Here is a 57,671-nt window from a genome sequence, read left to right as displayed (position 1 = left end):
TTCTTTCAATCGTTACGCCGGGAACACGTTGGAGAGATTCTGCAACGTTTTGATCTGGTAATTTTCCCAAATCTTCCATTGCAACAGCTTCAACCGAGTTTACTGAGTTTCTTTTTATTTCAGTTGCGCGCTCAAGTGATCCTCTGATCCCGGTGACAATGATAGTGTCCAAAACAGCTCTATCGTCAGTGGTTTGATCAATTGTTGCTTCTTCGGTTGCGACAACCTCTTGAGCTAATGCGCCGTTAGCGCCCCCGATTAATAGAGCTAAAACAAGGTTGCTTGCCCCAAATGTTAATTTGCTTTTTATGAGTTTCATTTTTTCCTCCCGTTGAGACTCTACGGTCTTCTGATATTTCAGATGTGTTTTTTGACATATCTTAAAACAAATAACAAGTGCAATATCTAATTATTGATATATTTAGAGGGCTGTTGGCAAAAGTTGTCAATATTTTCAACGAGGACTTTAATATGGTCGACTACCAAGAATAGAATATTGGATGAATCAATGGTTTCTGGAACAGATTGCATGGCAGCGAGAGCATTACTGTATTGAGTGCAGCGTTTGCTTCGAGCGCGGGCAAAATATTGCAAATGTATGTAGGCGTTACGTTTGAATATCGGGCGAAATATAGTTGTTTTGGTGAAAGAGTATTTCTAGTGGACTGATATGGAATCCAGTATGAAGTTTTATTGTCGCTATTCTAAAGCTCTATGCCAAGGTCATAGATTTTGTTTGCGTTTTCTGCGAATAATTTAGATCGATCAGTTTCTGAGAAGTTTTTTGTAAGAAGATCGTATGCTTTGTAGTGGCGGTCAAAACTGTCAAATAGTTTGTCTGTTGGAAAATTACTTGAGAACATTGTGCGAGATGTTCCAAAAATGTCTATTGCCTCCAGTACATAGTCTCGTATTTGATCTATTGTCCAAGGGTTCCATAAAAAACCCAATCCGGCGATTTTTAGAGAAACATGCGGAAGATCAGCCAGTGCTCTCATACCTTCGCGCCATACGTCTTTCCAGTTCACGTCGGAGGGAATACCAAGCCCCGTATGATTAATAATTACCGGTATATCGGGGTAGTGTTTGAATAGTTGAGACAAATGCATAAATTGTGAAGGGTATGCATGTAAGTCAAAGCGTAAATTGTATTTGGATAGGTGTGAAAAGCCAACCTTCCAAGCTTCGGATGTTGTAATATCATTTGGGACGGCGCTAATTTTAGGATTAGAATGCCAGTGTATAACTTGTCTGATACCCTTCACATTTTTGCGTTCTGCATGCGCTGCGAGAAGGGGTTCTATATTAGGAGCGTTTAGGGAGGCGGCGGCGACAATGCCTCTGACGATCTCTCCGTTATTTGCTAATTCTTGCAGCCAATCGGTTTCCGCCAAGGCATCACTGGCACCGGCTTCAATATGGACTGTTCCGCGTACATCCCATCCAGCGGCGTCACGCTGATAGTCGTCAATTAGATATGTCTTAGCAATCAATGAGAGGCTGCCAATTGCAGCCTCTTCATCAAAAGGAGGAAGGAGCCAAGGATATGTAAGTTTGTCCAAATCCCATAAATGCATATGTGGATCTATAATGGGAAATTGGGACATATCAGTTCTTCCTATGTGTCGTTTGTTTTTACTTCCAAGCTACGAACTCTTGCCGCTGCTCACCTAATCTTTCGATTCCAAGTGTCACAACATCTCCGGCTTTTAGATACCAAGGCTCGGGTTTTTGCCCTAGCCCAACACCAGGAGGTGTTCCTGTTGTAATGATGTCGCCGGGTAGCAAAGTCATTAACCCGCTTAGGTATGATACGATTTCAGCTACATTGAAAATCATTGTGTTTGTGCTGCCGTTTTGGAGGCGTTTGCCATTTACATCCAGCCACATAGTCAGGTTTTGCGGGTCTCCAACTTCATCTGCTGTTACAAGCCAGGGGCCAATTGGACCAAAAGTGGGGAAGCCTTTTCCTTTATCCCAGGTATCGCCGCGTTCCGTTTGCCAGTGACGTTCTGATACGTCGTTAATGACACAATAACCGGCAACATGATCTAACGCATTTTCCTTAGAAACGTAGGAAGCTTGTTCTCCAATAACGACTCCCAATTCAACTTCCCAGTCGGTCTTTGTTGAATTGCGCGGAATTGTAACTGGGTCATTCGGGCCTTGAATGCAGCTCACCCATTTATTGAAGACTACCGGTTCAGCGGGAATAGGGAGATTAGATTCCGCAGCATGATCAGCATAATTCAGCCCGATAGCTACAAACTGGCGAGTGCCACTGACTGGGACCCCATATCGAGGACTACCTTCAATCAATGGAAGAGACTCTAAGTCTAATGCGGATATCTTTTCCAAAGACTTTTTATTAAGCGCACTTGGCTCAATATCTGATAAATGGGATGATAAATCACGCAATTTTCCAGCATTGTCCACGATGGCTGGAATTTCTTGACCTGATGGACCTACGCGGCACAATTTCATATCGAATCCTTTTATTTGGGTCGCTAAACTGACTGCAAAACCAGATTAGCTTATTGTATGAGCAAAAACATTGTCGCCTTGAAAGATTATTAAGACAAATTGATATCTCAAAACGTCTAACTAATATTTGTAATTACGTCAATTGTCTGTAAGATGCTTACTCTATTTGAGAGCTCTAAATAATGAAATAGCGATCGAAAATGTTGAAAGATATGAAAATATCCATTGTGACCGCGCGCAAAACAATGATGAATCGTTAAAGATGACGTAATGTCAGAGGAGAAAAAATATGCAGAATAAGCCACGTCTTTTAGTGACGCGCCGCTTACCAGAGACTGTTGAAGCGCTATTTCAAATTCAATATGACGTTGACCTTAATGAAATGGATCGTCCGTTGACTGCTGATGAGTTGCGGCAGGCTATGACTGAATATGATGCTATTTGTCCGACAATTACGGATAAATTAGGGGCGGACGTTATAGAAGTTCCTGGTTGTCGGGTTTCAATTTTAGCGAATTTTGGGGCGGGCGTGGATCATATTGATCTGGAAGCTGCTAAGCGTGCCGGTATTGCTGTAACGAATACTCCTGACGTGCTTTCTGAGGCAACAGCTGACCTTGCTTTGCTTTTGATGCTGATGGCCTCGCGGCGTGCTGGAGAAGGGGAACGGGAGCTACGCGCTGGAAAATGGACAGGTTGGCGTCCATCACACATGGTAGGGCAAAGTTTAGCAGGAAAAAAACTTGGTATCGTCGGGTTTGGCCGTATTGGGCGAGCGACTGCTCAACGTGCACGTGATGGTGTGGGTATGAAAATAGCGTACTATAGCCGACGTGAAGCCGAGGATGCCGGTGACGCGCAATACTTTCCTACATTAAAGGCGCTTGCGGCAGATGTGGATGTTCTATCTCTCCATATCCCTGGTGGTGCAGATACACGGCATATAATCAATGCTGAAATTTTGAGTGTTATGAAATCGACATCGATCATTGTGAATACGGCTAGAGGCAGTTCCATTGATGAGAAGGCTCTGGCTAAAGCCTTAAGTTCAGGGAAAATAGCGGCGGCTGGTTTGGATGTGTATGAGCAAGAACCTGCTGTGCATTCAGAGCTTTTAGCATGTGAAAATGCTGTTTTGTTACCACATTTAGGGAGTGCAACCATTGAAACGCGGACGGCGATGGGGATGTGTTCTGCGGCAAATTTGGAAGCTTTCTTTGCTGGGAAAGTACCTAAAGACAAGGTGGTATAGGATTATCGATAAATGTTATTGATATATCTGTTGTTAAAATAGATATATCAATTTAGTGTAGGAGGAAATTATAATTTAGGGAGGAAGAGATATGAAACGAATTTTCATTTACACACTTATGTCGTGTTTTATCTCTGGAGGAGCTGCATTTGCGCAACAGCCGTGGGATCTGCAAGAAGCAAAACCACCTGTTGTCATTCGTGTCTCACCAGATGGAAATGATGCCAATTCTGGTGCATTGGACGCGCCTTTTGCGTCTCTTGTGCGTGCCCAACAAGAGGTGCGTCGTCATAATCGCACTCATAATGTCGTGGTTGAGCTTGCAGATGGCGTATATCAGCTAGATGAGCCGCTTCAGTTTCGGCCGCAGGACGGTGGACAGGACGGGTATACTGTAACCTGGCGCGGCCAAGAGGGGATAAATCCTGTCATCTCCGGCGCGATGAGCGTATCTGAATGGTCCTTATATGATGAAGCCCTCAACATTTATGTGGCCGATACTCCCAAAGGGCTGAATTCGCGTCAGTTGTGGATCAACAATCAAATGGGACAGAGAGGAAGTGTTCAAATAGAGCGCGAAAATGTTTCTTTTGATGAAAGCGGGCTTATATTATCTGGTGAAGCCACGGATATTTTAAAGCGCGTTGAAGACGCTAAATATCTGGAAATAAACGGTATTCAACTTTTCACAAACCGAGTCTCACCAGTGGCTGATGTTGAGGGCAACCGATTGGTCATGCAGCAACCGGCGTGGAAGAATAATATTTGGGGGTATGACACGATTCCATATCCGCCTTATTTTGATGAAAACAACATCAATGCCAGTATTTTCCTGACCAATGCGCTCGCTTTTGTTGATGATCCGGGGGAGTGGTTCATAGACCCTGAAGCTGGCAAGCTTTACGTTATACCGCCGAATGGTGGATCTATGGACAATGTTCAAGTTGATCTCCCTGAGCTTTCTTATTTGGTTTCTATCAGTGGAAGCGAAACAACATTGATCCGAGATCTTTCTTTTGAGGGGCTTCGCTTTTCATACACAAGCTGGTTGCAGCCAAGTAGCCCAGATGGGTATGCGAACCAGCAAAGTGGAGCATTTATTACTGGTGAAACAGATGGATACCCTGATGAGCCGCTAAAAGAATGTAGTTGGGGGTGTCCTGCTTTTGAGACAAGACGAAATGAATGGTCTCAAATACCAAGTGCTGTTCAGGTTTCTGCGGCAGAGAGAGTGAGTTTTGATCGCAATATATTTGCACATTTGGGACAAGTTGCTCTTGGTGTAGGCAATGATGCCAATGCGCATGCAAGCGGTGTTGGATTGAGCACGCGCGGCGTGTCTGTGACTAGAAATGTCTTTTATGATTTATCTGGCGGAGCCATTTTTGCGGGGGGAATTCAGCGTGATGCACATCATCCAAGTGACCCGTATATGGCTAATCGAGATGTTTTGATTCAGAACAATCGTATTCAAAAAGTTAGCCAAGATTATCAAGATAATTCTGCAATTCTTTCAACTTATTTTGATAGTGCAATTATCATTCACAACGATATTTCTGATGCAATGTATGATGCAATTGATATTGGTTGGGGCTGGGGTATTAATGATGTCGGCGGTAATCCAATTTACCGCATGAAAGCGCGAAGTCATTATGATCATTTGGAAAATTTGATATATGACACGCCGACACTGCACAGAAATGTCACCGTTGCTTACAATCGCATCCATGGTGTGAAGAAGTTTTTTCACGATGGTGGTGCAATTTATAACCTATCTGGCAGTGAAGGAACGCGGATTTTTGAGAACTATATTTCAAACATTGGCGACCGAATTGCTATTTATCTAGATGAAGGTAGCAAAGGGATTACGGTTCGAAACAATGTCGTAGAGGATGCATCTGTCTGGCTGAATGTGAATGCTGTGCGTTCAGCTGCGCCACTGCGTGTGACTTATGATAATGTTGCAATCAATAATTGGTTTAATAAAGGCGAAGACAATGGTGGTTGGGTTGTTGGTGCTGGTGATAATCAAATGATTGATAACCACTCTGTGCGCGGTGATAGATGGCCTAAAGATGCCGTTAGGGTTATGGAGGCTGCTGGAATAGAAGCTTCTGCTGGTCCTGTCGAATATGGAGAGGTGCGCTAACTTTTAATAGGCTCATAAAAGTTGTGTCCCTATATTAAAGTGAAGCCTTATATTATCCACGGACAAAACAAATAAAACCGACCAAGAGGCGCGCATATTTCATTGGGATATGCGCGTTTTTTTGGTGCCTTAGTTTCTTGTGTACATGAAAATTACTGGTGAGATCTTATCGTGTTTCTGTGCTTTTTGTGTCGAGATAGTGCGCAATCATTGTTGATATAGTTGCGGCCGACTGCGTAATTTCTGTTAATATGCTGCGTTGAACCTGATTGGGTATGCTGAGTGTAATTGCAGCTCTGATTGCAACCATTATTGAGGGCTGCATTATGCGTTTGTTGCCTATTGGAAGGTCGCAAGAGATATTCGATAATAGCTGGCTAAAACCCAAGACGAGGATTGCTGTATAATTGCATACATACAAACAGCAAAAAGAGCACAAAGCATAATGGGCTTAGTGCTCTTTAGAGTTTTATTTCGTTTATCCGACCTGTTAAGTGTGAGGTCTATTTGACGCTTCGGATTGGTAAAACAAAGAATGATCCGGCAAATACGAATGCGATGGCAGAGATAAATAATACTTTGTAATTATCGCCTGTCATATTCAGCAGCCACGCCGCCCAGATTGGACTTAGGATTTGAGGGATGTTGACCGCTGTGGTGAGAATTCCAAGATCTTTACCTGTTGCTTCTCCATCGGCCTTTGGAAGGACTTGCGTCATCAAAGCCATATCGACCGACATAAACGCGCCATAACCCAAGCCGATAACAGCAGCATAGATAAGCATGCCTTGAACAGTTGGCAGAATGAGAGGGGCGGTCAGTGCTAACCCCATAATGATACTTGCTGCAAAAACCAGAGGCTTACGTTTCCCTAGCCAGTCGGAGAGGAAGCCTGAGCTGAAGGCAGAGAATACAAGCGCAAAAAATGTGATCGTTGAAAGTGTTGCAATGGTGGTGTTTGCATCGGTTTTTGATAGTCCGATATAATCTTGCAATATATAAAGCATATAGGTGATGACTGCTTGATATCCCATATAGATGGTGAAACGGCCAGCAAATGCCCAAGCAAAGTCTGGATGTTTGCGTGGGCTGATCCAGAAGCTTTTCAAGAAATCTGTTAAGTTGAAAGCATCGGGCTTTGGTAAAGTTGTTTTGGGTTCAGGGTTAATGAATACAAATGCCAAACATGCAATTGCGACACTTATGGCAAATCCAGAATAAGCAAGCACGAGCTGGCTTGCTAGAAGGCCGGCGACAATTGTGCCAACTGTAAGGCCCGATGTCATGCCTGCGCCGATAAAGCCAGAAGCTGTTCCGCGTTCTGCTGGTGCAAATCTGTCCGCGATCAATGTATTTGCGGCTGATTGCATGCTGTTGAAAGCGATTGTGGCACCTACCCAAAATAGGGTGATCATCGGAATAGTCGACATCTGTGAGGTTAAAATCAAACAGACAGCTCCAACGAGTGAGCCTATGACTATCCATGGTGCCCGGCGCCCCCATGGTGTGCGCGTTCTGTCAGAAAATGCACCAGCCATCGGGGTGACCAATGTGGAAAAGACAGATGTTACAGCGAAGACGAATGCTAGCCCTGCTGATTTGTTATCAGGATTAATGGATTGAATCTGATTGGGCAGCAGGACCGCTAAGACGCCAGCGTAAAGCGCAAATAATAGAAAGAAAACACTGGTTAAGCTTATTAGAAGTACCCATTTTCTTGATCCATTTACATACATGCTGTCTTGAAAATCAGCAGCTGTAATTGTGGCACCGGGTTCGCCGGTTGCATCTGTTTTTGACATTTTGTTTCCTCCCAATATTTGCCCGCATTTTTTATTTTATTTAAGTGCCAAGCGTTGCTGGGCAGGGGCTGGGCCTAATTGAGTATTATCGATTATAATTGGCTGACGATATGCCTGGCGCGCGTCTTCACATAGGACGAGACCGTGGCCCGGAGTTTCAGATCCGTATATGAAACCATCTTCAATTTTGTACGGTGTCTCTACGAGATGTTCAAAATTCTGGAAGCTGTATTCAAGCCATTCTACTTCTGGCAGGGCCAAAGCCACATTGACACCAAGTTCAAGGAATGTGTTGCCCACTGTGATGGGGACACCCATATCGGCAGCTAGCCAGCCTATGCGCATAACATCAGTAAAGTGTCCGTGGACATTCAGCATATCTGTTGCGTGAGCTTGAATAAGAGCGCGCTTGCCTGAAACGTCTAGATATTCACCGGAATTTATAAGTGTATTTCCTGCAGTTTCGCGCAAGAGTTTTAGACCCTCTATATCAAAACGCAGAATAGGATCTTCTAGCCAGTAAATTTCATGACCAGCTCGGCGAATTGTATCAAGGTTTTGAATGGCTTCTTTAGGTGACCATGCCTCATTTGCATCAATCATTATTTTGGCATTTGGGCCGATAGCTTGTTTAAGAAGGTCGAGGCGATGAATGTCGCGCTCTATTTCTGGTGCACCCACTTTAATTTTAAAGCCCGTATAGCCTTGATCTGCAGCTTGGGTGAAAAGAGAACAAAACACATCATCTGATAAATGGTAGTCGAGACCGCTGGCATAAGCGCGTACTTTGCTACGTTTTGCTCCAAGCATTTTCCAGAGCGGAAGATTGGCCGCTTTGGCAGCGACATCCCAAAGCGCATGCTGGATAGCTTCACCAAAAGGGTGCGTTGAGCGGTTTAAGTGTCCACCACGCGGGCGTTTTACCTGATGAGCCAGTGCAATTGCCGGTTGCCCCTTTAGATTTGGCCAAACTTCTTCATCAAATGTGCGAATCAGTTCTTCTTCACTTGGTAAAGGATGAAATAATGACTGAGCAAACCCAAGACCAACATGTCCTTCTGAATCGATCAATTCGAGAGTGGCGACATGAACATGAGATGCGCGAACTTGACTGTCACCAACAATTCGATCACGAGCGAATTGGAAACGGGTTATGCGGTAGTCGACTAGTGGCATGATTTTGACTATAATGTCCCAAGATGTTGAATTGAAATATCAGACGGGTAAATAGATATGACAGATACAGGCCGAATGCAAGGGGTGATGAATATGGGTGGTCGTAAAAATAACCGTTTGGATAAAAATGCTGGTGTAATTAAAGGCAAAGAAAAAGAGAGCCTGAGCGATGTAGCGTATCAAGCCGTATTACAAGGACTCTTTGATAGGATAGTTCCGGTGGGGGCTTTTGTATCTCAAAGCAAGCTTGTTGAGTTACTGGGTGTGCCTATTCAACCGCTAAGAGATGCGTTGCGTGTGCTTGAGGCCGAAGGTGTGCTGGAAATTCATCCGCGCTCAGGTATCCAATTCTTGAAACCGGATTTGGAGCTAATACGCAGTACATATCAATTTAGGACACTTATAGAGAAGGCTGCTGTGCGCCATTTCGCTGAAATGGGCGATGCTGAAACCGCTGTAAACCTGTTGGAAGAGCACCGCGACGTTGTAGGTCTGATTGAAAAGAATGATATTGATCAAGATATTTTAGAGCGTATCGAGGGGCTTGAGCAAAGTCTGCATGGCAATATCATAGCAAGCATGAATAATCCGCTGATCGAGAATACTGGACGTCGGCTTAAGAATTATGTCGTCCTTATTCGATTAGAGCGCCTTATTACTAAGCCATTGGCGCTTCGTTCTTTAAAAGAGCACATTGCAATACTGGAGGCATGTGTCGCACGAGATGCTGATCGGGCCGAGGCAGCTGTAGCGGATCATTTCCATGCTGCAATGCAGAGAATACTCGGGTTTATTTAAAGCAAAGCTTGTTGAAATATCAGTTGCATTAATAGAGATATCATTGTAATTGATGCTCTATGAGCAAAACAAATAAAGACATTATATTTAATCGGGACGTTTTGGGGCAGCTTGGATTAGGGTGTGCTTCTTTAGGGAATTTATTTCATCAAGTGTCCGATGAAGAAGCAGGGGCGACCGTTAAAGCAGCCATAGATGCGGGCATCAAATATATGGATGTCGCGCCGCATTATGGATTTGGTCTTGCTGAGAAAAGACTAGGTGAAGCGCTTGAAAGATATGATGCCGACGAAAATATTATCATATCTACCAAAGTTGGTCGCAGGTTGGATCCTGTGCCTGACGGAACAGACCTCACTGAGATGCGTCAGGCGTTTTATTCTCCAGAACCATATTACAGCGTGTTTGATTATAGCTATGATTCAATCATGCATTCTTTCGAAGCGAGTAAAACAAGATTACGTCGTGACCGGATAGATATTCTCTATGTGCATGACATAGGACGTTTTACGCATGGCGAAGATCATGCGCAAACCTACCGTAATTTCATGGAAGGCGGTTATCGCGCTCTGCGGGAACTGCGCGACGCTGGTGTTGTGGGTGCGATTGGGCTGGGCGTGAATGAATGGGAAGTGTGTGAAGAAGCACTGAGTGACGCGCCGTTCGATATAATATTACTTGCCGGCAGATATACATTGCTAGAGCAGAGCGCACTGGACAGCTTTTTGCCATTGTGCGCCCAGAAAAACACGCAGCTTGTGATCGGTGGTCCTTATAATAGTGGGATTCTAGCCAAAGGTGTTCGCGGCAATGGACCTCATATTTACGAATACCAGGACGCACCAGAAAATATCATCAAACGTGTCGCTGCCATAGAAGATATTTGTGAGAGATATGGTGTCCCACTAGCTGCTGCAGCTCTTCAGTTTCCGCTGGCCCATCAACAAGTTTCGACAGTCATACCGGGCATGGGCAGTGCTAAACGCGTTCAATCAACTCAATCATTGATGAGCCATTCCATAGATAAAGCATTTTGGGAAGAATTAAGAGCCTCCGAGCTTATTCGGCCAGATGCACCTATTCCAACATAATCACAGGATTTAAATTATGCGTCGTTTAGAAGGCAAAACCGCTATCGTTACAGCTGCAGGTCAGGGGATTGGGCGTGCCACGGCAGAATTGTTTGCTGCGGAAGGCGCGCGGACAATAGCAGTAGATTTGAACCCCGACACTCTGGCAACTCTGGAAGGGTGTGAAACGCATGTTATGAATTTGCTGGATGGAGATGCGATTTTAGCATTGGCCAAAGAGATCAAACACACAGATATTTTGTTTAACTGTGCGGGATTTGTTCATGCAGGTACGATTTTAACGACAGACGAAAAAGATTACGATTTTTCCTTCGATCTGAATGTGAAGTCTGCTTACCGTATGATCCGCGCATTTCTACCAAGTATGGTCGAAAATGGTGGTGGTTCAATTATCAACATGTCTTCAGTGGCGAGTTCCGTTATCGGTGTGAAAAATCGCTTTGTATATGGCGCGAGCAAAGCAGCAGTGATCGGGCTGACTAAATCAGTGGCAGAAGATTACATTGGCAATGGTGTGCGTTGTAACGCAATTTGTCCGGGGACGGTGCAATCTCCATCCTTGGATGAACGTCTTGCTGCGACAGGTGATGCGGAAAAGGCAAGAACGGAATTTATAGCGCGTCAGCCAATTGGTCGACTGGGTCATCCTGATGATATTGCTAATCTAGCTTTGTATCTGGGAAGTGATGAGTCATCATACACGACTGGCGGGACGCACATTATTGATGGTGGTTGGTCTAATTCATAAACGTTGGGAGTTGTCGCTATGTCACAAAGAGTTTGTTTAGCGCTTGATCTTGTCGATGACCAAGAGCTGATTTCTGCATACGAAAAATGGCATAGAGTAGGTAATGTTCCTGTTGAGATTGTAAAATCTATTGCAGATTTCGGTGTCGAGAATATGGAGATTTTTCGTGCCGGAAATCGTATGTTTATGATAATGGATGTTGCAGACAATTTTTCAGAGAATGTGAAAGCTGAAGCTGATTCCAAAAATCCCCATGTGCAAAAATGGGGAGAGTTGATGAAAAAATTTCAGCAACCTATTCCGGCCGCTGGACCGGATGGAACTTGGTTTCCAATGGAAAACATATATCGCCTAACCGATCATATCGCTTATTATAAAGATAAATCATGAGAATTGCATCAACAGCTGATTTTAGAGAAGCTGCGCGTCGACGAGTCCCACGTTTTCTGTTCGATTATGCCGATGGTGGTTCGGGAACCGAAGATACAATGCTCAGCAATTCAGCTGATTTGCGGAAAGTGGCTCTGCGTCAGCGTGTTCTAAAAGATGTTGCGTCTATTGATCTTTCAACTGAGATTTTAGGACAGAAGCAAGATCTGCCTGTCGCGTTGGGACCGGTAGGGATTAGCGGTATGTTTGCGCGGCGTGGTGAAGTGCAGGCAGCTTCATCGGCTTCCAAAGCAGGAGTGCCGGCATGTTTATCGACAGTTTCCATATGTTCGATAGAGGAGGTTGTTGCTGCCACAGAACGTTTTTGGTTTCAGCTATATGTAATCCGTGACCGTTCAGTCATGCTCGATATAATTGAGAGAGCAAAAGTGGCGGGTGCGAAAGCGCTTGTTTTTACAGTTGATATGCCTGTGCCTGGTTCGCGTGCTCGGGATGTGCATTCTGGTATGTCTGGCCCGAATGCAGGTATCCGGCGAATTATGCAGGCTGTTGGCAAGCCTGCATGGTCAGTAGATGTGGGATTGCTTGGTCGACCGCATACTCTGGGTAATTTGGTTGCAGCGCTAGGCCAGGGCGCTGGCATCAATGATTATATGGGCTGGTTGGGCAAAAATTTTGATCCCTCCATTCAGTGGAAAGATCTGGAATGGATTCGTAGTGCTTGGGATGGCCCACTCATCATCAAAGGTATTCTTGATCCTGAAGATGCACGTGAAGCTGTTGCGCTCGGTGCGGACGGCATTGTTGTGTCTAATCATGGGGGCCGCCAACTCAATGGAGCGCTTTCAACGGCACACGCGCTTCCAGCAATTGCTGAAGCTGTCGGAGATCAAATTACTGTGCTGGCTGATGGCGGGGTTCGTTCTGGACTAGATGTCGTGCGTATGCTGGCTTTAGGAGCTGATGGTGTTTTGCTCGGGCGTTTATGGTTGTACGCTTTGGCTGCAGGGGGCAGTGCTGGTGTCACGCAAATGTTTGATTTCCTGAAGCAGGACATGAAAGTGACAATGACGTTGGCCGGCGTAAATAGTATTTCTAAAATTGATCGATCTATATTGGTCGATTAAACGTCGTTTTAATCCAAATTATCAGTGTTTCTGAATTTAGTGCGATATTGTGATCGCACTAAATTTAGAAACTTTGTTCGCCGAGATCACAGCTCGCAATTTTCATCTGAATGGTTTGGGTTTTTGATCCATTGATAAGCATCCACTGTCTCGCCACGTGGTAAGTAGCTCAGTGTGAATTCATCGCCATTGCGCCTGATTGTAACTGTTAATTCCTGTGTTTGTTCGCCTTGAATATGGTCTTGTGGAATAGGGTGTACAATTTCATCACCATTTTGGAGCCCAGCTTGGTCAGCAGCAGATCCTATCACGAGGTTTCTGATAATGCGTGTGGGTTCACTCAATACGGCTGGATCAAACCCTAATTCATATCTGCGAAGTGGAACTTGTGTTCGGGTGAAGCAGGGACCAAAGGCGGAAGCGTCGGGAACGATAAGAGTTCCGTTTAGAAAGTCTTGAAATTCTGCGACTGCTGATGGTCCTAAATGGGTATTTAATTCTTTTTCCCAATCTGAATTAGTTAGCGCATGCCCATTATTTGACTGCTCAAGTAATTTAAGCATCAGGGTATCTAATGTGACTTCGCCTTCTGTTTGGGTGCGCAGTTCATGGTCGACCGTGGCGAAATATAACATGCCTCTATCATACGGGAGTGTCCGAATGCGCGTATCGAGCCAGAATTTTTTCGGAATTTCACTATTTGGAGCTTCCGCCATCAGGCTTGTGTAATATCTGGAGGCGGCGAAGTTTAGGTCTGCCAAGAAGTCTTCAGAAGACATCATTGCAAAGCGGGTAGGGAGGCGCGCTTGGTAGAAAACGGCGAGTCCTTCGCCAAACCATGAGGATTCAAGTCCGCCTGGTTCTTCGATGAAAGGTTGAAATGTATGGAACATTTCATGGGCCAATGTGCTTTTTAGTCCTGATATAGTGGTGTCACCTTGCTCGCCAAAAGTTGTGACGAAGGAATGGTGCAGACCAACACCACCGCCTGCGTTTACGGGATTGTACCTTAAGAATACTCCGTAAGGAGGGACTTCTTTCATACCGAAAAATGCGCTGTAGTGTGTGTATAGATCAGCAGTCCAATGCATGAGATTTTCTGCATCGAATGGTGGTGTGCCATACCATGCAGAGAAGAAACCATTCTCAGGCACGATTTCAGGATAGGTCTGAACATTCCCCATCATGTAGAAAGACATACGCATTGTCACAGCAGTCATTTCAGCGCTGACATGTCCTTCTCCGATTGAACTAATGCCGCGACTTTCGGGCGGAGCGGCGGTTAAATCCCAATCTATTTCGGTTTGATAGGAATCATCACCGGGTGGTAAAATGAGGAAGACATGTCCTGCCGCTGATGTCCCACCATCTTTACTTAGAAATGAGAAAGGCGGTGCTGGTCCACGCGGCGGCAGGCTTGCATTTGCAGGAACAGTGTAAGTTACATGAATTGGACCATCAGGTTGCCTATCAGCATACCAGAGCCTTGAATTACCGCCTATGACAGCATCACCGGCATTTTGCTCGTCTAAAGTCTTATCCATAGCTGACAAAGTCAGCGGGCCATTCGCATCATTTGCTTTTAAATCAGTCACGATTGTTGCGACTGTATCCACATTGCTAGACACTAAAGGGATTTGTAAAACAGGTGCATCTTTCTGGAATGTTTTTCCAGAAATCTGAAGTTGGATTTGGACAGAACCTATTGTGTCTGGGGCATCGACACGTGCTTGAGGTGCGAGCGTCAAATTTATGTGAGGCGAGGCAATATTGCCCGAGTCCGTGTCTTTAGGAGCAGTTGGATTACACCCTGTCACGAGTAATAAGAAGGCGAACAAAGCTGTGATCGGCATAGGTTTCATTGGGACATTCTCATTCTAGGTGTGACTATAAAAGTCATATAGCGTGTAAACTTGCTCAATCTTAGGTCGGTTTTGACTCAATTCAGATAATTTGAAACTTATAGGATTTTGATGGATAAAGTATGCGTATATTCTGGTTTTTTAATATAGGGTATGTCGTATGAGTGAAGAGTTGAATGTATTTGATGTTAAAATATTGGAGCAATTGCAAAAAGATTGCAGTCTCTCCACTGTGGAGCTGGCGGATGCAGTTGGGCTGTCTCAATCCCCGTGTTGGAGGCGTCTTCAACGTTTGAAGGATGAGGGATATATCAAGCGCCAAGTGGCGATACTTGATCGCGAAAAATTTGGATATGATCTGCGTATTTTTGCGCTTGTAAAAATGCGACGCTTGTCTGATACCGAACGCGAAGCATTCACGCGCAAAATTGCAACCACGCCTGAAATAATGGAGTGCTACTCGATTTTTGGAGAAATGGATCTTATGATGAAGATCCAAGCCAAATCCATGTCGTGGTATCAGCATTTTTTAATGGAGTTCCTTTTAAAACTTCCAGGTGTTGAAAACATAAATTCAACGGCGACATTAGGAGAAATCAAGTCTACCACGGCTATTCCAGTGCGTGGCTCTATGGCTTTGTAGGCGATAGGGGAGTTTCCACTCTCCTAGTTTGCTTTAGCCATACACTCGACTTCGACGGTTGCATTTAGCGCCAATCCATCAGCTGCAAAGGCGCTGCGTGCTGGCATTTTTCCCGGTGTAAAATACGTCACATAAACTTCGTTGAAGTCTGGCCAATTGCTGATGTCATCTAGCATGACAGTGCATTTGAACACGTCCTGCATTGTAACGCCTGCGTGTTTAGCGATTTCGGAAATGGAATCCATAACCTGACGAGCGTCGTCTTTAAAGTCTTCAGCGCCGCCATTGGGACCGCCGATTTGACCTGAAAAATAGACAACGTCTCCAACTGTTACTGCACCAGAAAAAGGAATTTTTCCTGACTCTATCAATGCCTGTGTCGCGCCCGGTAGGGGCGTGTATTGGATTTCTGTTTTCAATGCTTGTGATTGATCAGCTTTATCCAAGCGGGCTGGCGGCGTCGAAAAAGGAATGATGTTGAGCGCTTTGTAAATCTCGTCTGGGAAATAAACATTTCCATCAACAACAACCATTCTAGGTGTTTTAATCGCTTTGATATCTTTTATAGGATTGCCGGGCAGTAATACGAAGTCGGCTAGTTTGCCAATCTCTATTGAACCGAGGTCTTTTTCCTTACCGACATGTTTTGCAATGTCTAATGTCGCGATACGTAAAACGTCTTTGGCTGGAATGCCAGCTAAAGTGTATAATTCTAATTCACGATGCATGGTGAAGCCTGTCCCATTGTCTGTGCCGGGTAGCAAGCGAATGTCATTATCATATAGCCGTTTGATCGTATCAAGAATGCGTTGGAAGCCGTCTTTGTAGGCTTGATCTGCACCTTCATCTTCTAGCTTCACAAACGAGCGTTTGCGATTGCGCTGGTAGGAAATAGGCATATGCGAGAAATAGTCGGTGGCAATGGCTGGGACTTTTCCGGCACGACTAAGCATTAGAAGCTCAAGAATTACGCCTGTCGTATCAATTCCAACATCATTGTCTTTTAGCTTTTCTAGTGTGCTGCGGACTTCTGGTTGCTCTAAGTCTAGATTGGAGGCGCGCGCCATAGCAGTTAGTCTAAGAGGGGTGCGTGTGTCTTCGCCATCATCAAGCAACCAGCCGAGCATTAATTGGTTCATATGGGTGATTTCATCATATCCAGCTTCGATTTGGCGGTCTGGATGTGTGAAAGCTGGAACATGACCAACAATTGGTAAATTATGTTTGTGTGCTTCAGCAACGACAGCTTCATACCAATCAGGATTGAACGAGTTATAGGTTTTGATGAAATCATAGCCATTGTCAGCATACCATTTAACAGCATCAACTGCTTCTTTTTCAGTATCGGCTATTATCCCGTAACGAGCAGAATATGTGCTTCGTCCTTCGAGAAATCCACCACGGGCAATAAGGCGAGGGCCTGCAACGTCATGACTTTTCTTTTTTTCTATAATGTCTTGAAGGTATTCGTTTTGGTTTCCCATATCGCGCGTGGAAGTGACACCAGCAGCCAGATAATAAAGGCCATTTTGAAGGCTTGTATGCGAGTGCATATCAGTCAATCCGGACATAAGTGTGCCGCCTGCGCCATCAAATACAGGGTAGGCTTTTGTGTAGATATCATTGGGTGAAAAGGCTTTAATGTCTGCAATGCGGTTGTCTTTTACAAACACAGTCGATGCTTTGCTTAAATCACCCGACTCTGGTGAATAAATATGTATGTTTGCAACTGCAAAGCCTGTTTCATATGTGTTGGTAAGGGATTTTGCGAGTTGGGATGCATGTGCGATTGATTGCTCACGTGCGATATCCATTAAATCTTGTGAAAAAGCTTCATAACCCTCTTTGATAATGGACCCGGATTCTGAGAGTTTTGCAAAAAAATCGCCGCTTTCATCTATCGCAATGAGTGAGCCTGTCGAATTGGCACCTGAAAGGCGGTATAGATCGAATACCACTTCTAAATCATCGTGAGATAGAGTGCGTTTGGCGAGGTGGTTGAGTGTAAGCTCTCCTGCTGGAAGCAGTGGCATTTTATGATCTTCGTCTTTTAAAAGAGCTTTTGCGTAGACATAATCATCCCATGGTGTGCCATCATTCATTAGATATAGAGCGGGCTCGCTAAGCGTCGTTTCGCCGTCGTCAGCCTGACTTTTCCATTGCGCTGTATCGTCTGTAATATGGAACCATTCATCAACAGTGCCGCCCATGAGGCTCGTGCCTTCTAGTGTCCAGTGAACGGGCACTAAATTTTGATTTAGTGTCAATTTTGATTTCGACTTAGGGCCACGACCATTATCATCGACATGGAATTGAATTGTGGTGGTATCGCCCTTGGTGTTGGCTTTGACATATCCGACATTCTCACCATTAGACATGATGCTGAGACTTTGTTTATCGTCCGCATATGACAGGGAAGGGGCCATAGCAATGACGCCGATGGTCACAAACAAACGGGACATTTTGAGCATTAGCCGTCTTTCTATTGGGAAGTTTTATCAGATGTGGTTTCGCGAACGAGCTCGCGAATTAGGTTCGTAAATATAGGAAATTGCGTTGTTTCTTCATACGGGGAATGACCACCTTCAAGGATTTGAAAATCGACTTGATTTGCAGGTAACCCAGAATGATCGAGAATATATTCTACTGTACCTGCTGGCACAGCTAAATCACGCATTCCTGTAAACACTAAGAGCTGAGTTTTGTTGTGCTTTGTTAGATAGTCACGCAAAGGTTTGATCGCTGAAAGCGTGGGAGAATAGGCGCGACCGGAGGACCAATTCCAACCAAAATTAGCATCTAAATTCAAAGATCTATAATCGTCTTCAAATTCAATCCCAGTTTTTTCTTTTAGGTAATCTGCGATATCAGGCGCTGCGATTACATTTGAGCGGCCAAGGGCCAATGAAGGATCGTTTGCAGCGTCTGGTCGGTCTTCGCGTTGCGGAGGTTTTTTGACGACGGCTTTTGCTGTGTTTAACCGGCTTATCAGTTTATTGTCTTTTGCGAGCAGGTTTTCTAGGAAATATTGGGTATCTATCCGCAGATTTTGAGACAAGATCGCGGCCTTATCCAAACCTGTAAGCTTGCTGAGGGTTTGTGCGATGTGCTCGGCTTCATCTTGAGGAAGCTTGTCGCCTTTTTGGAGGGCTAGAAGATATTCGGTTTCAGCAAATTCTTGCGCGCGATCGAAGACGTCTCTTTCAAGCGGGAGATCTAATGCGGACTTGCCATAGCGCCATGCTGTGGCTGTCATAGCGGGGAGGGTTGAAACAAAAGCCTGATCATAGTTTGAGAGGCTGCCATCGAGCATTGGGGAAACCATAATCAAACCGGCTGGGGTCACTTCTTCCAGATAGGGTAGTAATTTACCGAGACGAAAGCCGCCATAGCTTTGTCCTGTAATGAAGATGGGTGCGTCTTCTCTTTTGTATTCTTTTATCCAAGTGCGAATGAATAAAGCGACTGCTTCGGCATCATTGTTGATGTCTAGATATTTATCTGCAGCTTCGTCACTATTTGAGCGACTAAATCCCGTGTCGATCGGGTCAATAAAAACAAGATCTGCAGTGTCTATCAATGAGTCAGGATTAAGCGGGAAAGCAGGCTTTGTTTTATCTGTTTTATTGCGGGTAAATGGTCCCATTGAAAAATGGAGAGGGGAGGAAGATGCGCCCGGACCGCCATTGAAGAAAAATATAATGGGGCGTTTGTTGTCATTGCTTTTTGAATTTAAAAGGTAACTCGTTGCAGAGAGAAAGGGTGGGGGGTCTCTTTCTGCAACGAGCCCTATTTCAAGTGAATCCCACTGGATTGACACATGAAATTCTGTGTTCAAAGGGTAGGATATGTCTTTCTTCACGACGTTGAAGAAGATCGGGGGGGGGTGACTTCTTCAGGTGTCTCACACTGAGCTGTCGTTCCAGATAGTGGCAAAACGCTGAACAGGCAGCTCAATACTATTTTTCGAAAGATCATATCCATTTGAATATTCTCGTCTTTAAAACGCAGAACTACTATTCCAAAATCCTGCCACTTACTCTGTTGTGGCAATGATTATGCGGTGTATTCACGTATTTGGAAATGTTTATGTCCAGAAAAGAACCAGCTCTCTAAAGTTGACAATTCATCACCATTTTCGAGATTTATGATGAGGTAACACACTGGAGGTAGGTCAATGAAAATGACTCGTAGAAACTATTTAACACTGAGTACAGCAGGTCTTGCTGGTGCGGTTTCTGCATGTGCTTACGGGGCCAATAGTGAAGCTTACGCTGCTAACGAAACGGTGACGAATTTTCCCGATCGACATAGTTTTGATTTAGGTAAAACCGTCTATCTAAATGCCGCTTCACAACATCCAATGCTGCGTCAATCCCAAGCAGAAATAGATGCGTATTTGGCGCATAAAAAGACGTTTGCTCCTGGCGATGACTATCATCTGAATACAAAAGCGCCCATCGAGAAATTTGCCAAACTTGTGAATGTTGATCCATCTGACTTGACCTATGTTCAAAGCACGACAGCTGGTGAACAAGCCATTTTGCGCTCTTTAGGTCTGCCAAAGAAAGGAGCAAAAATAGTGACGGATACACTGCACTTTTTCGCTTCTCTACCAGTCTATGCAGATTTTGAGAAAAAGGGCTGTGAGGTGACGTGGGTTAAGGCGCGTGACAATAAAATTCATATGGAAGATATGGAAAAAGCTATTCAACCGGGTACGAAGCTTGTGGCCTTGTCTTTAGTTTCAACTTTTAATGGCTTTCAGCATGATTTGAAGGCTGTGTGTGATCTTGCTCATTCCAGAGGTGCATTGGTTTACGCAGACATAATCCATGCGGCAGGCTGTATTCCATTAGATCTTAGTGAAAGCGGCGTGGATTTTGCGGCATGTGCCAGTTATAAATGGCTTATGGGAGATTTCGGTCTAGGTTTTCTATATGCCAGCAAGGCTGGGCGTGCACATCTTGAGCGTTCAAATTGGGGCTATTATGGTATGAGTGAGTTCAAGTCTCACATATATCCTTTTGATCCACCAAGTGACACGATTGTTGATTACGCTTTTTCTGATGATACGTCTGGCTGGTTTGCTCTGGGAACTTATAACCATGTAACTGCTGCTCAGTTGAATGGATCGCTAGAGTATATTCTGGCGCATGGTGTTGATAAGATCCAATCACATGCAAATTTGCTTACGGCGCAATTGGTAGAGGGCATGCAAACGCGTGGATTTGATGTCATTACACCCGAAGGTACATCCACCCCGATTGTTGCAGCTGCCTACCAAGATGCAAGAGAGAAGCTTGGCGCTCGGTTTAAGGATGCAGGTATATCAACATCTATATCGACACACCGTATTCGTCCTAGTGTGTCAGTGTTTAACACCTCAACAGACATTGAGCATTTCCTAGATGTTCTTGGAAATGCTCAATAAAAAATCATTTCTGAAGAATGAAATTTTTCAAATCCTTGCTAAAAGCTTCAGATGTTCCACCTAGATAAAGCATGTGACCTGATGGGTATTCTTTAAAGGTCACTCGATCGAGAGGAACACCGCCAGACTGGATTTGATCATAGGCGGCGGCCGGTGTTGTTACCAGATCATAATATCCTGAGGCTACAAAAACGCGCAGATCTTTATTGCGTCGTAAAGACCAAGCAAGTTCCTGCGCGCTATTCTTTGCAGGGACTGGTGTAAATCCGCGTTCAAAATTCCAATAAGGTAGCAGGTCTTTCCAGCGAATTGCAGTGTAAGGACGCGCGATTTCTACACCGAGATGTTCGCTCAGCAACATATGAAAACCAGCGACAAATCCAGGAACATACTGCGTCATTGCCGCGTCATCTGCAACAGGGTCGTGTCCTGAATTGACGAGAGGAAGTGTGTAGCGACTATCATAGAGGCCAACTTGTAAGCCTTTGTTTTGCAATGCCGTGTTGGAAAATTCACCTTCTGTAACGACCAGATCATCGCCAATTTGTTCTTCGGTCAGCCCCGTTAGTTCTTTCAATTTTTGTAGGATTAGCTCTTTTTCGTTTATCGAAAGAGTGCCGTTATCTGCTTTTAGTAAAGCTTCAAAATAGGTCGTTTTTGAGAATTCAAGGGTTTGATTATAGAAGCTTTCGATTTCTTCTTCAGGCTGTGTCAGACCATGAAAAGCGGCGGTGACAGCAATGCCTGGCAAACGCAAAGCGTGTGCTTTTAAAATCTCATTTTGAGCTTTAGGAGGCGCTGTTGCGCTGTGTTTGTCCAAAGTTGTGCCTAGAAGAATAATACCGTCTAGCGTGATCCCACGCATTACACCGGGAGGAAAAGGACTCCCCAAAAGTGCGCGAGGCAAAATCGCGGCCCGTGTTGAGCCATAACTTTCTCCTAAAACGTATTTGGGAGAATTCCAGCGTTTGTTTTGCGTTAGCCAAAGCTCTATAAATTGAGCGATTGAATCCGCATCTTCATCAACACCCCAGAATATTTTGGGATCTGTTCCATTGAGGGGACGGCTAAAGCCTGTCCCAATAGGATCAATAAAAACCAGATCAGCATAGTCTAAAGGTGAGTTTTTATTATCAATGATTTCAAAGGGTGGGACATTTGTGGGGTTTACATCTTTGTCCAATTTTAGCTGCTTGGGGCCAAGTGCCCCCATATGCATCCATAACGATGCTGAACCTGGACCGCCATTGAAAACAAAGAGCACAGGACGGTTTGCAGTGACTTTATCTGTTCGAATATAGCTGAAGCTAAAAATGCTGCCTGTCGTGTTGCCTGCTGTGTCTTTTAAATAAGTTTCTCCCGCAATTGCATCATAGGAGACCTTGTCGCGTCCAATTTTAATTTGGTGCTGAGTTATCTTGCTATAAGGGGAGGGCTCACCTTTAAAAGTTGGAACAATTTCAGACGATGGAATGGGATTTTGAGCAAGGGAAGTAGGCAGCATTGTTAGGTGGAATACACAGATACCGATACTAAATATTTGAAGCAGTTTCATTGCGTAACTTCCTTTGTTTTTTCAGCAATATAAGCAACTGCTGCAATGTCTTGGACGATGTGTCCTAGAGATTTGAAAATGGTGATGTCTTCACTGCTTGTTCGTGCATCTAATGTTTTAGAGGCCACTTCGCCAATTTCTCCGAGAATATGGTTTTCTGAAATTGCTTTATTTGCCAATGCATGCCTGTATTCGGAGCCTTGGCTTTCTACAGAAGTTTTTGAATCAACAATAAATTTTGAGATAGATACAAGTGCGTCATCTATTTCACGTGGTCCATCAAAGCTTGAACCTACTACGTTCAGGTGTGTACCTTTGGAGACATGGTGTTGGTGTAGAATAGGCGTCGAAGCGCTCGTAACTGTACATATTATGTCAGCTTTTGCGCATGCGGTTTCAACGTGTTGATACGGGGTGCATTTTATGCCTGTAAGCTGCTCTATTTTCTGAGTAAGTTGCGCGGCTTTGTGAAGGCTGCGGCCCCAAATACGGATTTCATTGATTTGTCTGACTTCCAATATAGCTAGCGCATGATGAAATGCCTGTTCACCAGTGCCTAGAATAGTCAAAATACTTGCTTCTTTGCGCGCAAGCAGATTGGTTGCCATGGCGCTAGTGCTTGCTGTTCTAATGGCGGTGATAGCACTCGCATCGGCGATGCAAGTGGGGGCGAGTGTGTCTTTATCGAAAGTAACGACAACGCCCTGATGAGAGCCTGATGTTTTGTCAGTTCGGCTCGGGGAAACGGCAACAAGCTTAGAGCCAAAAATATCGAAATCGCCTAACGTACCGCCCATAATACCAAACATTTTATCTGCACCTAAAGGCAGAATTTGTCGGAGCATTTGGCGTGTTTCATTCGATGACAGTTTGATCATTGCATCCTGCATTATGCGGATGCAATCGATATAGGTTAGGTGAGTTTCTACGTCTTTAGCAGAAAAAACGCGCATTTATAATGTCTCGTCGAGATTGCTTTGTTCACCTGTAATAAGGGTTTTCAAATCCTCACAGAATAGTTTGGCTGAGTTTTCTATTGAATAAGCCATGTGGCCACCTCGGTAAAAAGATAGTTTTACGCGGTCTTTGGGCCAATCGGATTGCATTGCTGCATAGCGTGCACCACCAACAGTGGTTTGCGCATCATGATAGCCGTTGGAAATGACCAAACGAAACTCAGGGTTGGCTTCAAATGCTGGGTTTAAATGATCCCCATATGCATACGCGCCAAATGGTGACACATCTATCCAATCCCAACTTGGCAGGCCGCCAAAATATTCACCATTCACATATGAGTCGGGCAATGGAAAACCAAACACGTCTTGGAAATAGGATGTAAAAGCTTTGATATAACGCTCATAAATCACTCTAGAAGGATCAGCAGGACCTTCTTCATCAATTGAGCGTGAATACCGGATATCGGAGTTTCCAAGGAGTAGTTTTTTGTCTTTGAAAAGTTCGCTACGGTATTGTTGCTTGGTTATGCGGATATTGTTGTCGACATAAAATTGCGCAGGGATGCCAGTGTATTTTTCTAGCTTGGCTGAAATCGATTGTACTTCGTTTGCTGAGAGCAGATTGCCTTTATAGAGAGCTGCTAAATATTCACTGTCCGCAAAGGATGTGGCTTCGTTTATGAAGCTTTCAAATGTATAATTAGCTTTATCTGCAACATCTAAATCCCATGCGGCAGCAGCTAATGTGGGGAGTGAAGCGACATAGCTAATGATGTTTTGTTTGCGTTGCGCGTATTCTATAATGTTGACGGCTTGTCCCATCAGCATCACACCTTCAAGTTGGATGTCTGGGTGTTGCGTTGTGAGCATGCCGGCGGCCAATGCGGCGCGCATCGTTCCAAAGCTTTCTCCAACAATAAATATCGGTGCTTGTTCTCGATTATGCAGCTGTAACCAAGTCGTTGCGAAGTCTACAAATTGTTGAGCGTCTGCTTCAAGTGAGGTGTAGACGAGTGGATCAATACCTTCAGATACTTTGCTAAGTCCGGTTGAGGCTGGATCAAAGTAGACAAGGTCGGCGACAGCTAGAGGGGAATATGTATTTTCAATGAGTTTTGCATTTTCTACATTGATAGAAATATCATCGTCAAAAGCAACGCGATAAGGGCCTGTTGCCCCGATGTGAAGTGGTATGGACGATGAGATTGGACCGCCATTGAAAACAAAAAGAACGGGGCGTTCCGTCTTTGCGGTTTCATTTTCAGCAACGTAAGAAATCGTAACTAGTTTTGCCCCGAGTTCTTTGGAATTTTTTTGAATCTCGATTGTTTCTAATGCGGCTGTATAGGAGATTTTCTTATCTCCGAATATGCCGGTTTTTGAAACAGAAGTTTCGTATACGGATTGACGATGCAGTGTTGCATCATTGCCTTTGGTGGCATCCGCGACTGGAGCTGCATTGCAGCTCCAGAACATTGAAGTAGCGGCTATAATTGCCGTGAAGAAAAAGAAAGGTTTTTTCATTTTAATCCATTCATTTTCAAGTTGTTAGCTAACGAAATGCTAGAACATATAGTTCAGTCCAACAAAGTAACGGCGACCTAGAATGTCACCATAGCTCAATGATGGGTAAGAAGGTGCTTCATCAAACATGTTTTTAACACCAGCGCGAACGGTCAAACCATTTTGCAATTCATAAGCTGCTGATAAGTCATGAGTGTAGTTTGAGCTGATGAGGTGGTTTGGATTGTTTTCAATCGTTGCACCTTCTTCAGCTAGGACACTGTCCAGATAGCTCATTTTATATGTCGCACGGAATGGGCCGTTAACATATCCAGCATCAATTCTTGCGGACCAGTCTGGCTGGTCAACAGTTCCATCTGTTGAAACAAATGTTGTTCCTGTGACGGACGTTGAATAATCAGACACGTGTGTCGCTTCTACCCCAAACGAAAACTCTCCAGATAAGCTTTTAGCGATATCAGTTAAGTCAAAACTATAGTTTGCGTAGTAAACTTCACCTCTGAAAACGACTTGCCCAGCGTTAAATGTCGTTGTCCGTCCAGATATTACCGAACCTGCCTGAATGGTTGAATCTGTGCTCGCTTGAAGACGTGTAAAGGCAGAACAAACATCAGCGGTTTGACCAACACTGTCATAACAGGCAGCCATAAAGTCTTCTGTCGTGAAGGCGGACAATCCGTCTTCAAGGTCAATTTCTATTCGGTCTACAGATAGCGATAGGCCTGATACTAGGAAGTTATCAAACACTATTCCATATGTTGTTGTGTCAGAAACTTCGTTTTGTAGTTCTGCATTTCCACCCGAAGTGATGGATGCATAGGTGAAGTTTTCAGAATAGTCTTGGAATGTGTCTAGATTAGCATATTGCGGGTTCGCAGCCCATTCAGCTTCACAATTTGCACGGCGAAGAGCGGGATTTGGACCGGCGTTGATATTGTCTGAATCACAAGGGTCGTTACCAATGCTGGAAAGTGCAACTGATGTTGGAGCAAAGAGCTGTTCTAAGCTTGGTGCACGGAAGTTTCGGCTTTTTGTTGCACGAGCTGTGATGCCGTCAAGAATTTCCCAACGTAGTCCCGCACTCCAGACAGATTCTTTACCTGCTATCGAGTTTTCTACATATCTATATGTACCATCCAGCTCTAGAGCATGAATACCCGGAATAGACATTTCTGGACTTACAATAGGGACGAGTGTTTCAATTGAGAATTCATTCGTGCCGTATGATCCTGAGGTTGCCTCTTGTGGTGTGCCAGTGTCGACAAGTCCAAGTAGGTTTGCTTCGAGCGGTGTGTATCTGGCGTGTTCGTGACGGTGCTCATATGCGAGAACTGCATCAATAGGACCGGCGGGCAAGTCGATGATTTGTGTGCCTATTGTTGCCAACAGACCCATTTGTTCGTTTTCGTAAGTGTTACCGGTCATAACCGATACATATTGACTAGCTGCGCTGCTAATATTGCCTGCACCAAATGGGTTGAGTGCGACACAGCTTGCATCATCATTTGTTGAATCACTATCTGCATTTACGCTACAGACCGCTGTGCCAGTTCCATCATCGACTGCGTTGATAGCTTTATTGAACTTTGCGAAATCGACTCCCCAAGCTTTTTCACTACCACTCACTTCAGCGTAGCTACCTGAAATCTCCCAGTAGAAATTTCGATCTCCGGCATCAAAATCACCTTCAAGCCCAAGCATGAGACGCGCAGTGTTGGTTTCATTTTTTGTCAGGTTTGAGGGGGCTAGGTCATCATAGAAATGACGTGACAACCACATTGGTGCACCAAAACCAAAGGCTGGGTTGGCAGCACTTAAGTCGGCGACATTTTCATCTGTCAAAAATGCGTTGGTGGCAAAGAAAGGTATTGCCCCATAAAATGGGTCAGCTTGGTTTAGTACAGATCTAACATAGCCTTGACCAATGCTTTCCGCGTCTGTTTTAGAATATAAAAACTCACCATTTAAGCGAATGTTTGATGCAATATCATAATGGCCAATAAGGTTGGCTGTAATTCTGTCGACACCTGTGCGCAGACCTACAAGGTCGGAATAACGTGTACCTTGCCCACCTTCGGCAAATGGAATGCCGACAACATTTCCTGGGTCGTATGAAGTGAGGCCGCCATCTGATCCAAACTGGATCGGAGAACCATCAATGTTTGTTTGAAAAAAGGTAAGCGGTGCAGGCGTGTTATAGACGACGCCATTGCCATTAAAATTCCAGAAATAGGCTGGAAGAATTTCAGCAACTGACGGAATACCATCATTTGGACCTGTATCCAGAGGATTGGCGAGGGTGATACGAGAGCGGTTTGAGGCGTCAAAATCAGAGAAGCGCGCGATTGGGGAGGTGGAGCCTTCAATGTTGATAGCTATGTTACCGCGATTGTCATCGAAGTTTTTACCTGCAGTTAGTCTGTAGGATGTTTGCTCGTAATTACCTTGCTCAGTGTCACCATATTGAAGGTCTAATTCCAAACCGTCATAGTCATCTTTCAAAATATAGTTCACAACACCAGCAATAGCGTCTGAACCATAAACGGCGGCACCACCAGCCTGAACAACGTCGACCCGTTTAATCAAACCTGTTGGGATGATATTGGCGTCAACTTGAGATTCGCCAAGCCCACTAGATGTGGTTACGAAACGTCTGTTGTTCACAAGTGTAAGTGTGCGGCCAGCGCCCAAGCCAAAGATATCAGGATATTGTTGTCCACTACCGGAGGCATCACCGCTTCCATCGGCTTGATTTAGTTGTGGAGCAAGCGCTGTCAGGTCATTTAGCAAGTCTGATGCAGTGCTGTAGCCTCGGTCTGAAAAGACTTCTGGAGTTATAGACGTAATAGGTGATGGTGTTGATGCCACTGATCGCTTGATACGACTGGAAGTGATCGTCACAGTCTCCATTTTTGTCGTTTCAACGACTTCATCCGTTGTGGCCGTCTGTGCGACAGCTAGTGGAGAAAGTACGGTCGGTAGCATAGCGATTGTAGCACATGTAGAGAACATGCTTTTTAGAAAAATAGACTGGCTCATCATTATCCCCTGAGGTAGCTGTGTGGCTTGTTTCTTAGCTTTTTGGTTGCCCTTAATTATCCACGCTAAGAGGTTGTCGATGGTTTTTTTATACTTATTTGCGGCCCTGAAGCGGTGGCTTTGCAACAAATATGCGACAATTCCTGCTTGGAGCATAAAAATTCCTCTTCATCGAAGAGACTTATTCTTGCTCTGTACGAGGCGTGCTGAGGTAGTTTTTACGTCCGTAAATTACATAATAAAGTATTCCAATTAGAGACCAGATTAGCAGGGCGAGAAAAGGTCTATAATCTGTTTGGAATCCTAAAATGATAATGATGACACTTAAAATAACGCCCAGATAACCAAGTGATTTAATAACTTTGCGAGATGGTTTGAAAAAAGCTTGGTCGTGCAATTGAGGCTCAAGCTTTAACAATCGAATGCTGCTTAAACATATGGCGGCATATTTTAGAAGTGTTGGGATGTTTACTGCAAGGAATAGAAAAATAAGACTGTCAGGTGTAAAGAGACCCAAGCAACATAGTCCAAAAGTTAAAATGACTGCATTTCTTGGTATGCCATTTTTAGGGTCTATCTTTGCAAGTGCTGACGGAAGCATTCCTGATTTGGCCATGGCGTATAAGAAGCGTGTCAGGATAATGAATGTGGCGTTAATCGAGCTTCCGATTGAGACGATCGCAGTTAGAAGAATTAGCCATTTCCCGTAGGTGCCTATACTTATTTGTGCGCTATCCAATAAAGGCGTTTGCGTCGCGAGTAGGTTTGTGTGTCCGAGCACACCAATAGTGACGACAGCGACAATCAAATATACAGTGCATGTTAATAACACTGACAAAACAATGCCCAATGGAATCGTTTTCTTTGGTTTTTTGATTTCTCCACCGACTTCGACTGCGCTTTCTATTCCGAGAAAGAGAGAAATCATTAGAGGTATCGCAGCCAAGGTGCCGGATAAGCCCTGCGGTGTGAAGGGGGTGAAGTTTTCGATCTGAATATCTGGAATGCCCGTGATTGAATAAAGTGTACACGCAGACAATAGAATGCAGAGCATCAGCATTTGTCCAAAATTGGCGACGGATATTCCGATCATATTCATGAGAAATACGAGGAGGAAAAAAACAAATATTGTCGGTTTTGATGGAAGATCTATAACGTTGCCGATATAGCTGACCAGTACCATTGTTAAGACTACTAAGGCCGCCGTACTGCCAGCAATGCGTAACCAGCTAATGAAAAAACCTGCAAAGGGTGAGATAAATCGACGGGGCCATTCAAATGAAGCCCCTGTCACAGGGACGGCAGACCCCATAAAGGCATAAATTAAAGCAAATATGATCATCGGGAACATGGCAAGCGCCATGGAAATGAGCATGCCCGGCCCAGCTAAGGAATAAGCAGGTGGTATGATCGAAAAAATCGAGACACCAATTGCTGTGCCCATACCCAAGGAGACAACACCCCACAGGCCTATGTCCCGACTTAATGTTGTTTTGCTTGATTTCATTGAGAGTTAAACTCGCGAACGGATTGTGCAGAAGAGACTGAGTGGTTTTCTTTAAAGGCAATGAGACCTTCAGAAAGGCGCTTTAGTCCTTCTTTGAGAATTTCTGGTGTGCATCCATAGCCAATTCTTATGTGTCCAGCAGCGCCAAAACACTCTCCGGGTATGACTGCAACATTGTGATTGTTTGCTAGCCAGTAGCTAAAATCAACTGTATTTTCAATGCCGATCAATTTGGGAAAACAAATGCAACTATGCAGATCTGTGCTCATTTCTATGTGGTTGGATTCACTCATTTTGGTGAGCCAGCGTTTCATGACGGGTGTGGCTGTATCTACGATATCACGTCTTAGAGCGTCCAGTTCATTTGACCGCAGGAGAGTTTGGGCTGCAACTGCATGAGACAATTTCGATGTCGTCATATCATGTTCGCGAACATAATTCTTTATGGGTATCAGGGTTTGACTGCCTGCGAAGATCCAACCAAATCTGAGTGTATTTAAACCATAGTTTTTGGTTAGGCTGCCAATGCGTATGATATTGGGGTGTTCTTGAACTTTTAAACCATTAGAGAATTGTTCTTTATAGTCCAAATAGACTTCGTCTATCAGCAGATAAATTTGACGCTTTTCAAGTTCCCGCGCTAACCCTTGCAAGTCTTGCAATGGGGTGTAGGCCCCACTGGGGTTATGTGGATTTGAAATGATGACTATTTTTGTGTTGGCTTCCAATTTGTCTAAAATATCAGGAAGTGTGATTTCAAACTCTGGAGCTTTGCGCTCGAAAGAAGAATATGTGATGCCGGCATTTTTTGCGCTTGATCGAAAAATATCAAAGCAAGGGTTTTCGATGACAACATGATCACCTTGCTTGCAAATAGCGCCCATTATAAAATTAATTGCAACGCTTGCGCCTGAAGTGCATAAAATATGCTGGTTGGGAATATCGTATCTTGATGCCAACCAGTTTTCCAAACTTGGGTGATTTCTAGAAAATACACTTTTGTAGTTTTGGGGCGTGGCGGTGGCAAATGTATCGCGTACTATCTCTGATAGAAATGAAGTCGGCTCAGGAATAGAACTTTCAAATAGAGGAAGTATTGGGTGTTTTGACTGTCTGGAAATGTCCAGAATGTCTCTTATCCAGTGAGCGAGAGGTGTATTGTAGTTGCTATTGGAATTAGACACGTATTTTTGATCCTGGACCCAAATTCGAACGATAAAAGAAACAAATTCAATTTGTTTTTGCGTTGTTTAGCCAAATAAATTATTCGGTGGTAAGAGGTTTTTCTATGCGTTTTTTAGAGGCTCTCTCGGTCATCGAACATAATATTTCGCTATTCGGGCCGCGTTTGGGGCGGGATCAAAGAAAAACACTCTGGTCCGGTTATGTGTTGGGATATTTCCCAAGTAATGGGTGGGAGACCTTCTGCATCGGAATGTTCCACTGCGTTTACACAATGCCCAAATGAATCAAGTGCAGGAAGAAATAGCTGACCATTAATGTGGACGTCTCTAACGATTTTAAGTTCATCTTCGTGTGTAAATTTGTTGGCCTCTATTGCCCAGTTTTCAATGTTCAAACTCCAGTCATTCGAGCGTAATTCAAAGACTTTTGTCATGAGGTCGTCGAGTGAAGCTGTGTTGTTTGAGGCATGGCGAATTCTGGCGTCTAGGTCAGCAAAATACAAAGCGCCGCGCCAGTATGGGGCATGTCTGATATCGCCTTCACTATCATCAAAACCAATATGAACAATTTCATCAGCGCTCATTGCTCTACCGGGGTTGGCGTAATATCTCTTTGTCAGCGTATTTAGGCGATTTGCGTAGTGTTCCAGGCTTTCATTTCCAGACCTGAAAGGCGTGGTGTATTCGTAATACGTGGTGAGCCCTTCGATAAACCAAGTGCTATCACCATGGGATTCATCCATATGGCCAACCCACATATGAAGCATTTCATGCGTAAAGGTGAAACGAGGGCCTTCTTTGCCGATTTCGTGTTCTTCAGCTGGACCTCTTGAAAGCATGAAAGAATTACCTAGAGCCGTTGCCCCTCCATAAGGAGGAGTATCCAACTGACGAAGAAAGACACGATAATCGTCTCCGGTTGCATCATGTGAAAAGAAGTCACTTAGATAAGCGTGCATTTTTGTAACAAAACGCATTTCTTTTGTAACATCATAAGGGAAGTCACCTAACCAAAAGCCTTTCATGTGGCTTTTGGTGATATCGTCAGGAAAGTGGCTGACAGGTCCTGCCATATACCATCCATTGCGAGTGTCGGAGGGAACGCCATTAAATTGTGTTGAAAAATCACCAAACGTGGTGGAAGCAATCGCATTTGTGTCAAATGAAGATAAGTCCCAATCTATATAATTGGTTTTGCTGTCGACATTTAGAGGCACCAATAGAAAGCCAGAACCTGCGCCGCTGACACCTCCTGATGCGGGGCGTATGCCAAATGCGGGGCCATCTATTGAATTAGGTGGTTGAACCAAGGAGCGGTAGGATATGCTGATTGGAAATTGAATTTCGCGGGTCGCAGTCCAAGTTCTAAAGTAGGGAAAACCACCGGGTGCTTTGGCATCATCTTCGAAAGTAAAGGTAACAATGCCATTTGCATCATTCACTTTCATATCTTTTGTGCGTTCGGCGATACCTTCAACTCTGACGTAAGTGATAGGTATTTGAAGCTTGAGCCTCTCTTCGCCAGCATTGAGGTTTCCTTCTACAATCGAGTTTACCAAGATTGCTTCTACTTCTCCAGACTCATTGAGTTCTGGTTTTAAATTAATTGAAAAAGAAGGGGGTTTTTGTTCAGGGATTGAAACTGTGTTGGTTCTTGGAGAGCAAGATATGGTGAAAACTGCCAGAACAAATGATATGGCTATACCTGTGCGCATTTTTGTCATTTTGAAAGCCATAGGTTTTGTCCTGTTAGTTTGTGAAACGAAGGCTGCTAAGCACTAGAAATAATGTTTCACTCCCAATCAGAAAGGAATAGTCCTAAGACTGTCTTGCACAACTCTTCTGAGGATAGTGTATTCGAGCACGGGGCTTTTCTGAGATAAATTATCCCTTCGTTTGTCAATTAGAAAAATATACCTGCGTCCTATAGGGGGAGTTCTGTCGAGTATTTTTGGCATTTAAGAGCGATTTGCGATGTTGCAGAGGCGACTGAAGGATGAGTCAAAATTTCATGCATTAATAGTCTTTCAAAGGAACTGACTGATTCCTCCCGCACGATTAGTGTATAGTCGTATGACCCTGTAACTGAAAAACATTCCATAATTTTTGGAGTACGCTCGACAAATTGCTCAAAGCTTGTGCGCGCTTCCGGTGTGTAATTGGCTAGGTTGATTGAAACGAATATGCACACACTCAGGCCTGCGATGTCTGGATCTAAAAGAGTGACGCGTTTCCGAATGAGGCCATTGGATTCAAATTCTTGAATTTTGCGCCATAGTGTTGTGCCAGACATGCCGGCTTGTTCAATGAGTTCATTCTTTGGGATGATTGCGTTTTTTTGCAGTAAGTTCAGAAAAGTCCTATCTGACGCAGAGAAAGACATATGTGCGCTCCATGTTTCAAAAAAATCTAATTATTGAAATAATTATTTCAAATATTGTCGGAATGCAATAAAGAAAGAACGGACAAATCCAAGAAGGCTTGCTCCAATGAATGAACGTCATGGAGGCTTAAAATGGCTACCGATGTTCAACAAAAAAACCGCTATTCAAATGCGGATAAGAACAGTGATTACACAATAGATCAGGCTTGGGACACATATTCTATTGCTGAACACAATCGATGGGATCGGTTGTTTGAATGCCAAAAGAAGGTGCTCCCCGGAAGAGCGTGCGATGCTTTTTTAAAAGCAATGGAATCTCTTGAATTATCTGAGCAGGGCATTCCTCATATGGGGAAGCTATCGGATAGACTTGAAAAAATGACCGGCTGGAGTGTTGTACCCGTCGCTGATCTTGTTCCTGACGATGTCTTTTTTGATCATTTGGCAAATAAGCGCTTTCCTGCCGGTGCTTTTATACGTCCTGAGAAGGAATTTGAATACCTGCAGGAGCCGGATGTATTTCACGATGTGTTTGGACATGTCCCTTTGCTGGCTGAACCTGTTTTCGCTGAGTTTATGGAAGCTTATGGCAAGGGTGGGCAGCGCGCTCTCAAGCTGGGGCAATTGCCGAATCTTGCGCGCCTCTATTGGTATACAGTCGAGTTTGGTCTGCTTCAGACTGACGATGGTCTTCGCATTTATGGCGCTGGAATAGCATCATCACCGAATGAAAGTGTGTTCTCGCTAGAGGATTTCTCGCCAAATCGAGTGATGTTGGATCTCGAGCGTGTGATGAGAACAAAATACATTATTGATGATTATCAACAGACTTATTTTGTCATTGATAGTTTCGAAACGCTTTTAGAAGCTTGCTACCAAGATTTTGGTGATCTGTATGCAGCAACTAAATCTCTCGAGGCCATAGAAGCGCATGATCTAATTGAGACAGATCAAGTGCTGCATCGGGGAACATTGAATTACTTTAAATCCAAAAAAGATGCCGTTTAGGCGAATATGATATTCTGGAGAAACTAAAATGACAGATTTGTTTGAAAACCCAGTTGGTCTGAATGGCTTTGAGTTTATAGAATTCTCGGCACCAGAAAGAGGTCTCCTTGAACCCGTTTTTGAAACAATGGGTTTTGAGCGGGTTGCAAGCCACCGATCCAAGGATGTTGATCTTTGGAGACAGGGAGGCATTAACATAATCACAAATTATGAGCCGCGTTCGGCGGCTTGGTATTTTGCTCGTGAGCATGGACCTAGCGCATGCGGAATGGGGTTTCGCGTTCGTGATGCAAAAAAAGCCTATGACTATCTTTTGCAGCAGGGGGCAGAGCCTATTCAGGTTGAAACAGGCGCGATGGAGCTGCACATCCCTGGAATTCGCGGCATCGGTAATTCCATCATTTATTTGGTGGACAGATATGATGAAGGTGGCAATGAACTCAGCATATATGATATTGATTTTGAATATCTACCAGGCGTTGAGCGCCACCCTGAAGGGTGTGGGTTTAAACTCATTGACCACTTAACGCACAATGTTTACGGCGGGCGTATGGCCTATTGGGCTGGCTATTACGAAAAGCTGTTTAATTTCCGTGAGATAAAATACTTTGATATCAAGGGTGAATACACTGGATTGACATCGCAGGCATTGACCGCACCTGATGGGAAAATCCGTATTCCGTTGAATGAAGAAGGTAAATCTGGCGGAGGTCAGATTGAAGAGTTTTTGCGCCAATATAATGGCGAGGGGATTCAACACATTGCTTTGATATGTGATGATCTGGTTGCTTGTTGGGATAGGTTGAAAGCTAAAGGCGTTCCGTTCATGACCGCCCCTCCAGGAAGCTATTATGACATGCTGGATGGGCGCTTGCCTGGACATGGTGAGCCTATCGAAGAGTTGCGCACGCGAGGTATCTTGCTTGATGGAACGACTGAAGGGAATGAGCCGCGATTATTGTTGCAAATCTTTGCTGAGCCGCAAATAGGTCCCGTTTTCTTTGAGTTTATTCAGCGCAAAGGAGACTACAAAGATGGCTTTGGAGAAGGTAATTTCAAAGCATTATTTGAGAGTATTGAAAGAGATCAGGTTAACCGAGGGGTTCTGGAAGCAGAAGGTGCAAAATAATGTCTTCGCCAGTTTTAAAAGGACTGCATCATGCTGCTTATCGTTGCAAAGACGCCAAAGAAACCGTTGAGTTTTATCAAAATGCTCTAGGCATGAAATTTACGACAGCGTTTGCGGAAGATCACGTGCCATCTACGGGGGCATATGATCCATACATGCATATCTTCTTGGATGCGGGAAATGACAATGTCCTCGCATTTTTCGAACTTCCTGAGCAGCCTGAAATGGACCGCGACAACAACACGCCAGAATGGGTGCAACACATTGCATTTAGGGTGGGGAGCGTGGAAGAATTGGTGTCTGCTAAAGCGCATTTGGAAAGCTTGGGAATTGAGGTTTTAGGACCTACGCATCATGGCGTATTCCAATCGATTTACTTTTTTGATCCCAATCAGCACCGCATTGAATTAGCTGCGGATATAGGGACGAAAGAGCAATATGAGGAATTGGCGCGGGTTGCGGGTCCAATGCTTGAAGAATGGTCTTTGACAAAGAAGGCACCACGTCACGCGGCATGGTTGCATGAACTTGCACGAAGCAAAAGTGGAGATAGCTGATGCGATTGTACAGCTATTACCGTTCGTCCACCAGCTATCGGGTAAGAATTGCACTTAACCTTAAAGGGGTGAATTATGACTATGCTGCAGTGGATTTAAAGTGCGGTGAGAATAAATCTGATGATTTTGCTGCTGTAAATCCACATAAAACATTGCCTGTTTTAGAAGCTGGTGATGTACTTTTGGTGCAATCTCCAGCAATTCTTGACTGGTTAGAAATCAATTATCCAGAACCGTCATTTATACCTGCGGATAAAGCAAAAGCTCAGATTGCGCGCGAATTATATTATGCGATTGTCTCTGAAACCCATGCGCCTAACAATTTGCCAGTGCTTCAATATTTGAAATCTGAGTTTGGAGCCGATCAGAGGCAAATTGAAAAATGGATACAGACTTGGAATCATCGAACTTTGGAAGCGATTGAAAGACGATTAAGTGTGATTGGTTGGGAAAATGACATACTCCCATTTGGTGTGCCGACATTGTTTGAGATAGCTCTCATCCCGCTCATTTATAATGCAAATCGATGGAATACGGATTTGTCTAATTTTCCGATTATTCAACGCGTTGACGCGCATTGTTGCGCTTTGCCATCATTTAAAAAAGCGCGCCCTGAAATTCAACCAGATGCACCTAAGGAATAAATTATGAAACTTGCAACACTTACTAGCGATCAGCGAGACGGGACATTTGTTGTTGTTTCTAAAGACCTGACAAAATGCATAGAAGCGACAGACATTGCGCCATCACTACAGGCCGCCATAGAAAACTGGTCGATTATTGAGCCTCAACTAAAAGCATTAGCGAATGCTTTGGAAGATGGGTCTGTGTCTGGGAAAGTTTTTGATCAAGAACAGTGTGAAAGTCCATTGCCTAGACCTTATCAATGGCTAGATGGGTCTGCTTATATCAATCATGTTGAACTGGTGAGACAGGCGCGAGGGGCTGTGGTCCCTGAGAGCTTTTATTCTGATCCTTTGATGTATCAAGGTGTGTCTGGGTCTACATTGCGACCGTATGATGCCATTCCATTAGGTGATGTCGCGTGGGGCTGCGATATGGAAGCAGAGGTTTGCGTTATTACTGATGACGTTCCCATGGGGGTTGCCGAAGAAGAAGCAGGTCATCATATAAAGCTGATTTTATTGTGTAATGATGTGTCTCTTAGAGGGCTTATTCCAGCAGAATTGGCAAAGGGGTTTGGCTTTGTGCAATCAAAGCCGCTTTGTGCATTTTCTCCGGTAGCAATTTCTCCCGATGAATTGGGTGAATTGTGGCAAGATAGTCTTGTACATCTGCCATTGCGTGTCGATTATAATGGGCAAGCTTTCGGGCGCGCCAATGCAGGCGTTGATGCAACGTTCAACCTCGCGCAGCTCGTAGCACATGCCGCCAAAACGCGACCATTGATAGCAGGAACAATAATTGGCTCCGGTACGGTTTCTAATAAAGACGAAGATGGAGGTCCTGGGCGTCCCGTAAGCGAAGGCGGGCTTGGGTATTCTTGTATCGCTGAGATACGAATGATCGAACAAATCAAAACAGGCAATCCCGAGACTCCTTTTATGAAGACAGGAGATACAGTGCGTATTGAAATGTTGGATGCGGCTGGACATTCAGTCTTTGGTGCTATTGATCAAACAGTAACCGCTGTTGAATTGTCTGATAATAGATAGAAGCTGGGAGCAACACACACAGATGAGCACAAAATTTTCTTCGCTTTCAATTCTCCCACCGGATGCATTGTTGGGTTTAATGGCCGCTTATAAAAGCGATCCGCGTGAAACTAAATACGATTTGAGTGTTGGCGTGTATCGAGACTCAAATGGTGTCACGCCTGTTATGTCGGCGGTTAAGAATGCTGAATTACGGTATTTGAACGATCAGACGACGAAAGTGTATGAGGGGCCAAGAGGAAATGCTGATTTTTGTGACTCTATCGAAAATGTGATTTTAGGCGATAATTCTCTTGTTCGTGAAGAAGGGCGCACTTTGTCTTTCACTACACCGGGGGGATGTGGTGCTTTGTATGTTGGAATGAATTTGATGTCGCGTTTGGGTATCAGTAAGATTTGGGTTTCTTCGCCGACATGGCCCAACCATATTAATATTGCTAAATCATCGGGGTTTGATGTTGGAGAATATCGATATGCCAGTTCTGAGACTGGGGGTGTGGATCGAGAGGCAATGTTCGAAGATTTCTCGCAAATCAAGAAAGGCGACGGCGTTATTATTCAGGGTCCATGTCACAATCCGACAGGTATGGATTTATCTGTAGATGATTGGCGTGCGTTGGGCCAATTGTCTAAAGATGTAGGTTTCGCCGTTATGCTTGATATTGCCTATCATGGTTTAGGTGAGGGGCTAGACGAAGACATGGAAGGTGTTCGGGCATTTATTGAGGCTGCGGACGATGTGATGATCGCTTACTCTTGTTCGAAGAATTTTGGTTTATATCGAGAGCGTGTGGGGTGTTTCCTTGCTATTTGTGAAGAGGCATCCTCAGTGGCGTCGGTATCATCTCAAGTAGCTGATGTTTCTCGTGCAGCGTGGTCTATGCCACCGGCGCACGGAGCTGCTATTGTTGCAACAATCCTTTCCAACAATGGCTTGCGAGAAATTTGGGAAGCGGAACTGAGCCAGATGCGGGGACGTATTCAAGGTTTGAGACAAGAATTATCTGAAAAATTAGTTTTAAAAACGGGAAATGAGACATTCCAGCATTTAACGACCCAGAAGGGGATGTTTAGTCAACTCCCGTTTGATGCGGAGGCTACACACCATCTTCGGGAGGCATATGGTGTTTATATGCCGGCGAGTGGTCGAGTGAATATAGCCGGTTTAGATTCAAAAGAAATTGAGCATATTTCTGATTATCTTGCTCGAGTTTTTATAGAGAGTGAGGCAAGCCGTAATGAGTGATGTAGATATAATCGCACAACTTGAGCAGTTTGAGGCTGGTTGGTCTGCCGCGCCTGATAGGAAATCGGTTTCTACTCATTTGAAATTTGAGACTTTTGCTGCGGCTTGGGCATTTATGACAGAAGTTGCAATCGGTGCTGAGCGGCTTGATCATCATCCCGAATGGCAAAATGTCTATAATCGTGTTGAAATTAAATTGACGACACACGATGCCGATGGGGTAACAGAACGAGACCTAGAGCTTGCGAATGTGATTCAGAAAGCTCTGTCTGCTCGCACATATTCGGTTTATTGAGTGAACTTGAGTGATGGTTGCGATCAAGTTTTATGGCGGTAAGAATTAAGAGTGTTTTTATCGAGCAATGCTCTGAGTTAGCTGCAATAAGAGCAAGGTGCAGCTAGCCAACATTGTGCTGGCTAGCTGCGAGAATTTTGACGCTATTTCAAATCGAAACGATCTAGCATCATTACTTTTGTCCAAGCAGCAATGAAGTCCGAGACGAATTTTTCTTGGCCATTGTCGTAGGCATATACTTCAGCAACAGCGCGAAGCTCAGAATTGGAACCGAATACAAGATCAACTTCCGTAGCAGTCCATTTTCTATCGCCTGATGTGCGGTCAAATCCTTCAAACACACCATCGTCTGTCTCTGATTTTTTCCATTCAGTCGACATGTCGAGTAGGTTGATGAAGAAATCATTGCTTAACGTGCCTGGTTTGTCAGTGAAGACACCGTGTTTTACGCCGTTCGAGTTGGCATCTAGCGCACGCATACCTGCTACCAATACAGTCATTTCCTTAACTGTAAGGGTTAGCATGTCTGCACGGTCAATCAGCATTTCAGATGGTGAGCGGCGCGCATACTTACTGTAGTAGTTACGGAACCCGTCAGCAGCTGGTCTAAGCATCTCAAAAGTAGTTACGTCTGTGTTTTCTTGAGTTGCGTCAACACGACCAGATGTGAATGGAACTTTGATTGAAACGCCGCCTGCTTTTGCTGCATCTTCAATTGCAACTGCTCCGCCCAAAACAATAAGGTCAGCCAAAGATACTTGGCGCTTAGTGTTTTTTTCATTGTAAGCATCTTCAATCTTGGATAGCTCGGCAACCACTTTGTTTAAAGATTCTGGGTCATTTGCATCCCAGTCTTTTTGCGGGGAAAGCGTTACGCGTGCACCATTGGCACCGCCACGTAAATCTGTGTCACGAAAGGTTGTAGCAGAAGCCCAAGCCGCTTTCACTAGATCAGTGTTGGAGAGACCTGTATCACGGATTTTTTGTTTTAGTTTCTTGATGTCATTATTGCTGATGTTTTTGTAGTCGACAGTTGGAAGAGGGTCCTGCCAAATGAAGCTTGCTTCTGGAACTTCAGCGCCAATATAGCGTGCTTTTGGTCCCATATCTCTGTGCGTCAGTTTAAACCAAGCTTTAGCAAAAGCCTCATTCATATATTCAGGGTCTTCAAGGAATTTTGCAGTGACTTTCCCATATTCAGAGTCATAACGTAATGCTAAGTCTGTCGTGAACATTATCGGTTGGTGAATTTTTTCAGGGTCAAATGCATCAGGCACAAATCTGACGTCTTTATCTTCTGGAACCCATTGTGTTGCACCAGCTGGACTTGTTGTTTTAACCCATTCAAAATTATACAAATTCTCAACAAAATTGTTTGACCACATGACTGGTGATGCTGTCCATGCGCCTTCAAGTCCTGATGTGGTTGCATCTGGGCCGACTCCAGTTCCACATTTGTTTTTCCAGCCTAAGCCTTGTTCTTCCACGCCAGCAGCAGCTGGTTCAGCAGCGACACACTCGCTAGCTTTGTGTGCACCGTGTGCTTTTCCTAGTGTGTGGCCACCAACGATTAGGGCAACTGTTTCCTCATCATTCATACCCATACGACCAAATGTCGTTCTAATGTCTTTTGCAGCCGCCATGATGTCGTGGCTTCCGTGTGGTCCTTCAGGATTTACATAAATCAGACCTAACTCAGCTGCAGAAAGTGGTTCCTCTAATTCACCATCTTCAGAGTATCTTTTATCGGATGTGAGGAATTTGCTTTCTGCACCCCAGTAAACAAGTTCAGGTTCCCATGCATCCACACGACCACCAGCAAAACCGTATGTCTCAAAACCAGCATTTTCTAATGCCACATTTCCTGCCAACACCATTAAATCAGACCAAGAAACAGAGTGACCGTATTTTTGTTTAACGGGCCATAATAGGCGGCGTGCTTTATCTAAGCTTGCATTGTCAGGCCAACTATTAAGCGGTTCGAATCTTTGCTGGCCACCATTTGCGCCTCCGCGTCCATCGCCGGAACGATATGTACCAGCGCTGTGCCACGCCATGCGGATGAAGAACCCTGTATAGACGCCATAGTCTGCGGGCCACCAGTCCTGAGAAGTCGTGAGAATGCCGTTGATGTCAGCTTTGAGGGCATCTAGGTCAACTTGTGCAAATGCTTTTGCATAATCAAATTGCGCGCCGACAGGGTCTGCGTTGTAATCATTTTGACGGAGACGGGAAAGGTCTACTTGTTCAGGCCACCAATAGCTCACAGATTTGGGAGCGACATCATTGCTGATGGGCGTTTTACCCATCCCAATTCCGTTGAAGCCTGGGGGTGTTGCATTGGCTGATCCTGCGAAAGCCACACATGTGGAGAGCAGGGCTATTTTCAATGTGTTTTTCATGTTGAGTTCCTTAAAACAGAACCTCCATCAACCGAAATATGAGACAGAAATTTGTCGGTCGACCTGGTTCCTCCCAGAGAATTTTTCATTTAGGAGACGTCTCTTTTTAATTCGATTATTTGCAAAACATACGAAATGTAGTGAGGGTCTCAGCAATATAATGTATAGATTTTGCGATAGTTTGGAAAAGTGATTGTTTCTATGATGGTGATAGACTGTGTCTATGATGCTGATTGCATGTGTGATCAGTTAAGGGTGAGTTAGGCCTTGGGTGTGGTTTCCCGCCATTCCAGCATGCTGGTGACAATTTGATCAAACACAGGCTTGCGTGCACAGCTTTTCCGGCAAACTAATACGATAGAACGAAAGGGTACTTGCTCAGCAAAAGGAATGTAGGAGATGCCATCTGGCTTGTTTTCGTTGATAGCTATTTCTGGCATAATAGTAATTCCAGAATTTGCTCTTACCATTTGTCGTAGTGTTTCAAGGCTTGTTGCGCGAAAGTCTGGTTCATTGGTTGAGCCCATAATTTGACATAGATCTAGAGCTTGATCACGCAGGCAATGACCCTCCTCTAAAAGCAATAAACGCTCAGAAAGCAGGGCTGATTTATCGATAGATTTTCTGTTTGCGAGTTTGTGTGATTGGGCGACCGCTATTAGAAAAGGGTCATTGAAAACGTGTTGAACGAAAAAGCCATCTTCTTCAAATGGTAGTGCGAGGAAAGTTGCATCTATTTGCCCTTGTTTTAGCATTTCTTTTAGTGTGTCGGACTTTTCTTCCAACAGAACTAATCTGCTCAAAGGCATTATTTTGCTTAGGATTGGTACAAGGCTGGGAAATAAATAGCTGGCAAGTGTTGGAAAAGCACCAAGTCGAAATGTTCCCGAAAATGGATCTTGTGCTGTTTTTGCGATTTCCTTAATTTGAGCAGTATCGGCAAGAATTTTTCGAGCGTGTTGGACGATTTTCAATCCGGCTTCTGTCGGGAAAACTTGCTTATTCGTACGTTCGAAAATAGCAACGCCTAGCTCATCTTCTAGCTTTTTTATTTGCAAGCTCAAGGTTGGTTGGCTGACATTACAGTATTCTGCAGCGCGGCTGAAATGCGTGAGGTTGGCTACTGCAACGACGTATTCTAGGTCACGAAGATTCATAACTCTCACCATTTAGAGATAACACAACCAATACACTTTAGAATTATTCTAAATAAGATCAAGTCAAAGGTTTGCTTTGATTTTAGGAAAGTGAAATTTAGCCTCTGTTCAAAGTGGCAGGGGCTGGTCTTCCAGTTGTGGGGTGATGCTATGAACTCAATGCCTCTAGTGTCAAAGATAGGCTTGTCTTGAGTATGGTTTCCACATATAGCACTGTCTGCGAATTATTCTCAATAAAGAAATAGACTTTGAAACCGATAAGCTGGAAAGTTTTGGTCACTGGTGTTTTGCTCACCACTTGCTCTTCATACGCATTTGCACAGGAGAGTTCTGACAGTAATGACCAGTTGACGATGGATACTGTAACAATCACCGGAAGTTCACAAGTTGAACTGACTTCAGAATATGCTGGTGGGCAAGTGGCTCGCGGAGGGCGCGCGGGCCTACTTGGTAACCTAGATTATCTTGATGCGCCGTTTTCAGGTACAGCTTACACGTCTGAATTGGTTCTAAATCAGCAGTCACAAAGTGTTGGGGATGTGTTGCAAAATGATCCCGTTGTCCGCGTGGCGAAGGGATTTGGTAATTTTCAGGAAGTTTACATTCTACGCGGTTTCCCAGTCTATTCAGATGATATTACGTTGAATGGAGTCTATGGTGTACTGCCTAGACAATCTGTAGCGGCAGAATCGCTTGAGCGTGTTGAAGTGTTTCGCGGTGCTAGCGCGTTTATCAATGGTGCTGCTCCTGGTGGTAGTGGTGTCGGCGGAACGATCAACCTTGTTCCTAAGCGTGCACCAGATGGTGGAATTCAGCGGTTGACCCTTGGGTATGAAACTGCAGGGCAGGGCTATGCTGCAGTTGATCTAGGGCAACGCTTTGGTGCAAACAATGATTGGGGGGGTGCGTTTTAACGCGGCATTACGCGACGGAGAAACGTCGGTTGAGGACCAAAACCGCAATCTTTCTGTTTTTTCCATAGGAACAGATTATGCGGGAGAGCGGTTCCGTTTTTCTGCTGATCTTGGATATCAAGACAATCAGATTGATGCACCGCGCCCGCAAGTTACACCATTGGGCGATATACCTGCTGTGCCAGATGCTGACGTCAATTTTGCTCAACCTTGGACATATACAAGTGAAGAGCAATTATACGGTGCAGTGCGTGGGGAATATGATCTTACAAGCAATGTAAAAGTTTGGCTTGGTGCTGGTGCCAGAAATGGTGAAGAAGACAATGTTTTGGCAAACCCTAGAGCAACTGAAGATGGGGTTTTGTCTGCCTACCGTTTTGATAACACACGTGAAGATGCCGTTGTATCATTTGATACAGGGCTGAGTGCAGAGTTCGATACTGGACCTGTGGGCCACCGCATTGCGATTTCTGCTTCTTCTGTGAATTTGGAATCAAAAAACGCATATGCATTTTCTAGCTTTGTCGACACATTTGCATCAGACCTTTATTCGCAGATTGCAGTTGTTGCGCCTGCGGCAGATTATTTTATCGGTGGAGACCTTGCTAGCCCGCTAAAAACAGAAGAGGTGACCAACCAATCTTTTGCAATTGCGGATACTTTATCTTTTCTAGATGATCGGGTGTTGGCCACAATTGGACTGCGGCAACAGAATATTGAAACAGCAAGTTTTAATTATAATAGTGGTGCTTACTTGTCTGGCTATGAAGACAGCAAGATCACGCCTGCATTTGGTTTGGTGTATAAAGCAACAGATCAGTTTTCTGTATATGGAAATTATGCAGAAAGCCTTCAGCCGGGTGAAATTGCGCCTGCGACAAGTGGTGGTGTTGCCATTGGAAATGCCGGTGAGGTGTTAGAGCCATTTACTGGAGAGCAGGTAGAAGTCGGTGCCAAATATGATGGTGGAGATTTTGGTGCGACGCTGTCTTTATTTCAACTTACACGCCCCAATACTATCGTTGTAGATCAGGTGTTTACTGCATCTGGTGAACAAGAAAACTCAGGTTTGGAATTAAGTGTGTTTGGGGAGCCAGTGAATGGTGTGCGTCTTATCGGGGGAGCAACTCTTCTTGATTCAAAACTTTCCCGCACGCAAGATGGTCTAAATGAAGGTAATACACCCATTGGTGTTCCTGAATTGCAAGCCAACCTGAATGCTGAATGGGATGTGGCAGCAATTTCTGGGCTGACTTTAGATGGACGGATTGTCTATACGAGTGAGCAATATACTGATGGAGCAAATACAAGGCAGATTGATGGTTGGACTCGTTTAGACTTAGGTGTTCGTTATGCTTTAGAAGTGGGCGCTCAGCCTGTTACTCTACGTGCACGGGTCGAAAATATTACAGATGAAGCCTATTGGGCTTCAACAGGTGGGTATCCAGGGGCGAATTATTTGATACTAGGTAATCCACGTACAATTAGCTTATCGGCCTCAATCGACTTTTAGGACATTACAATGACGGGGATGCAGGCTTCGACGATAAAAGTGTGGACTTGGGTTCACAAATGGACGAGTCTTGTCTGCACTCTCTTTCTACTTATGCTGTGTATAACGGGGCTCCCGCTTATATTTCATGATGAGATAGATAATGCTCTAAATCCAGATACTTGGCGGCCTGCTAACCCCGATGGGCCGTATCTGACGCTTGATGAAATCCTATCTGTTTCATTGGCTGAACGACCGGGTGAAGTTCCAATATTCATGAGTTTTGATATTGAGAGACCAGTCGTAAATGTTACGACAGGCCCAGATGAAAATAGCCCAGCTTCGCAGATGCATTTTGCGTCCTTTGATCTGACCAGCGGAGATATTGTTCCCCCTGCGGATCGAGGGGAAAGTGTCATGGAATTCATATTACAGCTGCATACTGATATGTTTCTTGGTCTGCCAGGTATGTTGTTTCTCGGGGCTATGGGCGTTGTGTTTGTTGCGGCGGTTATTTCTGGTGTTGTTCTATATGCGCCTTTTATGCGTAAGTTGGAATTTGGAACTTTACGGCGCAACCAATCAAGTCGGTTGAAATGGCTAGATTATCATAATCTGTTTGGAATTGTTACGCTGGCATGGGTGCTTGTTGTTGGTCTTACAGGTGTGATCAATACGTTGGAGAGACCAATCATAGATACTTGGCGAGCCCATGAACTTGCTGATCTAGTGACTAAAAATGAAGATGGGACAAGTATAACAAAGCGTGCATCTTTAGATATTGCTGTAAAAGAAGCGGTCTTACTTGCGCCGGACATGGAATTGCAGTTTGTCGCGTTTCCGGGCAGCAGATTTTCAACATCCACGCATTATGCTGTTTTCCTTCACGGCAATTCACCGCTCACTGAGAATATCATTGTGCCCGTCTTAGTTCATGCTGGTACAGGTGTGGTTGCGGGGCTGCGAGAAATGCCATGGTATACAAAGGCTTTGTCGCTATCCCGACCACTGCATTTTGGTGATTATGGTGGGTTTATACTGAAGTTTGTTTGGTTTGTTTTAGACATAATAACGATTATTGTATTGCTGAGTGGGCTTTATCTATGGTTGACCAAAGCCGAGGCGGGGCGGCGTTCTGGTGTGAGGCGTAAAACCTTGTCGGAGGTTGGCCAGTGAAAACAAGACAAGAAAAGCCGAGTGCTCTGCGGCGTCTCAGGGGAATATTTGGCATACCTTTTGCGCTATTTGTGTTGAGTTTTGTTGGGCTTATATCCGCATTGATGATTGATGGGTGGCTTGATATTTTGGCTAGTCTGGCGGTTGGCTCGAGCTTGGCGGCAATCTTGTGGGCCCGCTTTGGGTAATCCGTTTTTTCAATAGAATTTAGTTTCTCATTTTAACAAGAAACATTGATAATTCTCGCTATCTCCATCCAATAAAGCATAAATTTTGATCGTAATTCCGTAAATTTACGTACGAATTCGTGCAAAATTACTTTTTGGAAGGAGGATTTCGCTGTGAATTCGTGCTTTTCTTAAAGTTGCAATTACTGTGACTGGATTTCATATATATTTGATCGAAAGGTTATGAATTCGTTATCTGGTAGTTACCTGCCGTTTGCAAAATAACCTATAAATTTCATGATTTTATGCATGTACTTCTAGTAGTGTTTTTGTGGTGTGAAATTGTGATTGCGTTATCACTATATTTTAATTGCAAATTTATTTATGTATATATCTAAAATATATTCATTGAATATAAGTATAGATAATATAATATTCCTATTAATATGATCAATATTAGTATTGTTTTTGTTTTTTTATTTGCTTTGTACTTTGATGAAATTGATTTAACGAAAAAACACTATTTTTGTTCTTGTTATTTTTGATTATGATTAATTGAAAACTTAGTTTGACGCCATGTAAATTTACCAAATAACAACCTTCCGTTTATTAAGCTGTGTCTAAAGTATAGCGAAGGGACACAAGAAACCCACATGCTATCGATAGAAGCTTTGCTTTGGAGGCTATTGTGGTGGACAACAAAACGGAAATTTCGACCAATCCGGAAGACCTACCTGGACGTGTAGATGGTGATCTAAGTATCTCTGCACATCGTTTGGATGCTGATGAGTATGGTGCTCAAGATGTTGATGGTGCATCTGAAGGCATACTTGGCTCAGGTAATATGAGTTTTGCCAGCCTTCAATCATCGCAGGTTGATGAAGGGGCGTTGGGCGAAGGTATGCCCGACCTAAATATTTCGTCACTAAATAACATGTTTGATCTTGGCGATGTTAATGTGTCTTGGAGTGAGGGCGTTGAGCCGACAAACCTAGATGGCACACAATTATCGACGGCTGAGAGCTCTTTAGGAAATTCACCTGGTGTTGCCGATGATTATGTGAATAATTCAGTTGGCTCGACGGGTGCATCTAATTTCCAAATGTCCAACCCTGGCGGTGCGTCATTGTTCTCCAAAGGCTCAGAGAGTCCGAACTATTCAAATGTTTTTGATCCGTTGGGAAGTTTAGACAATTCTGACGGGAATGACGACGAAGACGCAGATGAAGTCGTCGATGACGAAGCACAAGATATCGCAGATGTTGAAGGTGATGATTCAGGAAATCAAGACGATTTACCTACTCAGCCGAATGATAATAATACTCCAGATGCGTCTGAGGGGTCGGATAATGGTGGAGGCGGTACTTCTACGGATACTAATGTAGGAAATGGGCAGTCAGACACTAATCCTGATACTGGGAATGGAGGTCCTATAACACCTGACGAGTCTGAAAATGAGTCTGATGAAGACGAAGAGACTGATTCTGAAGACAGTGATGATGACGATGAAGAAGCGGAAGATGATACAACAAATGATGAGGATACAGATGAAGTTGACGACACCGAAGAGGTAGTCGACGATGTTGAAGAAGTTATTGAGGATGTCGTCGACGAGGTAGTAGATCCAATTCTCGACGATGTCGAAGAGGTTGTTGAAGACGTCGTTGACGAGATAGTTGATCCAATTCTCGACGATGTCGAAGAGGTTGTTGAAGACGTCGTTGACGAGATAGTTGATCCAATTCTTGATGATGTTGAAGAGGTTGTTGAGGACGTCGTCGACGAGATAGTTGACCCAATTCTTGATGATGTCGAAGAGGTTGTTGAGGACGTCGTCGACGAGATAGTTGACCCAATTCTTGATGATGTCGAAGAGGTCGTTGAAGACGTCGTCGACGAGGTAGTTGACCCAATTCTTGACGATGTCGAAGAGGTTGTTGAAGACGTTGTTGACGAGATAGTTGACCCAATTCTTGACGATGTTGAAGAGGTCGTTGAGGACGTCGTCGAAGCGGTTGAAGAGACTGTCGAAGACGTTGTTGAAGCAGTCGAAGATGTTCTCTCCGACCTATTAACACCGGGCGGTTCAGAACCAACAGATCCAGACGCTTCAGATGAAGATCTGACAGTGGATGGTGATGTTGACCTTGCGGGTCAGGACATTGTTGACCTTGATGTCGATGTTAATCTTGATCCAGTTGAAGCCATAGTTGGTGATGTCGACATTGATGTGGACGCGGTTGCAGAAGTTCTTTCTGATGATGCCATCCTTGATGTGGATGTTGACGCAAGCGTTGAAGCGCTTGGCGAAGAGTTAGAGGCTGCACTTGATGTGGTGATCGGCGAAGACGCCGGTGATGATGTTGAGGCTGTGGCTGAAGAAGTTGTCGAACCGGTTGTTGAAGCAGTTGAAGAAACAGTCGAAGCGGTAGCTGAAGAAATTGTCGAGCCAGTCAGTCGTCGAAGAAGTTGTCGAGCCTGTTGTTGAAACAGTCGAAGATGTTCTCTCCGACCTATTAACACCGGATGGTTCCGAGCCATCAGATCCAGACGCTTCAGATGAAGATCTGACAGTGGATGGCGATGTTGACCTTGCGGGTCAGGACATTGTTGACCTTGATGTGGATGTTAATCTTGATCCTGTCGAAGCTATTGTTGGCGATGTCGACATTGATGTGGACGCAGTTGCAGAAGTTATTTCTGATGATGCCATTCTTGATGTGGATGTTGACGCAAGCGTTGAAGCCCTTGGCGAAGAGTTAGAAGCTGCACTTGATGTCGTGGTCGGCGAAGATTTAGAAGGTCTAACCGTTCTGGAAGACCCGCTATTTTTAGGCAGCGATGAGGATACTCAAGCAGAGGCACCATTTGATGGCTGGACCGAAGAAAGCGTGAGTGTGGGTGGTTTGTTTGATGATTTGGTAGGCGGTCCATCAGCTGGAGATAGCGAGCTTCCTGAGCCTGAATCATCTTTTGGTGAAGGGCTTGGAGAGTTACAGCTCTCATTAAACTTTGGTGGGGGCGGAGATGGGTTTATCTAATGTTTGGGGAGCTTTTTCTCAAAAGATTTCTAGTTTGCGTGCTGGTGTTTTTAGAGGCGAGCGATCTAAGGATGATGTTCTTTTTATTGAAAGTTTCCGGGAAAATACCAGCTCGATTATCTTAAGTACGTTAGCGATATGCATCCTATCGCTTGCGCTGCCTATTACAACTTTGCAGGTCTATGACCGTATTTTGGTCAACAAAGGGACTGGAACGATTGTGGTCCTCATAGTTGGTGTTGTCGTTGCGATAATGCTGGAAACTATGTTGCGAATTGCACGTAACTACGTTTTGACACGTTCAGGTGCTGCCTATGAGCACAGAATGATGGTCCGTTTTGTTGATCATTTCATCAATGTTAGTGCAAATAATACGCGTAAAGGTGGGGTTGGAGAGTTCTTGCACAATCTTTCAACATTGGCGCGACTAAGGGAATTTTATACAGGCCAGCAATTGGTGACATTCGTTGAGTTGATGTTTGTGCCAATTTACTTGGTTTTACTAACTTATATATCCGGTATTCTGGTCTTAATTCCGATCTGTATCCTAATTTTGTTCGGAGCCATAACAGCATTCAATGGCAGCCAGCACAAATTCTATCTGAAAAAGCTGGAAGATGCAGACGATAAACGTTTCAACTTTCTTGTTGAGGCACTTGAAGGCATTCATGCACTCAAGGCATTTGGTTTTGAGAAGATGTTTTCGCGTCGTTATGAGCATATGGAGGCAGCATCAGCACGGGCGCATTACGATCTTAGCTGCCATGTGTCTATGACGCATAATTCCGGTGGCTTGTTTGCAAACATCATGGTCATCGCAGTTATAACATTTGGCGCGGGAATGGTGTTGTCAGGAGGAATGACAAACGGTGCTCTCATCGCAGCGCTTCTGCTTTCCGGTCGTCTTATGCAGCCTATTCAGAAAGGGTTGTCGCTCTGGACGCGCTATCAAGCTTTCAAAATTACACAGGCTAACATTCAAAAGATTCTAGCAGGCGAAAAAACAGAAACCCTGACGAGAAATAATGCCTATGTACGTGAATCTGAAGGTAATTTGGAATTAAAGAATGTGAGTTTTGTCTGTGAAAATACAGGTAAGACTATCATTGATGACGCTAGTTTTGAAATGAAACGAGGTGATTCACTCTTAATTACCGGAGTACATGGTGCAGGTAAGTCGGTGTTGATGAAGTTAATTGCAGGAACACTCACGCCGACTACGGGCAAAGTGATACTCGATAGAGAAGATATCAGAACATATGAGGCAAGAGAACGCGTTAAGCATGTTGGGCACTTAGTTACATCTCCTTCACTCATTCGCGGAAGTATTCGCCACAATATTTCTTCTTTCGGTTTAGCTGACCCTGTTAAGGTTAACCAAGTTGCTCGTATTTTGGGAGTCGATGCTGAAGTCGCCAAATTACCGGGTGGTTTTGATACGATTGTCACTGGCAATTATAGCGATGCAATACCACCAGCGTTGAGTCAGCGCATAGCAATCACGCGTGCATTAGCTGAAAAACCTCGGATCATTCTATTTGATAATGCTGACAGATCCATGGATTTTGAGGGCTATCAGACAGTCTACAAGCTTTTGGCGCGCCTTAAATCTCAAGTTACCATGATCATTTGCTCCGATGATGAAAATCTGCGCGCGCTAACAGACAGACACTACCATCTGGTGAATGGCCGGCTGGAAGCAGGTGGAAGGCAGCGACAAGTTCAAAGTTTCACTAATTTGAAGGAGTATGGCTAGTGTCCGAGGTTACTCAAAATGTTCAACTCCTGACCAAATCGGCAGAAATTAGAATTGAGATTAGTAAGCTCGCATCAGCTATCTTTCTATCGGGCCGTACGAATTTTGAATCTCCAGGTGCTTGGGAGATAACACTCCTAGCATTGTTGCTTGAACTTGAACCTACAATCACTGTGGACCGTATCGTGGAAGCGCTTCCATTTTCGAAAGAACCTTTGAAAATGGAAGGTGTGTTAAACACTATTGCAAACTTGGGTTTTTACGGCCGAAAACATGTTGATAGCATTCAGAGAATAGACAGCCGATTATTCCCAGCTTTAATGGTGAACCGCCACGAAGAACCAATTCTTCCCATTCGTAAGGATGAAAATGGGGTTTTGGTGTTTGATCCCGAGACGCAGGAGTTAGATGAGCGTTCAAATGATGTGAACGGCGTAGTCTGGATCTTTCGACGTTATGAGGAAAATAGGCAATCGACCTCTCACTTCCAACGTAAGGGGAGTGGCAAGAGCTGGTTTATCGCGACTGCAAACCGTTTTAACGGGACTTTGTTTCAGGTTTCAGTTGTTGGGTTTCTTCTAAATCTCGTTGCGATCTCGATCCCTATCTACATTATGCTCGTGTATGACCGGGTGATTGCCTCTGCTGCGCCAGATGTACTTCCGATGTTATGCGTGGGTGCAATTGCGGCTATGTGTTTTGATGGTGCCTTTAGAGCTGTTCGGGCGTCTGGTTTATCTTGGGTATCAGGGCGCCTAGATAATATTGTAGGTAACAGAATATTTTCTCATCTTTTATCATTGCCGCCATCTATAATTGAAAACGCATCTGTCTCATCGCAAATATCAAGAATTAAGACATTTGAAGCAGCGAGAGATTTCTTCAGCAGTCCAGCTTTTATGTCAGCTCTTGATGCTCCTTTTGTGGTCTTGTCGATTGTTGTTTTGTATTTTGTCGCAGGCCCGCTATTCTTGGTGCCGGTTGCAGCTATTGGCCTGTATTGCGTCTTATTTTGGCTGGTACGAAATAAAATAAAGACCATTATTCGCATCGCAGCGAAAGCGAGTTCTGCGCGACAGCAATTTGCAATCGAGACATACGAGAAAATAGATACAATTCGTTCTCAAGGGCTTCAGGAAAAGTGGATCCGAAAGTTTCGTGATGTTTCTGGCCGAGAAATGATGCTACATTTTGATATGGGGTTTCTGGGCTCTGTCGTCGAGACTTTAGCACATGCAATCACTCTCATATCGTCTGTTGCAACAATTGGTTTTGGTGTGCACTTGATTTGGGAAGGGCAAATTAGCCCTGGTGCTTTGGTGGCGTCTATGGTCCTGACTTGGCGTGCACTCGTACCTTTCTATTCTCTGTGTTCCATGGTCCCAAGACTTGAACAAATTAGGAATAGTATTCTTCAGATCAACGATCTGATGGAAGTTCGTAGTGAAATTGAGGAAAACCCAAGCGCCGCCAAACTTCCGCGCGTTAGAGGTAGGATCACTTTTGACAATGTCTCTTTCAAATATGGAGAGGCTGGAGATTACGTCTTTAAAGATCTGTCTTTTCGTGTCGCTGCGGGAGATTTTGTCGCCCTCACTGGAACGACGGGAGGCGGAAAAGCCAGTATTTTGAAGCTATTGCAAAAGCTTTATCAGGCGGAAAGCGGTGCCGTCAGAATAGATGGATTTGATATTCGTCAATTGGAAGCAAATAGCCTTAGAAGACAGATCGCTTATGTTCCGAAAACACCCACTTTATACAGCGGAAGTATTTTGGAAAATCTTAAATTGGTGCGTCCAGACGCTACAGATGAGCAGATACAACGTGTACTTGCTCTATCTGACGCGCAAGACACAATCAATCGACTACCTAAAGGATTGGAAACTCAAATAGGCACGAAAGGCCAAGTGGAGGTGAATTCCTCATTGGCTTTCAAAATTTCACTTGCGCGAGGTTATTTGCAAGAGGCTTCTATTCTGTTGATAGATGAGGTGCCAAATTCGCTTCTGTCAGACCGTTTAGGTATGAATTTGAAGAAATACCTGTTGGACGTCCGCGGGCAGCAAACAGTATTCTTAAGCACTTATCGTACTGATTTCATTAATATGGCGACTACGGTCATTAATCTCAAGGGGCGCGAAAAGCCGTTTGTGCAATCTAGTGACACAACTCAATCCACCAATATTCAAAAGCCTGCTGGGGAGGCCGCATAATGTTTAATCTTATTTCTCGTTTGAAACGTGATCGGCGTGACCGTCAAATGCGTTTCCTTTCGCAAGCAGTCCAATTGGAGGAAACAGTTAATCCTTACATTGTGCGTACAACCTTAGCTTTAGTGTCCTCGCTTATACTCGCATTTTTGGTGTGGTCGTCATTCACTAACATTAATGAGGTCGCACGGACGTCAGGTGAGGTTATACCGCAAGGTAAAAAGCAGCTTGTTCAACATTTAGAAGGCGGGATTATTGACAAAATACACGTTGAAGAAGGTGATTTGGTTGAAGCGGGGCAATTGCTCGTATCTATCAGCGCTAAAGCGATAAATGAAGATCATAGAATTCTTGTTGCTAAGCAAGTTTTTCTACAACTACAGGCGGAGCGCCTTAGGGCCTTCATTGAAAAGCGTGAACCAGATTTTTCTGGCTTCGATCTGAGCGCATTGAAATACTCTGATCAGCAAGCATCATTTGAATCAATGAAGGTGTCGCGTGAGCAAGAGCTTCAAATAGTTAGTCGTCAGCTTGAGCAGAAGCATGAACTAGAGCGTGGACTCTTGTCTCAAAAAGCAAGCGAAACTGAAAAACTAAAAATATCTCAGCAGATCTATGACAATCGTAAATCGCTTGCTGAAAAGGGGCTGTTTCCAGCAGTTCGACTAATGGAAGAAGAGTTGAAACTCACAAAATTAAAGGACTCTGTGGCTGCACTTAACAATAAATTACGGCTCGCACGTCAGGAAATGAATGAATATGAAAGTCGAATTGCTGGGTTGCAGGCGACACAATCTGATCAAGTGCTTGAACGTTTGAATATTACCGTGTCGGAAATTTCTCAAAATGAAAATGCCGTCGACAAGCTCAATGAACGTATTCAGCGGTTGAATATAGTGGCTCCCGTTTCTGGGCGCGTGAAAGGAATGTCGGTAAACACTGTCGGTGAGGTTTTAACCGCCGGAGAAACAGTGATGGAAATTGTTCCTCAGGACCGGACGCTAGAAGTTCACGTCAAGATATCACCGAAAGATATTGGATATCTTCGTCGCGGGCAGCCTGTTCGGGTTAAGTTTAGCGCGTTCGATTTTTCTCGATTTGGTGCTGTGAATGGGAAGTTGGATTACATCTCAGCTGCCACCTTCACGGAGCCCAATGGCGGGCGTTTCTACAAAGGAACAATCCTTCTGGATAAGTCTTTTGTTGGAGCGGATACGCGTAACCAGATTCTCCCTGGAATGACAGTTATGGCCGATGTCGTAACGGGTGAAAAGACTATCCTGCAATATCTACTAAAGCCAATCCATGTTTCCTTGAAAACAGCCTTTACAGAGAGATAATACCGATGACGCAGGTTAAAGAACAAAAACGTTCCGATATTCTGGCTTTGTCTCGTGAAACAAAGGTTATGATTGTTGAAGATAATCTGATTTCACGGACCTTCCTCGAAGCTCAGATTGTTCAAGAAGGGCATACGGTAGTTCATGCTGAACATGGTTTGGATGCGATAACCAAGCTTAAAGAAAATCCTGAAGGTGTGGATGTGATCTTAATGGATCGCGAAATGCCGGTAATGGATGGGTTGACTGCGGTTAAGCGTATTAAATCCGAGCCAAAATTGCGGAATATGCCTGTGATAATGATTACGGGGACAGACTCCGATGATGCGATAGATGATGGGCTTAATGCAGGTGTTTTTTACTATCTGACGAAGCCAGTTAAAGAAGAAATGTTACGATCTGTTCTCTCAGCGGCAGTTCGGGAAGTGGAAAATCGAGAAAAAGTTCAAACAGAACTTTCAAAGCATCGAACTGGCTTTGATTTGATGACGTCATTCCGTTTCGAACTTAAAAACCTTGAGCATGTCAACAAATTGAGCGGGTTTATAGCGAGTTGTTTTCCCGACCCCTCGCGAGTGGTGGCGGGTGTTTCTGAGCTTCTCATCAACGCTGTGGAACATGGTAATCTTGAGATTGGCTATGAAAATAAATACACCTTGCTTCAAGCCAATAATTGGGAGGCTGAGGTCCAACGCAGATTGTTATTGCCAAAATATGCTGATCGCGTTGTTGTCGCATCTGTTGTTAAAAAACAGGACGGTATTTATCTCGTAGTTGAAGATCAGGGCGAAGGTTTCGACTGGAAAAAATACGTTCGCGTTGATCCTTCCCGCGCTGGTGACAGTCATGGCCGAGGAATTGCTCTGGCTGCAATGAGCAGCTTTGATAAGCTTCAGTACAATGAAAAGGGCAATAAGGCCGTTGCCATCATCACTCAAGGTGAAAGTTTGGAGTGGTGATATGAGCGTGGATTTTTCAAAAACAAAGACTCTTATTTTTATTTTGGTTGCGGCCTTTATTATGTGGGGTGTGCGAGAATTTGCACGCGAAGAGCATATGAATAGTCTGGAGAGCCAATTTGACCAGATAACGAAGCTCGAAATCTTGCTTAAAGACTCTCGTACGCGTCGGCATGCTGAAATTGCTGAATATATTGGGAGATATATGACGTCGTCGGAATTTGTGTCACAAGATGAATTTAGAGAATTCAATGCTGAACTTGTCGAAACTAATACTCAAACTCGCTCTTTGTCGTGGGTTTCGAAGGGCGAAGATGGAAGCTTCACTGTTGATAATGTTTACCCTCTAAAAAGGGGGCTCGATTATGGTCAGATAATTGACGTCGATGATTATTTATATCCGCTGGTTTTGACAGCCTTTAAGACGGGGCGTCTCCAGTTTGGTATAGATAAATTACAAAATATGGGCCTTGATCATTCCTTAGATTCAACGACAACGCGCAATGAATTAAATATGGCTTTCATCGTCCCTATGGCAATTGATAGTGCAGTTGAAGGCGTGTCTATTCACATCGTAAATCTTCCTGAGGGCGTTCGTGTTGCTCAAAAGGAAATAGGTGGAGATCATGCCGATTACATCGTTGTAACAGCTGACAATGTTCCAGCACCAAATATTTCTCCTCCGGGGATATTGGGTGCGTTGCTAGAGCGTCAATTAGAGCCAGTGATAACGCCAGTTTACAGTGGTGCTGAAGATTCAGAATATACATTCAATTTTCGTTTTTCTCCATCAGCGTATTTTTACGAAGCGCATCGTTCCGGCATAACGCGTCTTTTTATTGTGCTTGTTTTGGTGATTGGTGGAATGTTCATCTACCTGCTCAAAATGAGGCGTGTGCTACATGATCAGGTTAAAGCACGTAAATTGGCGTTATCATCTAATCAAATTAAGTCAGACTTTCTAGCCACTATGAGCCATGAAATTCGGACACCTATGAATGGCGTTCTGGGAATGGCTGAGCTTATTCTGAGTGCAAAACCGTCTAAGAAAATTGAATCTTATGCTGAGACAATTTTGTCATCTGGAAATTCGCTGCAACGTATCATCGATGATATTTTGGATTTCTCCAAAATTGAAGCAGGGCGAATGGAACTTGAGAGAGTTGATTGCAATGTTGTTGAATTAATTGATGAAACCGGCCAATTATTCGCGATGCGAGCACAGGATAAAGGTGTAGAAATTTCGATTTTTTCGGATCCAGATATGCCTTCAAATGTTTTCTTGGATCCTGTTCGCTTTAGGCAGGTGTTGGATAATTTTGTTAGCAATGCAATCAAATTTACAAACACCGGCTCAATCCAAGTCAAGGTGTTTGAAATCCCTGATGAAAGTCTTGATGAAGATGGTATTCGTTTTCGTGTCGAGGTTGTGGATACGGGGATTGGAATTTCAGAAGAAGCCCAAAGCCGAATTTTTGAAAAATTCAGTCAAGCTGACACATCAACAACGCGTAAGTTTGGCGGAACAGGATTGGGCCTTTCCATTTGTCAAAGCATTATTGAACTTGCGAATGGTAAAATTGGCGTCGACAGTGTTGAAGGTGAGGGATCTACGTTCTGGTTTGAGGTTATAACTCAACGTTCGCAAGTGAAGCCCTCTGCCGATTTAGATCTGAAACGATTGGGTCTTAAGCGTGTGTTGATCGTCGATGATAGTGATGTCTCTCTGGAAATTCTACGAGCCCAAATGGAAGCATCCGGCGTGAGTGTCGATTGCGTTTCAGTTGGTAGTGAGGCCATCCAAAGCGTGAAACTAGCTCGCGCTAACGGATCCGAATTTGATATGGTATTGATTGACTATGTTATGCCTTCAATGAATGGCGAAACTTTAGCGGTTCAACTCAGCCAGATTACTGATGCTTGTTTGATACTTGTGTCGGCAGCAGGGCGCAATGGTGTGGATGATAGTTTTGCTTGCGGGGTATTTAGTGCTGCGATTGAAAAACCCATTCGTATGAGCTCCTTTCGGCAAAACGTCGCGG

At 44.2% G+C, this 57,671-nt stretch carries 44 protein-coding genes (2 of these 44 only partly in view); 26 read left to right on the top strand and 18 right to left on the bottom strand.

Features of this window, described 5'->3' with window-relative positions; genetic code table 11:
* The 3 genes from HBAL_RS13555 to HBAL_RS13545 all read right to left on the bottom strand — a co-directional run.
* On the bottom strand, window positions 1-319 hold the 5' end (the start) of the coding sequence (locus HBAL_RS13555; protein WP_015828514.1) for a TonB-dependent receptor. The gene continues 2,417 nt to the left of window position 1, outside the view; the window shows 319 of its 2,736 coding nt (coding positions 1-319); it begins with the start codon at window positions 317-319; its stop codon lies off the left edge, out of view.
* Between the two features lie 385 nt (window positions 320-704).
* Window positions 705-1,607: an amidohydrolase family protein gene (locus HBAL_RS13550; RefSeq protein ID WP_015828513.1), complete on the bottom strand. Its 903-nt coding sequence runs from the start codon at window positions 1,605-1,607 to the stop codon at window positions 705-707.
* Between the two features lie 28 nt (window positions 1,608-1,635).
* Window positions 1,636-2,484: a fumarylacetoacetate hydrolase family protein gene (locus tag HBAL_RS13545; RefSeq protein ID WP_015828512.1), complete on the bottom strand. Its 849-nt coding sequence runs from the start codon at window positions 2,482-2,484 to the stop codon at window positions 1,636-1,638.
* A 289-nt stretch (window positions 2,485-2,773) separates the two neighbouring features.
* Here HBAL_RS13545 and HBAL_RS13540 point away from each other — a divergent pair, with 289 nt between their 5' ends.
* Both HBAL_RS13540 and HBAL_RS13535 read left to right on the top strand, forming a co-directional pair.
* Window positions 2,774-3,736, top strand: coding sequence for a 2-hydroxyacid dehydrogenase (locus tag HBAL_RS13540; protein ID WP_015828511.1), 963 nt, complete (start codon window positions 2,774-2,776; stop codon window positions 3,734-3,736).
* Window positions 3,737-3,827: 91 nt separating this feature from the next.
* Window positions 3,828-5,885, top strand: coding sequence for a right-handed parallel beta-helix repeat-containing protein (locus HBAL_RS13535; RefSeq protein ID WP_015828510.1), 2,058 nt, complete (start codon window positions 3,828-3,830; stop codon window positions 5,883-5,885).
* A 503-nt stretch (window positions 5,886-6,388) separates the two neighbouring features.
* On the opposite strand, the gene HBAL_RS13530 is transcribed toward HBAL_RS13535, so the two are convergent.
* Together HBAL_RS13530 and HBAL_RS13525 are read right to left on the bottom strand one after the other, a co-directional pair.
* Complete coding sequence (locus HBAL_RS13530; protein WP_015828509.1) at window positions 6,389-7,687, bottom strand: MFS transporter; 1,299 nt, start codon at window positions 7,685-7,687, stop codon at window positions 6,389-6,391.
* A gap of 36 nt (window positions 7,688-7,723) precedes the next feature.
* On the bottom strand, window positions 7,724-8,863 hold the full coding sequence (locus tag HBAL_RS13525; protein ID WP_015828508.1) for a mandelate racemase/muconate lactonizing enzyme family protein: 1,140 nt from the start codon (window positions 8,861-8,863) through the stop codon (window positions 7,724-7,726).
* A gap of 57 nt (window positions 8,864-8,920) precedes the next feature.
* On the opposite strand from HBAL_RS13525, the gene HBAL_RS13520 reads away from it, so the two are divergent.
* From HBAL_RS13520 to lldD, 5 genes are read left to right on the top strand one after another with little or no spacing between them, the layout of a single operon-like run.
* Complete coding sequence (locus HBAL_RS13520) at window positions 8,921-9,661, top strand: GntR family transcriptional regulator (protein ID WP_233356697.1); 741 nt, start codon at window positions 8,921-8,923, stop codon at window positions 9,659-9,661.
* A 59-nt stretch (window positions 9,662-9,720) separates the two neighbouring features.
* Entirely contained in the window at window positions 9,721-10,752 is a 1,032-nt protein-coding gene (locus HBAL_RS13515; RefSeq protein ID WP_015828506.1) for an aldo/keto reductase, read from the top strand.
* A gap of 13 nt (window positions 10,753-10,765) precedes the next feature.
* Complete coding sequence (locus HBAL_RS13510) at window positions 10,766-11,500, top strand: SDR family oxidoreductase (protein WP_083773138.1); 735 nt, start codon at window positions 10,766-10,768, stop codon at window positions 11,498-11,500.
* Between the two features lie 18 nt (window positions 11,501-11,518).
* The gene (locus HBAL_RS13505; RefSeq protein ID WP_015828504.1) at window positions 11,519-11,890 is read left to right on the top strand and encodes an L-rhamnose mutarotase; all 372 of its coding nucleotides are present in this window, start codon (window positions 11,519-11,521) and stop codon (window positions 11,888-11,890) included.
* On the top strand, window positions 11,887-13,017 hold the full coding sequence (gene lldD, locus HBAL_RS13500) for an FMN-dependent L-lactate dehydrogenase LldD (RefSeq protein ID WP_015828503.1): 1,131 nt from the start codon (window positions 11,887-11,889) through the stop codon (window positions 13,015-13,017). The genes HBAL_RS13505 and lldD overlap by 4 nt, the downstream gene beginning before the upstream one ends.
* An 86-nt stretch (window positions 13,018-13,103) precedes the next feature.
* Here lldD and HBAL_RS13495 read toward each other — a convergent pair whose 3' ends face one another.
* Window positions 13,104-14,879, bottom strand: a complete 1,776-nt coding sequence (locus HBAL_RS13495) for a peptidase M61 (protein ID WP_015828502.1) — start codon at window positions 14,877-14,879, stop codon at window positions 13,104-13,106.
* Between the two features lie 160 nt (window positions 14,880-15,039).
* On the opposite strand from HBAL_RS13495, the gene HBAL_RS13490 reads away from it, so the two are divergent.
* A complete protein-coding gene (locus HBAL_RS13490; RefSeq protein ID WP_015828501.1) occupies window positions 15,040-15,522 on the top strand; it encodes an Lrp/AsnC family transcriptional regulator in 483 nt (160 codons plus the stop codon).
* 23 nt (window positions 15,523-15,545) lie between these two features.
* Here HBAL_RS13490 and HBAL_RS13485 read toward each other — a convergent pair whose 3' ends face one another.
* Together HBAL_RS13485 and HBAL_RS13480 are read right to left on the bottom strand one after the other, a co-directional pair.
* Window positions 15,546-17,984 carry a Rid family hydrolase gene (locus HBAL_RS13485; RefSeq protein ID WP_233356696.1) on the bottom strand — a complete coding sequence of 813 codons (2,439 nt, stop codon included), beginning with the start codon at window positions 17,982-17,984 and terminating at the stop codon, window positions 15,546-15,548.
* 20 nt (window positions 17,985-18,004) lie between these two features.
* Complete coding sequence (locus HBAL_RS13480) at window positions 18,005-19,342, bottom strand: S10 family serine carboxypeptidase-like protein (protein WP_159098041.1); 1,338 nt, start codon at window positions 19,340-19,342, stop codon at window positions 18,005-18,007.
* Window positions 19,343-19,699: 357 nt separating this feature from the next.
* On the opposite strand from HBAL_RS13480, the gene HBAL_RS13475 reads away from it, so the two are divergent.
* Window positions 19,700-20,956 (top strand): aminotransferase class V-fold PLP-dependent enzyme, encoded by a 1,257-nt coding sequence (locus HBAL_RS13475; protein WP_015828498.1) that lies wholly within the window; start codon window positions 19,700-19,702, stop codon window positions 20,954-20,956.
* A gap of 4 nt (window positions 20,957-20,960) precedes the next feature.
* On the opposite strand, the gene HBAL_RS13470 is transcribed toward HBAL_RS13475, so the two are convergent.
* From HBAL_RS13470 to HBAL_RS13435, 8 genes are all read right to left on the bottom strand, one after another.
* The gene (locus HBAL_RS13470; protein WP_015828497.1) at window positions 20,961-22,511 is read right to left on the bottom strand and encodes a S10 family peptidase; all 1,551 of its coding nucleotides are present in this window, start codon (window positions 22,509-22,511) and stop codon (window positions 20,961-20,963) included.
* Window positions 22,508-23,464: an ornithine cyclodeaminase family protein gene (locus HBAL_RS13465; RefSeq protein ID WP_015828496.1), complete on the bottom strand. Its 957-nt coding sequence runs from the start codon at window positions 23,462-23,464 to the stop codon at window positions 22,508-22,510. The genes HBAL_RS13470 and HBAL_RS13465 overlap by 4 nt, the downstream gene beginning before the upstream one ends.
* The gene (locus tag HBAL_RS13460; protein ID WP_015828495.1) at window positions 23,465-24,991 is read right to left on the bottom strand and encodes a S10 family peptidase; all 1,527 of its coding nucleotides are present in this window, start codon (window positions 24,989-24,991) and stop codon (window positions 23,465-23,467) included.
* A 39-nt stretch (window positions 24,992-25,030) separates the two neighbouring features.
* Window positions 25,031-28,030 (bottom strand): TonB-dependent receptor domain-containing protein, encoded by a 3,000-nt coding sequence (locus HBAL_RS13455; protein WP_041302387.1) that lies wholly within the window; start codon window positions 28,028-28,030, stop codon window positions 25,031-25,033.
* Window positions 28,031-28,211: 181 nt separating this feature from the next.
* Window positions 28,212-29,537: an APC family permease gene (locus HBAL_RS13450; RefSeq protein ID WP_015828493.1), complete on the bottom strand. Its 1,326-nt coding sequence runs from the start codon at window positions 29,535-29,537 to the stop codon at window positions 28,212-28,214.
* Window positions 29,534-30,721: a pyridoxal phosphate-dependent aminotransferase gene (locus HBAL_RS13445; protein ID WP_015828492.1), complete on the bottom strand. Its 1,188-nt coding sequence runs from the start codon at window positions 30,719-30,721 to the stop codon at window positions 29,534-29,536. Before HBAL_RS13445 ends, HBAL_RS13450 begins: the two co-directional genes overlap by 4 nt.
* Window positions 30,722-30,870: 149 nt before the next feature.
* On the bottom strand, window positions 30,871-32,457 hold the full coding sequence (locus tag HBAL_RS13440) for a M61 family metallopeptidase (RefSeq protein ID WP_015828491.1): 1,587 nt from the start codon (window positions 32,455-32,457) through the stop codon (window positions 30,871-30,873).
* Window positions 32,458-32,645: 188 nt separating this feature from the next.
* Window positions 32,646-33,104 carry an Lrp/AsnC family transcriptional regulator gene (locus HBAL_RS13435; protein WP_015828490.1) on the bottom strand — a complete coding sequence of 153 codons (459 nt, stop codon included), beginning with the start codon at window positions 33,102-33,104 and terminating at the stop codon, window positions 32,646-32,648.
* Between the two features lie 132 nt (window positions 33,105-33,236).
* Between HBAL_RS13435 and phhA the strand changes: the two genes are divergently transcribed.
* The 7 genes from phhA to HBAL_RS13400 are packed head-to-tail and all read left to right on the top strand — an operon-like array spanning window position 33,237 to window position 39,015.
* A complete protein-coding gene (phhA, locus tag HBAL_RS13430; protein ID WP_015828489.1) occupies window positions 33,237-34,112 on the top strand; it encodes a phenylalanine 4-monooxygenase in 876 nt (291 codons plus the stop codon).
* 28 nt (window positions 34,113-34,140) lie between these two features.
* Window positions 34,141-35,241 (top strand): 4-hydroxyphenylpyruvate dioxygenase, encoded by a 1,101-nt coding sequence (gene hppD, locus HBAL_RS13425; RefSeq protein WP_015828488.1) that lies wholly within the window; start codon window positions 34,141-34,143, stop codon window positions 35,239-35,241.
* Window positions 35,241-35,798, top strand: coding sequence for a VOC family protein (locus tag HBAL_RS13420; RefSeq protein WP_015828487.1), 558 nt, complete (start codon window positions 35,241-35,243; stop codon window positions 35,796-35,798). Before hppD ends, HBAL_RS13420 begins: the two co-directional genes overlap by 1 nt.
* Complete coding sequence (gene maiA, locus HBAL_RS13415; RefSeq protein WP_015828486.1) at window positions 35,798-36,442, top strand: maleylacetoacetate isomerase; 645 nt, start codon at window positions 35,798-35,800, stop codon at window positions 36,440-36,442. The genes HBAL_RS13420 and maiA overlap by 1 nt, the downstream gene beginning before the upstream one ends.
* Before the next feature lie 3 nt (window positions 36,443-36,445).
* Complete coding sequence (locus HBAL_RS13410) at window positions 36,446-37,474, top strand: fumarylacetoacetate hydrolase family protein (RefSeq protein WP_015828485.1); 1,029 nt, start codon at window positions 36,446-36,448, stop codon at window positions 37,472-37,474.
* Between the two features lie 22 nt (window positions 37,475-37,496).
* A complete protein-coding gene (locus tag HBAL_RS13405) occupies window positions 37,497-38,720 on the top strand; it encodes an amino acid aminotransferase (RefSeq protein ID WP_015828484.1) in 1,224 nt (407 codons plus the stop codon).
* A complete protein-coding gene (locus HBAL_RS13400; RefSeq protein WP_015828483.1) occupies window positions 38,713-39,015 on the top strand; it encodes a 4a-hydroxytetrahydrobiopterin dehydratase in 303 nt (100 codons plus the stop codon). The genes HBAL_RS13405 and HBAL_RS13400 overlap by 8 nt, the downstream gene beginning before the upstream one ends.
* Window positions 39,016-39,158: 143 nt before the next feature.
* On the opposite strand, the gene katG is transcribed toward HBAL_RS13400, so the two are convergent.
* Entirely contained in the window at window positions 39,159-41,324 is a 2,166-nt protein-coding gene (katG, locus tag HBAL_RS13395; protein WP_407635712.1) for a catalase/peroxidase HPI, read from the bottom strand.
* A gap of 353 nt (window positions 41,325-41,677) precedes the next feature.
* Window positions 41,678-42,574 (bottom strand): LysR substrate-binding domain-containing protein, encoded by an 897-nt coding sequence (locus HBAL_RS13390; protein WP_041301635.1) that lies wholly within the window; start codon window positions 42,572-42,574, stop codon window positions 41,678-41,680.
* Window positions 42,575-42,822: 248 nt separating this feature from the next.
* Between HBAL_RS13390 and HBAL_RS16940 the strand changes: the two genes are divergently transcribed.
* The 10 genes from HBAL_RS16940 to HBAL_RS16435 form a co-directional block, all read left to right on the top strand.
* On the top strand, window positions 42,823-43,488 hold the full coding sequence (locus tag HBAL_RS16940) for a TonB-dependent receptor plug domain-containing protein (protein ID WP_233356695.1): 666 nt from the start codon (window positions 42,823-42,825) through the stop codon (window positions 43,486-43,488).
* The gene (locus tag HBAL_RS13385; RefSeq protein WP_233356694.1) at window positions 43,466-45,001 is read left to right on the top strand and encodes a TonB-dependent receptor; all 1,536 of its coding nucleotides are present in this window, start codon (window positions 43,466-43,468) and stop codon (window positions 44,999-45,001) included. Before HBAL_RS16940 ends, HBAL_RS13385 begins: the two co-directional genes overlap by 23 nt.
* 18 nt (window positions 45,002-45,019) lie before the next feature.
* On the top strand, window positions 45,020-46,156 hold the full coding sequence (locus HBAL_RS13380) for a PepSY-associated TM helix domain-containing protein (protein ID WP_041302384.1): 1,137 nt from the start codon (window positions 45,020-45,022) through the stop codon (window positions 46,154-46,156).
* Between the two features lie 858 nt (window positions 46,157-47,014).
* Window positions 47,015-48,811 (top strand): hypothetical protein, encoded by a 1,797-nt coding sequence (locus HBAL_RS13370; RefSeq protein ID WP_041301632.1) that lies wholly within the window; start codon window positions 47,015-47,017, stop codon window positions 48,809-48,811.
* Window positions 48,765-49,364, top strand: a complete 600-nt coding sequence (locus HBAL_RS13365) for a hypothetical protein (protein WP_015828477.1) — start codon at window positions 48,765-48,767, stop codon at window positions 49,362-49,364. The genes HBAL_RS13370 and HBAL_RS13365 overlap by 47 nt, the downstream gene beginning before the upstream one ends.
* Window positions 49,351-51,120 carry an ABC transporter transmembrane domain-containing protein gene (locus HBAL_RS13360; RefSeq protein ID WP_015828476.1) on the top strand — a complete coding sequence of 590 codons (1,770 nt, stop codon included), beginning with the start codon at window positions 49,351-49,353 and terminating at the stop codon, window positions 51,118-51,120. The genes HBAL_RS13365 and HBAL_RS13360 overlap by 14 nt, the downstream gene beginning before the upstream one ends.
* Window positions 51,120-53,333, top strand: coding sequence for a peptidase domain-containing ABC transporter (locus HBAL_RS13355; protein WP_015828475.1), 2,214 nt, complete (start codon window positions 51,120-51,122; stop codon window positions 53,331-53,333). Before HBAL_RS13360 ends, HBAL_RS13355 begins: the two co-directional genes overlap by 1 nt.
* Window positions 53,333-54,670, top strand: a complete 1,338-nt coding sequence (locus tag HBAL_RS13350) for an HlyD family type I secretion periplasmic adaptor subunit (protein ID WP_015828474.1) — start codon at window positions 53,333-53,335, stop codon at window positions 54,668-54,670. Before HBAL_RS13355 ends, HBAL_RS13350 begins: the two co-directional genes overlap by 1 nt.
* 5 nt (window positions 54,671-54,675) lie before the next feature.
* On the top strand, window positions 54,676-55,629 hold the full coding sequence (locus tag HBAL_RS13345) for a response regulator (protein ID WP_015828473.1): 954 nt from the start codon (window positions 54,676-54,678) through the stop codon (window positions 55,627-55,629).
* Window position 55,630: 1 nt separating this feature from the next.
* On the top strand, window positions 55,631-57,671 hold the 5' portion of the coding sequence (locus HBAL_RS16435) for a hybrid sensor histidine kinase/response regulator (RefSeq protein ID WP_015828472.1). The gene runs 986 nt beyond the window's last position; 2,041 of the gene's 3,027 nt are visible here — the first part of the coding sequence; it begins with the start codon at window positions 55,631-55,633; its stop codon lies beyond the right edge, outside the window.

It is taken from the genome of Hirschia baltica ATCC 49814, from assembly GCF_000023785.1.
Taxonomy (GTDB): domain Bacteria; phylum Pseudomonadota; class Alphaproteobacteria; order Caulobacterales; family Hyphomonadaceae; genus Hirschia; species Hirschia baltica.
Note: the sequence above shows the minus strand (reverse complement) of the source record. Positions and strands in the feature narration are given on the sequence as shown.

Bases quoted from the DNA above. Each gene is read 5' to 3' on its own strand.
- HBAL_RS13550 (WP_015828513.1), bottom strand. From the start codon at position 1,607: ATGTCCCAATTTCCCATTATAGATCCACATATGCATTTATGGGATTTG.
- HBAL_RS13545 (WP_015828512.1), bottom strand. From the start codon at position 2,484: ATGAAATTGTGCCGCGTAGGTCCATCAGGTCAAGAAATTCCAGCCATC.
- HBAL_RS13540 (WP_015828511.1), top strand. From the start codon at position 2,774: ATGCAGAATAAGCCACGTCTTTTAGTGACGCGCCGCTTACCAGAGACT.
- HBAL_RS13535 (WP_015828510.1), top strand. From the start codon at position 3,828: ATGAAACGAATTTTCATTTACACACTTATGTCGTGTTTTATCTCTGGA.
- HBAL_RS13530 (WP_015828509.1), bottom strand. From the start codon at position 7,687: ATGTCAAAAACAGATGCAACCGGCGAACCCGGTGCCACAATTACAGCT.
- HBAL_RS13525 (WP_015828508.1), bottom strand. From the start codon at position 8,863: ATGCCACTAGTCGACTACCGCATAACCCGTTTCCAATTCGCTCGTGAT.
- HBAL_RS13520 (WP_233356697.1), top strand. From the start codon at position 8,921: ATGACAGATACAGGCCGAATGCAAGGGGTGATGAATATGGGTGGTCGT.
- HBAL_RS13515 (WP_015828506.1), top strand. From the start codon at position 9,721: ATGAGCAAAACAAATAAAGACATTATATTTAATCGGGACGTTTTGGGG.
- HBAL_RS13505 (WP_015828504.1), top strand. From the start codon at position 11,519: ATGTCACAAAGAGTTTGTTTAGCGCTTGATCTTGTCGATGACCAAGAG.
- lldD (WP_015828503.1), top strand. From the start codon at position 11,887: ATGAGAATTGCATCAACAGCTGATTTTAGAGAAGCTGCGCGTCGACGA.
- HBAL_RS13495 (WP_015828502.1), bottom strand. From the start codon at position 14,879: ATGAAACCTATGCCGATCACAGCTTTGTTCGCCTTCTTATTACTCGTG.
- HBAL_RS13490 (WP_015828501.1), top strand. From the start codon at position 15,040: ATGAGTGAAGAGTTGAATGTATTTGATGTTAAAATATTGGAGCAATTG.
- HBAL_RS13485 (WP_233356696.1), bottom strand. From the start codon at position 17,984: ATGTCCCGTTTGTTTGTGACCATCGGCGTCATTGCTATGGCCCCTTCC.
- HBAL_RS13475 (WP_015828498.1), top strand. From the start codon at position 19,700: ATGAAAATGACTCGTAGAAACTATTTAACACTGAGTACAGCAGGTCTT.
- HBAL_RS13470 (WP_015828497.1), bottom strand. From the start codon at position 22,511: ATGAAACTGCTTCAAATATTTAGTATCGGTATCTGTGTATTCCACCTA.
- HBAL_RS13465 (WP_015828496.1), bottom strand. From the start codon at position 23,464: ATGCGCGTTTTTTCTGCTAAAGACGTAGAAACTCACCTAACCTATATC.
- HBAL_RS13460 (WP_015828495.1), bottom strand. From the start codon at position 24,991: ATGAAAAAACCTTTCTTTTTCTTCACGGCAATTATAGCCGCTACTTCA.
- HBAL_RS13455 (WP_041302387.1), bottom strand. From the start codon at position 28,030: ATGAGCCAGTCTATTTTTCTAAAAAGCATGTTCTCTACATGTGCTACA.
- HBAL_RS13450 (WP_015828493.1), bottom strand. From the start codon at position 29,537: ATGAAATCAAGCAAAACAACATTAAGTCGGGACATAGGCCTGTGGGGT.
- HBAL_RS13440 (WP_015828491.1), bottom strand. From the start codon at position 32,457: ATGGCTTTCAAAATGACAAAAATGCGCACAGGTATAGCCATATCATTT.
- HBAL_RS13435 (WP_015828490.1), bottom strand. From the start codon at position 33,104: ATGTCTTTCTCTGCGTCAGATAGGACTTTTCTGAACTTACTGCAAAAA.
- phhA (WP_015828489.1), top strand. From the start codon at position 33,237: ATGGCTACCGATGTTCAACAAAAAAACCGCTATTCAAATGCGGATAAG.
- hppD (WP_015828488.1), top strand. From the start codon at position 34,141: ATGACAGATTTGTTTGAAAACCCAGTTGGTCTGAATGGCTTTGAGTTT.
- HBAL_RS13420 (WP_015828487.1), top strand. From the start codon at position 35,241: ATGTCTTCGCCAGTTTTAAAAGGACTGCATCATGCTGCTTATCGTTGC.
- maiA (WP_015828486.1), top strand. From the start codon at position 35,798: ATGCGATTGTACAGCTATTACCGTTCGTCCACCAGCTATCGGGTAAGA.
- HBAL_RS13410 (WP_015828485.1), top strand. From the start codon at position 36,446: ATGAAACTTGCAACACTTACTAGCGATCAGCGAGACGGGACATTTGTT.
- HBAL_RS13405 (WP_015828484.1), top strand. From the start codon at position 37,497: ATGAGCACAAAATTTTCTTCGCTTTCAATTCTCCCACCGGATGCATTG.
- HBAL_RS13400 (WP_015828483.1), top strand. From the start codon at position 38,713: ATGAGTGATGTAGATATAATCGCACAACTTGAGCAGTTTGAGGCTGGT.
- katG (WP_407635712.1), bottom strand. From the start codon at position 41,324: ATGGGTAAAACGCCCATCAGCAATGATGTCGCTCCCAAATCTGTGAGC.
- HBAL_RS13390 (WP_041301635.1), bottom strand. From the start codon at position 42,574: ATGAATCTTCGTGACCTAGAATACGTCGTTGCAGTAGCCAACCTCACG.
- HBAL_RS13385 (WP_233356694.1), top strand. From the start codon at position 43,466: ATGATTGGGGGGGTGCGTTTTAACGCGGCATTACGCGACGGAGAAACG.
- HBAL_RS13380 (WP_041302384.1), top strand. From the start codon at position 45,020: ATGCAGGCTTCGACGATAAAAGTGTGGACTTGGGTTCACAAATGGACG.
- HBAL_RS13360 (WP_015828476.1), top strand. From the start codon at position 49,351: ATGGGTTTATCTAATGTTTGGGGAGCTTTTTCTCAAAAGATTTCTAGT.
- HBAL_RS13350 (WP_015828474.1), top strand. From the start codon at position 53,333: ATGTTTAATCTTATTTCTCGTTTGAAACGTGATCGGCGTGACCGTCAA.
- HBAL_RS13345 (WP_015828473.1), top strand. From the start codon at position 54,676: ATGACGCAGGTTAAAGAACAAAAACGTTCCGATATTCTGGCTTTGTCT.